58 protein-coding genes and 1 riboswitch (1 of these 59 only partly in view) are annotated in these 55,071 nt (G+C 60.2%); of the genes, 37 read left to right on the forward strand and 21 right to left on the reverse strand.

What is annotated here, in order from left to right; all coding sequences use genetic code 11:
• The first annotated feature begins 83 nt into the window (after window positions 1-83).
• From mreD to tldD, 6 genes are all read left to right on the forward strand, one after another.
• Window positions 84-572, forward strand: coding sequence for a rod shape-determining protein MreD (gene mreD, locus BFP92_RS15910; protein WP_017138250.1), 489 nt, complete (start codon window positions 84-86; stop codon window positions 570-572).
• Between the two features lie 51 nt (window positions 573-623).
• Window positions 624-1,220, forward strand: coding sequence for a Maf family protein (locus tag BFP92_RS15915; protein WP_065930269.1), 597 nt, complete (start codon window positions 624-626; stop codon window positions 1,218-1,220).
• A gap of 71 nt (window positions 1,221-1,291) precedes the next feature.
• The gene (rng, locus tag BFP92_RS15920) at window positions 1,292-2,749 is read left to right on the forward strand and encodes a ribonuclease G (protein WP_010213134.1); all 1,458 of its coding nucleotides are present in this window, start codon (window positions 1,292-1,294) and stop codon (window positions 2,747-2,749) included.
• Window positions 2,750-2,825: 76 nt separating this feature from the next.
• Window positions 2,826-6,641: a YhdP family protein gene (locus BFP92_RS15925; protein WP_065930270.1), complete on the forward strand. Its 3,816-nt coding sequence runs from the start codon at window positions 2,826-2,828 to the stop codon at window positions 6,639-6,641.
• A gap of 48 nt (window positions 6,642-6,689) precedes the next feature.
• On the forward strand, window positions 6,690-7,538 hold the full coding sequence (locus BFP92_RS15930) for a carbon-nitrogen hydrolase family protein (RefSeq protein WP_065930271.1): 849 nt from the start codon (window positions 6,690-6,692) through the stop codon (window positions 7,536-7,538).
• A 16-nt stretch (window positions 7,539-7,554) separates the two neighbouring features.
• The gene (tldD, locus tag BFP92_RS15935) at window positions 7,555-8,997 is read left to right on the forward strand and encodes a metalloprotease TldD (protein WP_012722229.1); all 1,443 of its coding nucleotides are present in this window, start codon (window positions 7,555-7,557) and stop codon (window positions 8,995-8,997) included.
• A 45-nt stretch (window positions 8,998-9,042) separates the two neighbouring features.
• On the opposite strand, the gene yjgA is transcribed toward tldD, so the two are convergent.
• A complete protein-coding gene (yjgA, locus tag BFP92_RS15940) occupies window positions 9,043-9,564 on the reverse strand; it encodes a ribosome biogenesis factor YjgA (protein WP_017138246.1) in 522 nt (173 codons plus the stop codon).
• Between the two features lie 108 nt (window positions 9,565-9,672).
• On the opposite strand from yjgA, the gene pmbA reads away from it, so the two are divergent.
• The 6 genes from pmbA to BFP92_RS15970 all read left to right on the forward strand — a co-directional run bounded on the left by pmbA (window position 9,673) and on the right by BFP92_RS15970 (window position 14,912).
• On the forward strand, window positions 9,673-11,019 hold the full coding sequence (gene pmbA / locus BFP92_RS15945) for a metalloprotease PmbA (protein ID WP_065930272.1): 1,347 nt from the start codon (window positions 9,673-9,675) through the stop codon (window positions 11,017-11,019).
• Window positions 11,020-11,152: 133 nt separating this feature from the next.
• Window positions 11,153-11,548, forward strand: coding sequence for a FagA protein (locus tag BFP92_RS15950; protein ID WP_065930273.1), 396 nt, complete (start codon window positions 11,153-11,155; stop codon window positions 11,546-11,548).
• Complete coding sequence (locus BFP92_RS15955) at window positions 11,541-12,917, forward strand: class II fumarate hydratase (protein WP_065930274.1); 1,377 nt, start codon at window positions 11,541-11,543, stop codon at window positions 12,915-12,917. Before BFP92_RS15950 ends, BFP92_RS15955 begins: the two co-directional genes overlap by 8 nt.
• Before the next feature lie 27 nt (window positions 12,918-12,944).
• On the forward strand, window positions 12,945-13,373 hold the full coding sequence (locus tag BFP92_RS15960) for a hypothetical protein (protein ID WP_065930275.1): 429 nt from the start codon (window positions 12,945-12,947) through the stop codon (window positions 13,371-13,373).
• A 1-nt stretch (window position 13,374) separates the two neighbouring features.
• Complete coding sequence (locus tag BFP92_RS15965; protein ID WP_065930276.1) at window positions 13,375-13,986, forward strand: superoxide dismutase; 612 nt, start codon at window positions 13,375-13,377, stop codon at window positions 13,984-13,986.
• 32 nt (window positions 13,987-14,018) lie between these two features.
• Window positions 14,019-14,912: a ZIP family metal transporter gene (locus tag BFP92_RS15970; RefSeq protein WP_065930277.1), complete on the forward strand. Its 894-nt coding sequence runs from the start codon at window positions 14,019-14,021 to the stop codon at window positions 14,910-14,912.
• A gap of 37 nt (window positions 14,913-14,949) precedes the next feature.
• Here BFP92_RS15970 and BFP92_RS15975 read toward each other — a convergent pair whose 3' ends face one another.
• The 10 genes from BFP92_RS15975 to BFP92_RS16020 form a co-directional block, all read right to left on the reverse strand.
• Window positions 14,950-15,222: an HPr family phosphocarrier protein gene (locus tag BFP92_RS15975; protein WP_065930278.1), complete on the reverse strand. Its 273-nt coding sequence runs from the start codon at window positions 15,220-15,222 to the stop codon at window positions 14,950-14,952.
• Window positions 15,223-15,238: 16 nt separating this feature from the next.
• Window positions 15,239-16,096 (reverse strand): RNase adapter RapZ, encoded by an 858-nt coding sequence (gene rapZ, locus BFP92_RS15980; RefSeq protein WP_065930279.1) that lies wholly within the window; start codon window positions 16,094-16,096, stop codon window positions 15,239-15,241.
• Between the two features lie 2 nt (window positions 16,097-16,098).
• Window positions 16,099-16,563: a PTS IIA-like nitrogen regulatory protein PtsN gene (ptsN, locus tag BFP92_RS15985; RefSeq protein ID WP_065930280.1), complete on the reverse strand. Its 465-nt coding sequence runs from the start codon at window positions 16,561-16,563 to the stop codon at window positions 16,099-16,101.
• A 9-nt stretch (window positions 16,564-16,572) separates the two neighbouring features.
• Window positions 16,573-16,878, reverse strand: coding sequence for a ribosome hibernation-promoting factor, HPF/YfiA family (raiA, locus tag BFP92_RS15990; RefSeq protein WP_003171804.1), 306 nt, complete (start codon window positions 16,876-16,878; stop codon window positions 16,573-16,575).
• A gap of 75 nt (window positions 16,879-16,953) precedes the next feature.
• A complete protein-coding gene (locus tag BFP92_RS15995) occupies window positions 16,954-18,447 on the reverse strand; it encodes an RNA polymerase factor sigma-54 (RefSeq protein WP_065930281.1) in 1,494 nt (497 codons plus the stop codon).
• A gap of 184 nt (window positions 18,448-18,631) precedes the next feature.
• The gene (gene lptB / locus BFP92_RS16000; protein ID WP_016974288.1) at window positions 18,632-19,357 is read right to left on the reverse strand and encodes an LPS export ABC transporter ATP-binding protein; all 726 of its coding nucleotides are present in this window, start codon (window positions 19,355-19,357) and stop codon (window positions 18,632-18,634) included.
• On the reverse strand, window positions 19,357-19,929 hold the full coding sequence (gene lptA, locus BFP92_RS16005) for a lipopolysaccharide transport periplasmic protein LptA (RefSeq protein WP_065930282.1): 573 nt from the start codon (window positions 19,927-19,929) through the stop codon (window positions 19,357-19,359). Before lptA ends, lptB begins: the two co-directional genes overlap by 1 nt.
• Entirely contained in the window at window positions 19,916-20,488 is a 573-nt protein-coding gene (gene lptC, locus BFP92_RS16010; RefSeq protein ID WP_065930283.1) for an LPS export ABC transporter periplasmic protein LptC, read from the reverse strand. Before lptC ends, lptA begins: the two co-directional genes overlap by 14 nt.
• An 8-nt stretch (window positions 20,489-20,496) precedes the next feature.
• On the reverse strand, window positions 20,497-21,021 hold the full coding sequence (locus BFP92_RS16015; protein ID WP_065930284.1) for a KdsC family phosphatase: 525 nt from the start codon (window positions 21,019-21,021) through the stop codon (window positions 20,497-20,499).
• Window positions 21,022-21,996, reverse strand: coding sequence for a KpsF/GutQ family sugar-phosphate isomerase (locus tag BFP92_RS16020; protein ID WP_065930285.1), 975 nt, complete (start codon window positions 21,994-21,996; stop codon window positions 21,022-21,024).
• Between the two features lie 287 nt (window positions 21,997-22,283).
• Here BFP92_RS16020 and BFP92_RS16025 point away from each other — a divergent pair, with 287 nt between their 5' ends.
• The 10 genes from BFP92_RS16025 (at window position 22,284) to hisC (ending at window position 30,243) form a co-directional block, all read left to right on the forward strand.
• On the forward strand, window positions 22,284-23,093 hold the full coding sequence (locus tag BFP92_RS16025; RefSeq protein WP_005784851.1) for an ATP-binding cassette domain-containing protein: 810 nt from the start codon (window positions 22,284-22,286) through the stop codon (window positions 23,091-23,093).
• Window positions 23,093-23,890 (forward strand): lipid asymmetry maintenance ABC transporter permease subunit MlaE, encoded by a 798-nt coding sequence (mlaE, locus tag BFP92_RS16030; protein WP_056859019.1) that lies wholly within the window; start codon window positions 23,093-23,095, stop codon window positions 23,888-23,890. The genes BFP92_RS16025 and mlaE overlap by 1 nt, the downstream gene beginning before the upstream one ends.
• Complete coding sequence (gene mlaD, locus BFP92_RS16035; protein ID WP_005784855.1) at window positions 23,890-24,357, forward strand: outer membrane lipid asymmetry maintenance protein MlaD; 468 nt, start codon at window positions 23,890-23,892, stop codon at window positions 24,355-24,357. The genes mlaE and mlaD overlap by 1 nt, the downstream gene beginning before the upstream one ends.
• An 11-nt stretch (window positions 24,358-24,368) precedes the next feature.
• On the forward strand, window positions 24,369-25,016 hold the full coding sequence (locus BFP92_RS16040) for an MlaC/ttg2D family ABC transporter substrate-binding protein (RefSeq protein ID WP_056859018.1): 648 nt from the start codon (window positions 24,369-24,371) through the stop codon (window positions 25,014-25,016).
• Window positions 25,013-25,318 carry an STAS domain-containing protein gene (locus BFP92_RS16045; protein ID WP_065930286.1) on the forward strand — a complete coding sequence of 102 codons (306 nt, stop codon included), beginning with the start codon at window positions 25,013-25,015 and terminating at the stop codon, window positions 25,316-25,318. Before BFP92_RS16040 ends, BFP92_RS16045 begins: the two co-directional genes overlap by 4 nt.
• Window positions 25,319-25,432: 114 nt before the next feature.
• Window positions 25,433-25,672, forward strand: coding sequence for a BolA family protein (locus BFP92_RS16050; RefSeq protein ID WP_065930287.1), 240 nt, complete (start codon window positions 25,433-25,435; stop codon window positions 25,670-25,672).
• Between the two features lie 23 nt (window positions 25,673-25,695).
• Window positions 25,696-26,961, forward strand: a complete 1,266-nt coding sequence (gene murA, locus BFP92_RS16055; RefSeq protein ID WP_065930288.1) for a UDP-N-acetylglucosamine 1-carboxyvinyltransferase — start codon at window positions 25,696-25,698, stop codon at window positions 26,959-26,961.
• Window positions 26,962-27,104: 143 nt separating this feature from the next.
• Window positions 27,105-27,740: an ATP phosphoribosyltransferase gene (gene hisG / locus BFP92_RS16060; protein WP_003188599.1), complete on the forward strand. Its 636-nt coding sequence runs from the start codon at window positions 27,105-27,107 to the stop codon at window positions 27,738-27,740.
• A 127-nt stretch (window positions 27,741-27,867) separates the two neighbouring features.
• On the forward strand, window positions 27,868-29,187 hold the full coding sequence (hisD, locus tag BFP92_RS16065) for a histidinol dehydrogenase (RefSeq protein WP_056859015.1): 1,320 nt from the start codon (window positions 27,868-27,870) through the stop codon (window positions 29,185-29,187).
• A 3-nt stretch (window positions 29,188-29,190) separates the two neighbouring features.
• Window positions 29,191-30,243, forward strand: coding sequence for a histidinol-phosphate transaminase (gene hisC / locus BFP92_RS16070; RefSeq protein ID WP_065930289.1), 1,053 nt, complete (start codon window positions 29,191-29,193; stop codon window positions 30,241-30,243).
• A gap of 69 nt (window positions 30,244-30,312) precedes the next feature.
• Here the strand turns inward: hisC and BFP92_RS16075 are convergent, their stop codons facing one another.
• On the reverse strand, window positions 30,313-31,587 hold the full coding sequence (locus BFP92_RS16075; RefSeq protein WP_017138224.1) for a uracil-xanthine permease family protein: 1,275 nt from the start codon (window positions 31,585-31,587) through the stop codon (window positions 30,313-30,315).
• Window positions 31,588-31,589: 2 nt separating this feature from the next.
• Complete coding sequence (gene upp / locus BFP92_RS16080) at window positions 31,590-32,228, reverse strand: uracil phosphoribosyltransferase (protein ID WP_017138223.1); 639 nt, start codon at window positions 32,226-32,228, stop codon at window positions 31,590-31,592.
• A 164-nt stretch (window positions 32,229-32,392) separates the two neighbouring features.
• Here upp and BFP92_RS16085 point away from each other — a divergent pair, with 164 nt between their 5' ends.
• The 4 genes from BFP92_RS16085 (at window position 32,393) to BFP92_RS16100 (ending at window position 34,420) form a co-directional block, all read left to right on the forward strand.
• Window positions 32,393-32,950, forward strand: a complete 558-nt coding sequence (locus BFP92_RS16085) for a hypoxanthine-guanine phosphoribosyltransferase (protein ID WP_003216150.1) — start codon at window positions 32,393-32,395, stop codon at window positions 32,948-32,950.
• Between the two features lie 3 nt (window positions 32,951-32,953).
• Complete coding sequence (locus BFP92_RS16090) at window positions 32,954-33,421, forward strand: WbuC family cupin fold metalloprotein (protein WP_065930290.1); 468 nt, start codon at window positions 32,954-32,956, stop codon at window positions 33,419-33,421.
• Window positions 33,422-33,457: 36 nt separating this feature from the next.
• Window positions 33,458-33,946 carry a hypothetical protein gene (locus tag BFP92_RS16095; protein WP_065930291.1) on the forward strand — a complete coding sequence of 163 codons (489 nt, stop codon included), beginning with the start codon at window positions 33,458-33,460 and terminating at the stop codon, window positions 33,944-33,946.
• A 186-nt stretch (window positions 33,947-34,132) separates the two neighbouring features.
• A complete protein-coding gene (locus tag BFP92_RS16100) occupies window positions 34,133-34,420 on the forward strand; it encodes a PA4642 family protein (protein WP_065930292.1) in 288 nt (95 codons plus the stop codon).
• 92 nt (window positions 34,421-34,512) lie between these two features.
• On the opposite strand, the gene mqo is transcribed toward BFP92_RS16100, so the two are convergent.
• Window positions 34,513-36,021, reverse strand: a complete 1,509-nt coding sequence (gene mqo / locus BFP92_RS16105; RefSeq protein WP_065930293.1) for a malate dehydrogenase (quinone) — start codon at window positions 36,019-36,021, stop codon at window positions 34,513-34,515.
• Window positions 36,022-36,742: 721 nt separating this feature from the next.
• Window positions 36,743-36,976, reverse strand: coding sequence for a hypothetical protein (locus tag BFP92_RS30480; protein ID WP_081321407.1), 234 nt, complete (start codon window positions 36,974-36,976; stop codon window positions 36,743-36,745).
• A gap of 182 nt (window positions 36,977-37,158) precedes the next feature.
• On the opposite strand from BFP92_RS30480, the gene BFP92_RS16115 reads away from it, so the two are divergent.
• Window positions 37,159-37,743 (forward strand): YajG family lipoprotein, encoded by a 585-nt coding sequence (locus BFP92_RS16115; RefSeq protein WP_017138217.1) that lies wholly within the window; start codon window positions 37,159-37,161, stop codon window positions 37,741-37,743.
• Window positions 37,744-37,814: 71 nt separating this feature from the next.
• Here BFP92_RS16115 and BFP92_RS16120 read toward each other — a convergent pair whose 3' ends face one another.
• On the reverse strand, window positions 37,815-38,024 hold the full coding sequence (locus tag BFP92_RS16120; RefSeq protein ID WP_056859008.1) for a hypothetical protein: 210 nt from the start codon (window positions 38,022-38,024) through the stop codon (window positions 37,815-37,817).
• Between the two features lie 183 nt (window positions 38,025-38,207).
• Here BFP92_RS16120 and BFP92_RS16125 point away from each other — a divergent pair, with 183 nt between their 5' ends.
• Entirely contained in the window at window positions 38,208-38,465 is a 258-nt protein-coding gene (locus BFP92_RS16125) for a hypothetical protein (RefSeq protein ID WP_065930295.1), read from the forward strand.
• Between the two features lie 124 nt (window positions 38,466-38,589).
• Here BFP92_RS16125 and BFP92_RS16130 read toward each other — a convergent pair whose 3' ends face one another.
• On the reverse strand, window positions 38,590-39,753 hold the full coding sequence (locus BFP92_RS16130) for a 1-acyl-sn-glycerol-3-phosphate acyltransferase (protein WP_170875845.1): 1,164 nt from the start codon (window positions 39,751-39,753) through the stop codon (window positions 38,590-38,592).
• Window positions 39,754-39,884: 131 nt separating this feature from the next.
• Here BFP92_RS16130 and BFP92_RS16135 point away from each other — a divergent pair, with 131 nt between their 5' ends.
• Genes BFP92_RS16135 through BFP92_RS16145 form a run of 3 tightly spaced genes read left to right on the forward strand, consistent with a single transcriptional unit; the run spans window position 39,885 to window position 40,998 of the window.
• Complete coding sequence (locus tag BFP92_RS16135; RefSeq protein WP_065930297.1) at window positions 39,885-40,067, forward strand: CPXCG motif-containing cysteine-rich protein; 183 nt, start codon at window positions 39,885-39,887, stop codon at window positions 40,065-40,067.
• Between the two features lie 12 nt (window positions 40,068-40,079).
• Window positions 40,080-40,340 carry a putative signal transducing protein gene (locus tag BFP92_RS16140; protein ID WP_065930298.1) on the forward strand — a complete coding sequence of 87 codons (261 nt, stop codon included), beginning with the start codon at window positions 40,080-40,082 and terminating at the stop codon, window positions 40,338-40,340.
• A gap of 37 nt (window positions 40,341-40,377) precedes the next feature.
• A complete protein-coding gene (locus BFP92_RS16145; RefSeq protein ID WP_065930299.1) occupies window positions 40,378-40,998 on the forward strand; it encodes an SOS response-associated peptidase in 621 nt (206 codons plus the stop codon).
• 117 nt (window positions 40,999-41,115) lie between these two features.
• On the opposite strand, the gene BFP92_RS16150 is transcribed toward BFP92_RS16145, so the two are convergent.
• On the reverse strand, window positions 41,116-43,254 hold the full coding sequence (locus BFP92_RS16150; protein WP_065930300.1) for a methyl-accepting chemotaxis protein: 2,139 nt from the start codon (window positions 43,252-43,254) through the stop codon (window positions 41,116-41,118).
• A gap of 227 nt (window positions 43,255-43,481) precedes the next feature.
• On the opposite strand from BFP92_RS16150, the gene BFP92_RS16155 reads away from it, so the two are divergent.
• Entirely contained in the window at window positions 43,482-44,300 is an 819-nt protein-coding gene (locus BFP92_RS16155; RefSeq protein ID WP_065930301.1) for a M48 family metallopeptidase, read from the forward strand.
• A gap of 134 nt (window positions 44,301-44,434) precedes the next feature.
• Here BFP92_RS16155 and BFP92_RS16160 read toward each other — a convergent pair whose 3' ends face one another.
• The 3 genes from BFP92_RS16160 to BFP92_RS16170 form a co-directional block, all read right to left on the reverse strand.
• Window positions 44,435-45,019, reverse strand: coding sequence for a TMEM165/GDT1 family protein (locus tag BFP92_RS16160; protein ID WP_016974259.1), 585 nt, complete (start codon window positions 45,017-45,019; stop codon window positions 44,435-44,437).
• Window positions 45,020-45,108: 89 nt separating this feature from the next.
• Window positions 45,109-45,228, reverse strand: a riboswitch (yybP-ykoY riboswitch).
• 51 nt (window positions 45,229-45,279) lie between these two features.
• Complete coding sequence (locus BFP92_RS16165) at window positions 45,280-46,278, reverse strand: class I SAM-dependent methyltransferase (protein WP_065930302.1); 999 nt, start codon at window positions 46,276-46,278, stop codon at window positions 45,280-45,282.
• 30 nt (window positions 46,279-46,308) lie between these two features.
• Complete coding sequence (locus BFP92_RS16170; protein ID WP_065930303.1) at window positions 46,309-47,271, reverse strand: 2-hydroxyacid dehydrogenase; 963 nt, start codon at window positions 47,269-47,271, stop codon at window positions 46,309-46,311.
• Window positions 47,272-47,358: 87 nt separating this feature from the next.
• Here BFP92_RS16170 and BFP92_RS16175 point away from each other — a divergent pair, with 87 nt between their 5' ends.
• From BFP92_RS16175 to BFP92_RS16195, 5 genes are all read left to right on the forward strand, one after another.
• Window positions 47,359-47,991, forward strand: coding sequence for a LysE family translocator (locus BFP92_RS16175; RefSeq protein ID WP_065930304.1), 633 nt, complete (start codon window positions 47,359-47,361; stop codon window positions 47,989-47,991).
• 263 nt (window positions 47,992-48,254) lie between these two features.
• Window positions 48,255-49,937: a fatty acid--CoA ligase gene (locus tag BFP92_RS16180; RefSeq protein ID WP_065930305.1), complete on the forward strand. Its 1,683-nt coding sequence runs from the start codon at window positions 48,255-48,257 to the stop codon at window positions 49,935-49,937.
• 333 nt (window positions 49,938-50,270) lie between these two features.
• Window positions 50,271-52,130, forward strand: a complete 1,860-nt coding sequence (locus tag BFP92_RS16185) for a DUF1302 domain-containing protein (protein ID WP_065930306.1) — start codon at window positions 50,271-50,273, stop codon at window positions 52,128-52,130.
• A gap of 43 nt (window positions 52,131-52,173) precedes the next feature.
• Entirely contained in the window at window positions 52,174-53,538 is a 1,365-nt protein-coding gene (locus tag BFP92_RS16190; protein WP_058419333.1) for a DUF1329 domain-containing protein, read from the forward strand.
• Window positions 53,539-53,725: 187 nt separating this feature from the next.
• Window positions 53,726-55,071, forward strand: partial view of a winged helix-turn-helix domain-containing protein gene (locus BFP92_RS16195; protein ID WP_065930307.1) — the 5' end (the start) only. The gene runs 1,384 nt beyond the window's last position; the window shows 1,346 of its 2,730 coding nt (coding positions 1-1,346); the start codon lies at window positions 53,726-53,728; its stop codon lies off the right edge, out of view.

The raw sequence follows: 55,071 nt of genomic DNA on the forward strand, positions 1-55,071 counted from the left end.
CCGCCTGCGACAACGCCTGCCGCCACGCCTGCCGCTCGGCCAGCGGCCGCAGCCCCGGCAACCACGCGGCAGAGGGAGGAATAATGGCCGGTACTCATTCGCGTAATGGCTGGATCGTCTGGCTGACTTTCGCCATCGGTTTGCTGCTCAGCGTTTCGCCGCTGCCGCAATTCATGGAGATCCTGCGACCGCTCTGGCTGGCGTTGCTGCTGGCCTTCTGGTCGCTGACGCTGCCGCACAAAGTCGGGATGGTTACGGCAATGTGCCTGGGCTTGGCGGAAGACGTGCTCTATGGCACCTTGCTGGGTCAGAATGCATTGATCCTCACGCTGATTACCTTCCTGGTGCTGTCGTTGCAGCAGCGTTTGCGCATGTTCCCGATGTGGCAACAGTGCCTGGTGATCCTGGTGATCTTCGGCCTCGCGCAGTTGGTGCAACTGTGGCTCAGCGCCTTGACCGGCAACCGCCAACCGACCTTGGCGCTGGTGTTGCCGGCGTTGGTCAGTGCGCTGTTGTGGCCTTGGGTCAGTTTCGGCCTGCGTGGGTTACGTCGTCGCTATAAAATCAATTGAATGGATTGCGAGGCTCTGCCTGGTTATCGAACCCTACAGGGAGAGTCTGCAATGAATTCGCTTTACCTGGCCTCGGGCTCCCCGAGGCGGCGTGAACTGTTGACCCAGATCGGTGTGCCTTTCACCGTGGTCAGCGCCGCCATTGATGAAACCCCTCTTACCCATGAACCCGCCGTTGCCTACGTCGAGCGCCTTGCGCGCGGCAAGGCCACGGCGGGTTTTGCCGCGCTTGCACACACCTCGGGCGTCTGTGTGCTGGGCGCCGATACGGCGGTGATCGTGGATGGCCAGATCCTTGGCAAGCCCGTGGACCAGGCCGATGCCTTGGCGATGCTGTTGGCGCTTTCCGGTCGTGAACATGAAGTGCTCACCGCCATTGCCCTCACCGACGGCCAGCGCTGCGAAACCCGTTGTGTAAGCAGTCGTGTAGGTTTTCGCACTATTTCTGTCGAGGAAGCTACAACCTACTGGCACAGTGGCGAACCTGCGGACAAGGCGGGCGGCTATGCTATCCAAGGGCTGGGTTCGGTGTTTGTCGCCGGGCTCAATGGCAGCTATTCCGCTGTGGTCGGCCTGCCGGTGTGCGAAACCGCGCAACTGCTCGACCAATTCGGCATACCCTGTTGGCAAAACCTTACCGCGCGCTGAACGCCTTTATTTGCGCGCCAAGCCTTAAGCGATCGGTCACTATTGTGAAAACGCCTGAACGAGACCCAGCCATGAGTGAAGAGATTCTGATCAATATCACGCCGATGGAATCGCGCGTGGCGGTGGTAGAAAACGGTGTTCTGCAAGAAGTGCACGTCGAGCGCACCCAGAAGCGCGGGATCGTCGGCAATATCTATAAAGGCAAAGTGGTGCGCGTATTGCCGGGCATGCAGGCGGCTTTCGTCGACATCGGCCTGGACCGTGCTGCGTTTATCCACGCCTCGGAAATCTCCCTGCGTGAAGGCCCAGCAGTGGAAAGCATCAGCGCCCTGGTGCACGAAGGGCAGAGCCTGGTGGTGCAGGTCACCAAGGACCCCATCGGCTCCAAAGGCGCGCGGCTCACTACGCAACTGTCGATTCCTTCGCGCTATCTGGTGTACATGCCGCGTACCGCGCATGTGGGTATTTCCCTCAAGATCGAAGACGAAGCCGAGCGTGAGCGCCTGAAAAAGGTGGTCAGCGACTGCGTAGCGGCCGAAGGCATCAAGGAAGCCGGCGGGTTTATCCTGCGTACCGCAGCTGAAGGCGCCGGCGCCGACGAAATCCTCATGGACATCCGCTACCTGCGCAGGCTGTGGGACCAGATCGGCGCACAGATCAAAACCATTGGTGCGCCGAGCGTCATCTATGAAGACCTAGGTCTGGCGTTGCGTACCTTGCGTGATCTGGTCAGCCCCAAGATCGAGAAAATTCGCATCGACTCGCGGGAAACCTTCCAGCGCACCACGCAATTTGTCGCCGAGCTGATGCCGGAAATTGCCGACCGCCTGGAGCATTACCCTGGCGAGCGACCGATCTTCGACCTGTATGGTGTCGAAGATGAAATCCAGAAAGCCCTGGAGCGCAAAGTGCCGCTCAAGTCCGGCGGCTATTTGGTGGTGGACCCGGCGGAGGCCATGACCACCATCGACGTCAATACTGGCGCGTTCGTGGGCCATCGCAACCTCGAAGAAACCATCTTCAAGACCAACCTCGAAGCGGCCACTGCGATTGCCCGTCAGCTGCGCCTGCGCAACCTGGGCGGCATCATCATCATCGACTTCATCGACATGGAAGACGAAGAGCACCAGCGCCAAGTGCTGCGCACCCTGGAGAAGCAACTGGAGCGCGACCACGCCAAGACCAATATCATCGGCATCACCGAGCTTGGCCTGGTGCAGATGACCCGCAAGCGCACCCGCGAAAGCCTTGAGCAAGTGCTCTGCGAGCCGTGCAGCAGTTGCCAGGGACGCGGCAAACTGAAGACCCCGGAAACGGTTTGCTACGAGATTTTCCGCGAAATCTTACGGGAGGCACGTGCCTACCAGGCCGAAGGCTATAGAGTGCTTGCCAACCAGAAAGTGGTCGACCGATTGCTGGATGAAGAGTCCGGTAACGTCGCTGAGCTGGAGGGTTTTATCGGGCGCACTATTCGTTTCCAGGTCGAAACCATGTATTCCCAGGAACAATACGACGTGGTGCTGCTCTGATCCCCAATCGCTTTCTTTATTCGAGACCGGCAGGCATTGATCTGCCGTCCGCTAACTGCCTTGAGGGTCGCCTGACATGGAGCGTCTGACACGCTTTTTTGCCGCCTTGACCCGTTGGGGCCTGGGCCTGTGCGCCTTGCTGCTGGTATTGGCGGCGGTGTACGTGAGCCTGGGTCGTGAGTTGGTCCCACTGGTGGCGGAGTACCGCGCCGAAGTTGAAGCCAAGGCACAGGCTGCGGTGCAAATGCCCCTGCACATCGGCAGCCTCGAAGGGCGCTGGAGTGGTTTCGCGCCGATATTGATGGCCCACGACGTGATGGTCGGCGAAGGCAACAGCGCCTTGCGCCTGGATCAGGTTGAAGTGGTGCCGGATATCTGGGCCAGTCTGATGGCCCGCGAAGTGCGTATCGCCCACCTCGAAGTCAGCGGCCTGCAGTTGAGTGTCAAGGAAGACCAGGACGGCCACTGGGCGCTGCAAGGTTTGCCGGTACAGGACGACCAGCCGCTGGACCCGCAGCAGTTGCTCACGCGCATGCAGATGGTCAAGCGCGTGTCGTTGCTCGACAGCCAGGTGACATTGCAGCCGTTCGACCAGGCGCCATTGACCCTGACCTATGTGGGCCTGAGCCTGCATACCGGCAACACCCGCCAACGCCTGGATGCGCGCCTCACCCTGCCGGACGGCCAGCCTCTGGCCCTGAGCCTGCGCAGCCGTATTCGCGCCAGCGCATGGAAAGAGGGTGAAGTCGAAGCCTACCTGAGCCTGCCCCAAAGTGACTGGGCCAAATGGATTCCCGCCAGGCTGACCCAGCAATGGAAGCTCGCCCAGTTCAAAGCCGGTGGCGAGTTCTGGCTCAATTGGGCCAAGGGCACCGTGCAAAGTGCCGTGGTGCGCCTCAACTCAGCGCAAGTAAAGGGCAGTTACGCCGACCGCAAGCCTGTGCATATCGAAAACCTCGCCCTGACCGCCTACCTGCAACGCAGTGACAGTGGCCTAAAGGTGTTGTTCGATTCGCTGGCGATGAACATCGGCGACACCCGTTGGGAGTCACACCTGCAACTGCAACAAAGCGTGGCAACCGACAAAGACCTGGAAACCTGGAAGCTTCAGGCTGATCGTCTTGACCTCACCCCGATTACCCCGCTGTTGAATGCCCTGGCGCCATTGCCGGAAGGTTTTGCCAAAACCATCGAGCACCTGAAGGCCACGGGCGTGTTGCGCAATCTGTTGGTGGATTTCCGCCCGCAGGACACCACCGATAAAAAAGTCAGCTTCGCCGCCAACCTTGAGCGCATCGGTTTTGACGCGTACTTCGGTGCGCCGGCCGCACGGAACGTATCCGGGAGCATCAGTGGCGATTTGGGCCAGGGTGAGTTGCGTATGGACAGCAAGGATTTTTCCCTGCACCTGTACCCGATCTTCGCCAAGCCCTGGCAGTACATCCAGGCCAACGCACGCCTGACATGGAAGCTGGATAAGGAAGGCTTCACCCTGATAGCCCCGTACATCAAGGTGCTGGGCGAAGAGGGCAAAGTGGCTGCCGACTTCTTGATTCGCCTGCATTTTGACCATGCCCAGGAAGATTACATGGACCTGCGGGTCGGTATGGTCGATGGCGATGGCCGTTTCACGCCCAAGTATTTGCCGGCCGTGTTGAGCCCGTCCCTGGATGAATGGCTGCGCACCGCAATTCTCAAAGGTGCGGTGGACCAAGGGTTCTTCCAGTACCAGGGCTCGCTCAACCATGACGCGCTGCCCGCTGCGCGCAACATCAGCTTGTTCTTCAAGGTGCATGACGCCGAACTGGCCTTCCAGCCGGGTTGGCCGCATGTGAGCAAGGTCAATGGCGAAGTGTTCGTCGAGGAGAGCGGCGTGCGCATCCTGGCCAGCAAGGGCCAGTTGCTCGACACCAAGGTCAAGGACGTCTACGTCAATATTCCCCACGCACCGGCCGGTAAAGACAGCCACTTGCTGATCACCGGCGGGTTTTCGGGCTGCCTGGGTGATGGTCTGAAGATCCTGCAGGATGCGCCGATAGGTACAGGGTCAACCTTTGCCGGCTGGAAGGGCGACGGGGACCTGCAAGGCAACCTGGACCTGGACATTCCGCTGGTCAAAGGCACCGAGCCCAGGATCGTGGTGGACTTCAAGACCGACAAAGCCCGTTTGCAATTGGCGGAGCCGACCTTGGACCTGACACAGCTCAAGGGCGACTTCCGCTTCGACAGCAGCAAGGGCTTGAGTGGCCAGAACATCTCGGCCCAGGCATTCGATCGGCCGATCACCGCGCAAATTGCTGCCGATGGCAAGTCGGGCAACATCAGTACCCGCGTCACCGCCAAAGGCCAGGTCACGGTCAAACGCCTGACCGATTGGTTGAAAATCAGCCAACCGTTGCCGGTGTCCGGTGATATTCCGTACCAGCTGCAGCTCACGCTCGACGGCGCCGACAGCCAACTGATGGTCAGCTCCACTATGAAAGGTGTGGCGGTAGACCTGCCGGCGCCCTTCGGCATGCCCGCCAACCAAGGCCGTGACAGTGTGTTTCGCATGACCTTGCAGGGTGCCGAGCGGCGTTACTGGTTCGATTATGGCGAGCTGGCGAGCTTCACCTTTGCCTCGCCGCCGGACAAATTCAATGACGGGCGCGGGGAGTTGTTCCTTGGCGCCGGCAATGCCGTATTGCCCGCAGCCAAAGGTTTGCGTATTCGCGGTGTGCTGTCGGAACTGGACATCGACCCGTGGAAACAACTGGCCAACCGTTACGCCGGTAACGACCCGGGCGGCAGCGCCAAGCAATTGCTCAGTGGTGCCGACTTCAAAGTGAGCAAACTGACCGGTTTTGGCACCCAGCTGGATCAGGCCAATCTTCAGCTCGACCGCAAGCCCGCCGCCTGGGGCTTGCAGCTCGACAGCCAGCAGGCCAAGGGCACGGTCAACCTGCCGGACGCCAAGGGCGCGCCGATTGCGATCAACCTGCAATACGTAAAACTGCCGGCTGTGGACCCGACCGTGCAGGCCGACGAAAACGCACCGGACCCGTTGGCGGATATCGACCCCAAGGACATCCCTGCGCTGGATATCGCGATCAACCAGCTATTCCAGGGCCCCGATCTGGTGGGCGCCTGGTCGCTGAAGATCCGCCCGACTGCCAAAGGCCTGGCCTTCAACAACCTCAACCTCGACCTCAAGGGCATGCAGCTTAACGGTGCCGGCGGTTGGGAAGGCGCGCCGGGGGCCAGCAGCAGTTGGTACAAGGGCCGCCTGGACGGCAAGAACATTGCCGATGTGCTCAAGGGCTGGGGCTTTGCGCCGACCGTGACCAGCGAAGACTTCCACCTGGATGTGGATGGCCGTTGGCCGGGTTCGCCGGCGTGGGTGGGCCCCAAGCGTTTCTCCGGTAGCCTGGATGCGGCATTTCGTAAAGGCCAGTTTGTCGAAGTTGAAGGTGGCGCCCAGGCCCTGCGTGTGTTTGGTTTGCTCAACTTCAACTCCATCGGTCGCCGGTTGCGCCTGGACTTCTCGGACCTGCTTGGCAAGGGCTTGAGTTATGACCGGGTCAAAGGCTTGCTGGCCGCCAGTGATGGGGTGTTCGTCACCCGTGAACCCATCACCATGACCGGCCCTTCCACCAACCTGGAACTCAATGGCACCCTGGACCTGGTGGCTGACCGCGTCGACGCCAAACTGCTGGTCACGTTGCCGGTGACCAACAACCTGCCGATTGCTGCGCTGATTGTCGGCGCGCCCGCCATTGGCGGCGCGTTGTTCCTGATCGACAAGCTGATCGGTGACCGTGTTTCGCGCTTCGCCAGCGTGCAATACAAGGTGCAGGGCCCGTGGAAGGATCCAAAAATCACCTTCGACAAGCCATTTGAAAAGCCAAACTGAGAGCCTGTGGAGTAGCATGGCCGCATGCCTATTACGGAGTGTCGGCCCATGTCCTTTGCGGTAATTCAAATGGTCAGCCAGAGCGATGTGCTGGCCAACCTGGCCCAGGCCCGGCGCTTGCTGGCGCAAGCGGCAGCGGGCGGGGCCAAGCTTGCGGTACTGCCGGAAAACTTCGCCGCCATGGGCCGCCGCGACGTGGCCGATATTGGTCGCGCCGAAGCCTTGGGCGAAGGCCCGATCCTGCCATGGTTGAAACAGACCGCCCGCGACCTCACCTTATGGATAGTGGCCGGCACTTTGCCGTTGCCGCCCCAGGACCAACCGCACGCCAAGTCAAACGCTTGCTCGCTATTGATCGATGATCAGGGCGAAATCGTCGCCCGTTACGACAAATTGCACCTGTTTGATGTCGACGTTGCAGATGCCAGGGGCCGTTATCGTGAATCCGACGACTATGCTTTCGGCAGCAATGTGGTGGTGGCGGACACACCGGTGGGGCGTTTGGGCCTGACGGTGTGCTACGACCTGCGGTTCCCCGAGCTTTACAGCGAACTGCGTGCAGCGGGGGCGGAGTTGATTACCGCGCCTTCGGCCTTTACGGCGGTGACCGGCGCTGCACATTGGGATGTACTGATTCGGGCACGAGCCATCGAAACCCAGTGCTATTTACTGGCCGCCGCTCAAGGCGGTGTGCACCCGGGGCCACGGGAAACCTTTGGCCACGCAGCCATTGTCGACCCTTGGGGGCGTGTGCTGGCACAACAGGATCAAGGCGAAGCGGTGTTGTTGGCCGAACGTGATAGCAGTGAACAGGCGTCGATAAGGACGCGCATGCCGGTGGTCAATCATCGGCGCTTTTTCTCGCAGGGCGCGCAGCGGCCTGCTTCAGAACGATGAATTTAAGGCCAAACCTATGAGCGAGTTGTTGTCCTCAGTCAGTGAACACCTCCTGGCACCCGGTGGCGTGACCATCGAAAGTTTGCAAACCGTGCTCGGTGATCTGGCCGGGCCAGGCATCGACGCGGCCGACCTGTATTTCCAGGGCCAGATTTCCGAGTCGTGGGCCCTTGAAGACGGCATCGTCAAGGAAGGCAGTTTCAATCTTGATCAAGGCGTAGGCGTGCGCGCGCAATCCGGTGAAAAGACCGGTTTTGCCTACAGCAACGCCATCACCCTTGAAGCCCTGGGCCTGGCGGCGCGTGCGGCGCGCTCGATTTCCCGCGCTGGTCAGAATGGCACCGTGCAGGCCTTCAGCACTCAGGACGTGGCCCAGCTGTACGCACCGGATAACCCGCTGGAAGTGATCAGCCGCGCGGAAAAGGTTGAATTGCTCAAGCGTATCGACGCCGCCACCCGCGCCCTCGACCCGCGTATTCAGCAGGTGACCGTGAGCATGGCCGGGGTGTGGGAGCGCATTCTGGTGGCGTCCACGGACGGCGGGCTGGCGGCAGACGTGCGGCCGCTGGTGCGTTTTAACGTGAGTGTCATTGTCGAGCAGAATGGTCGCCGCGAGCGCGGTGGCCATGGCGGTGGCGGGCGTACCGACTACCGTTATTTCCTCACTGACGACCGCGCCATGGGGTATGCCCGTGAAGCGCTGCGTCAGGCGCTGGTCAACCTGGAAGCCATTCCGGCGCCGGCCGGTACTTTGCCGGTGGTGTTGGGCTCGGGCTGGTCCGGCGTGCTGCTGCACGAAGCCGTTGGCCATGGCCTGGAAGGTGACTTCAACCGCAAAGGCAGTTCGGCCTACAGCGGGCGCATGGGTGAAATGGTTGCGTCCAAGCTCTGCACCATCGTCGATGACGGCACCCTGGCCGGCCGGCGTGGCTCGCTGAGTGTCGACGACGAAGGCACGCCGACCGAATGCACCACGCTGATTGAAAACGGCGTGCTCAAGGGCTACATGCAAGACAAGCTCAACGCCCGCCTGATGGGTGTGGCACGCACTGGCAACGGCCGTCGCGAGTCGTATGCGCACCTGCCGATGCCGCGCATGACCAACACCTACATGCTCGGTGGCGAAAGCGACCCCGCAGAAATCATCGCCTCGGTAAAACGCGGGATCTACTGCGCCAACCTCGGCGGCGGCCAGGTGGATATCACCAGCGGCAAGTTCGTGTTCTCCACCAGCGAAGCGTACCTGATCGAAGACGGCAAGATTACCGCGCCGGTCAAAGGGGCGACGTTGATTGGCAATGGGCCGGAAGCGATGAGCAAGGTGTCGATGGTCGGTAACGACCTGTCGCTGGACAGCGGTGTGGGCACGTGCGGTAAGGATGGGCAGTCGGTGCCGGTCGGCGTCGGTCAGCCAACCTTGAAAATCGATGCGATCACCGTGGGTGGCACGGGGTCGTAATGGCCCAAGCTTCGGGTGGCGAAGAACGCCACCCGGGGAAGAGGATCAACGCAGGCCGCGTTGAGTCTCGTCCAGCTCACGGATGTACTTGAAGATTTTACGGCTGGTGGCCGGCGCCTTGTTATGCGCCTGCTCGTGCTGGGCCTGACGGATCAGGGAGCGCAGTTGCTGGCGGTCCGCGTCCGGGTAGTCCAGCACGAATTTCTCCAGCACCGCGTCATCGCCCGAAATCAGGCGGTCACGCCAGCGCTCCAGGTTATGGAAGCGTTCGTTGTATTGGCGAGTGGAGGCATCGGTTTGATCAAGCAACGCCAGAATCGCGTCAGTGTCCTGATCGCGCATCAGCTTGCCGATAAACATGATGTGCCGCTTACGCGCGATATTCGCGGTGTGCTTGGGAGCATCCGCAAGCGCCCGGCGCATTTCGTCGGTCAATGGCAATTTGGCAATCAAGTCTTTCTTGAGCGTTGTAAGACGCTCGCCGAGGTCAACCAGCGCATGCAGCTCGCGTTTGACCTGGGTTTTGCTTTTCTCCCCATCGAGGGAGTCGTCGTAAGAATCAACCATGGTGGCAGTCCGCAAAGAAACGCCGCCATGATAACCAGTCGGGGGCCGCTTGTCCGGCCCGGTCGCTCGATGGCCTTAACCGAAAGCAGAATTTGAGTGGAGAAAACCATGAGTGCAGCCCAAAGCGTCGGTCCGCAAGCGTTACCGGCACTGCAGGAACAAGTCGAGCAGATCCTTGCCGAGGCCAAGCGCCAGGGGGCCAGTGCCTGTGAAGTAGCCGTTTCGCTGGAGCAGGGGCTGTCGACGTCGGTGCGCCAGCGTGAAGTGGAAACCGTCGAGTTCAATCGCGACCAGGGTTTTGGTATCACGTTGTATGCCGGGCAGCGCAAAGGCTCGGCCAGTACCTCCGCCAGTGGGCCGGAAGCGATTCGTGAAACCGTCGCGGCCGCGCTGGCGATTGCCAAGCACACTTCCGAAGATGAAAGCTCGGGCCTGGCCGACAAAGCACTGATGGCCAAGGACTTGAAGGACTTCGATCTGTTTCACGCCTGGGACATCACGCCCGAGCAAGCGATCGAAAAGGCGCTGATCTGCGAAGCCGCCGCGTTTGATGCCGATGCCCGCATCAAGAACGCCGATGGCACCACGTTGAGCACACATCAAGGCTGCCGTGTGTACGGTAACAGCCATGGTTTTATCGGCGGTTATGCCTCCACTCGGCATAGCTTGAGCTGCGTGATGATCGCCGAAGCCAATGGCCAGATGCAGCGCGATTACTGGTACGACGTGAGCCGTCAGGGCGAATTGCTGGCCGATCCGGTCAGCATCGGCCAGCGCGCGGCGCAACGTGCAGCCAGCCGCCTGGGCGCGCGCCCGGTACCAACCTGTGAAGTGCCGGTGCTGTTTTCGGCTGAGCTGGCCGGTGGGTTGTTCGGCAGTTTCCTGGGCGCGATTTCCGGCGGCAATCTGTACCGAAAATCCTCGTTCCTTGAGGGTGCGATTGGCCAGAAGCTGTTTCCTGAATGGCTGACCCTCGATGAGCGCCCGCATTTGATGCGTGCCATGGGCAGTTCGGCATTCGACGGTGATGGCCTGGCCACCTATGCCAAACCGTTCGTCGAGAACGGCGAGTTGGTGTCCTACGTACTGGGCACTTACGCCGGTCGCAAGCTGGGCCTGCCAAGCACGGCGAATGCCGGGGGCGTGCACAACCTGTTCGTCACCCATGGCGACGAAGACCAGGCAGCGTTGTTGCGTCGTATGGGGCGCGGTCTGCTGGTCACCGAGCTGATGGGCAGTGGCCTGAACATGGTGACCGGTGATTACTCGCGCGGCGCGGCGGGTTTCTGGGTAGAAAATGGCGAGATTCAGTTCGCTGTCCAGGAAGTGACGATTGCCGGCAACATGCGCGATATGTTCAAGCAGATCGTCGCAGTGGGGAATGACCTTGAGCTGCGCAGCAACATTCGCACCGGTTCGGTGCTGATTGAGCGAATGACCGTCGCCGGCAGTTAACGGCGCGACGCTTCATGAAAAGGCACGCCATCCTCGAGATGGCGTGCCTTTTTTAATGGCTGCGATTTGCCATGCTTGTTTTGATTCTCAATATCATTTAATAATAAATATCATTACCGAATGAGCGTGGATCATGAGTTCTGTCCTGCATGAGGATCCGTACCTGGAAAGTTGGCGTTGGATGAGTCGTCAGATTCGCTGCGGTCTCGATCCCAATGAGCCGCGCCTGATCGAACATTACCTCAACGAGGGGCGATACCTGGCGTGCTGCACCGCGACCCATCCGTGGACGATCGCCGAAACGTCATTCCGTCTTTTGATCGACACCGCCGGCGACATCGCCTTGCCCTGGCACTGGCGATCCATGTGCCTGGACCAGGCCTGGCGCCCACTGCGCGACCTGGAAAAACTTTCCCACTGTGCCTGCCGCCTCAAGCGCTGGCAGACCTTTGCCTGGCAATTGGCGACCTGCCAATTGCTGCCGTCTATTTCTCACTCCGACCTGGTGCAAGGATCAAACGATGAGTAACACTCGTATCGAACGCGACAGCATGGGCGAGCTGCAAGTACCCGCCGAGGCCCTGTATGGCGCGCAAACCCAGCGCGCGGTGAACAATTTTCCGATCAGTCATCAACGCATGCCGGCGCAATTCATTCGCGCCCTGATCCTGGCCAAGGCCGCCGCCGCCAAGGTCAATGTCGACCTCAAGCAAATCAGCGAAGGGCAGGGCAAGGCCATCGTTGACGCGGCCCAGGGCCTGCTCGAAGGCAACTTCATGCCGCACTTCCCGGTGGATATCTTCCAGACCGGCTCCGGCACCAGTTCCAACATGAACGCCAACGAGGTGATTGCGACCCTGGCCAGCCGCTTGCTGGGCGAGCCGGTCAATCCCAATGATCACGTGAACTGTGGCCAAAGCAGCAACGACATTATCCCGACCACTATCCACGTCAGCGCAGCCTTGGTGCTGCATGAGCAAACGCTGCCGGCCTTGCTGCATTTGGTACAGGTCATCGAGCAAAAGGCCGAAGAAGTCCACCCGTTCATCAAGACCGGTCGTACGCACCTGATGGACGCCATGCCGGTGCGCATGAGCCAGGTGCTTAATGGTTGGGCGCAACAGCTCAAGGCCAATATCGGCCACCTGCAGGATTTGCTGCCGAGCTTGCAGGCCTTGGCACAGGGTGGCACAGCGGTTGGCACCGGGATCAATGCACACCCCGAATTTGCTGCGCGTTTCAGTCAGCAACTGAGCAGCCTGACCGGGGTGAAATTCACACCGGGCAAAAACCTGTTTGCGCTGATCGGCTCCCAGGACACTGCCGTCGCCGTTTCCGGCCAGCTGAAGGCCACCGCGGTGTCGCTGATGAAAATCGCCAACGACCTGCGCTGGATGAACTCCGGCCCGCTCGCAGGCTTGGGTGAGATCGAACTGGAAGGCTTGCAGCCGGGCTCCTCGATCATGCCGGGCAAGGTCAACCCGGTGATTCCGGAGGCCACCGCCATGGTTGCCGCCCAGGTCATCGGCAATGACACGGTAATCACTGTGGCGGGGCAGTCCGGCAACTTCGAATTGAACGTGATGCTGCCGATCATCGCCCAGAACCTGCTCAGCAGCCTCGAACTGCTGGCCAATTCCAGCCGCCTGCTGGCCGACAAGGCCATTGCCAGCTTCAAGGTCAACGAAGCCAAGCTTAAGGAAGCGCTGTCGCGCAACCCGATCCTGGTCACCGCACTAAACCCGATCATTGGTTACCAAAAGGCCGCTGAAATCGCCAAGAAGGCCTATCAGCAAGGCCGCCCGGTGATCGATGTCGCCCTCGAGCACACCGACTTGCCACGTAGCCAACTGGAGATCCTGCTGGACCCGGAAAAGCTCACGGCCGGCGGCGTGTAATCACCGACCCTGCTTTGGAGGCTCACCATGGAGCACTGGAAACGCACGATCGAACGGGCCAATCGCTGTTTTATGGCGGGCGAGCTGGTCGACGCTCGCGAAGCCTATTTGCAAGCCCTGGCCCTGGCTCAAGTGTTGTTCGAGCGTTGGGCGGATGCCGACGAAGCAGTGGCGGCTTGCGTCATTTCCCATCACAACCTGGCGGACCTGCACCTGCGCCTCAACCAGCCGGAGGAAAGTGCGGAATACCTCTGCGCCATTCACCAGCGGCTGCTGCAGACCATGCAGGACCCGCGTCTGAGCCCGCAATTGCGCGAGGCGGCGTTGCGCCAGAGCAGCAAGACCTATGTTGAACTGTTGAATTTCATCAGCGATCACGGCGAATACCCGCGTACCCATCGCCTGCTGGGTGGTGCTGCGGCGCAACCGATCACTCCACACTACGGAGCACATTGATATGACCTACACCTTGCCTGCCCTGCCTTACGCCTACGATGCCCTGGAACCGCATATCGATGCGCAAACCATGGAGATCCACTACACCAAGCATCACCAGACCTACATCAACAACCTGAATGCTGCGGTCGAAGGCACGGAGTTTGCGGGTTGGCCGGTAGAGAAGTTGGTGTCCAGCGTGGAGCAACTGCCGGAAAAACTGCGTGCTGCCGTGATCAACCAGGGCGGTGGTCATGCGAACCACTCGTTGTTCTGGGCGGTGATGTCGCCAAAAGGCGGCGGCAAACCCGAAGGTGCACTGGGCAAAGCCATCGACGAGCAATTGGGCGGCTTCGACAGTTTCAAAGAGGCCTTCACCAAGGCCGCCTTGACCCGCTTCGGCAGCGGCTGGGCCTGGCTGAGCGTCACCCCGCAGAAGACGCTGGTGGTGCAAAGCAGTGGTAACCAGGACAGCCCGTTGATGAGCGGCAACACGCCGATCCTCGGCCTGGACGTGTGGGAGCACGCTTATTATCTGCTGTATCAGAACCGTCGCCCGGAATACATCAACGCCTTCTACAGCGTGATCAACTGGCCGGAAGTCGCCGCACGCTACCAGGCCGCCCTGGCCTGATATTTAACCTATAACAAGATCTAAGGCCGACTATGGGCACTGAAACACTGGCGATCAGCAGCGGGCGAATGTTTCGTTATGCGTTTGGCTCGCTGTTGCTGTTGGCAGGGACTGCATTGCTGGTGGCCCATGGGCTGGCCTGGCTGAACCTTGAACCGCGTATCCTGCGCGCTTTGCAGGGTGGGGCGATCTGCGCGCTCGGCACTGCGCTGGGCGCGGTGCCCGTGCTGGTCATACGCCGCATGCCGGTCGCGCTGAGCGATACCTTGCTGGGCTTTGGTGCCGGGGTAATGTTGGCGGCGACGGCATTTTCGCTGATCGTGCCCGGTATTGCAGCCGCTGAAGGCCTCGGGCTCTCACCTTGGGGTGCCAGTGGCTTGATCAGCTTCGGCATCATGCTCGGCGCGTTCGGGTTGTATCTGGTTGACCGCAAGGTTTCCGGCGCGAGCCCGGAAATGCTGGTGGGCACGCCGGATAAACCGGTTATTCCGCCGCGTATCTGGCTGTTTGTGTTCGCCATCATTGCCCATAACATTCCGGAAGGCATGGCGGTGGGCGTTTCAGCCGGTGGCGGCATGCCGGACGCCGACAGCCTGGCCATGGGCATTGCCTTGCAGGATGTGCCGGAAGGTTTGGTGATTGCACTGGTGCTGGCTGGGGCGGGCATGTCGCGGGTCAAGGCGTTCTTGATCGGCGCCGCGTCAGGCCTGGTCGAGCCGGTGTTTGCCGTGCTGTGTGCGTGGCTGGTGAGCCTGGCTGAGGTTCTGTTGCCGCTGGGGCTCGCGCTGGCGGCGGGGGCGATGTTGTTGGTGGTGACTCACGAAGTGATCCCGGAATCGCGCCGCAACGGTCACGAAAAGCTTGCCAGCCTGGGTTTGTGCATCGGGTTTTGCTTGATGATGGTGATGGATACTGCATTAGGGTGAGGCCATTGCAGCCTCACACCTGTCTCAAAGGGTGGGTTTACTCACCCTCGTCAAAGTAGTTATTGATCAACTTGACCAGGGCGTCCATCGCTTCCTGCTCTTGTTCGCCTTCCGTGCTCAAGTGAATCTTGGTGCCCTTGCCCGCAGCCAGCATCATCATGGCCATGATGCTTTTGCCGTCGACCATCGACTCTGGTGTGCGCCCGGCGCGGATCTGGCAGGGGAACTGCCCGGCAACACCGACGAATTTAGCCGAGGCGCGGGCGTGCAGGCCCAGCTTGTTGATGATTTCAATTTCCAGAGCGGGCATCGCGGGGGTGTTCCTTTCAGCTAAGGTCGCGGTGGCGAACCTGGACGTTCTTGAGGGTTTGTTGCAGCACCTGGCCCAGGCGTTCGGTCAGGTAGACGGAGCGATGGTGGCCGCCGGTGCAGCCGATGGCAATGGTGACATAAGCCCGATTACTTGCGGCAAAGCGCGGTAACCATTTGAGCAGGTAGCTGGAGATATCCTGGAACATTTCCTCGACATCCGGTTGCGCAGCCAGGTACTCGACCACCGGCTGATCCAAGCCAGACTGATCACGCAGTTCAGGTTTCCAGTAAGGGTTGGGCAGGCAGCGCACGTCGAACACCAGGTCGGCATCCACCGGCATCCCACGCTTGAACCCAAACGACTCAACCAGAAAGGCCGTGCCGGGCTCCGGCTGGTTCAGCAGGCGCAGCTTGATCGCATCGCGCAATTGATACAGGTTCAAGCCGGTGGTGTTGATCTTGAGGTCAGCGAGGTCAATGATCGGCCCCAGCAGCGTGGTCTCGTCCTCGATGGCTTCGGCCAGAGAGCGATGCGGGCTGCTGAGGGGGTGACGTCGACGGGTTTCGGAGAAGCGCTTGAGTAGCGTCTCCTCGTCGGCATCCAGGTACAGCACATCGCAATGAATATGCTTGGCGCGAACTTCCTCAAGCAACTGCGGGAAGCGCTCAAGGTGGCTGGGCAGGTTGCGGGCGTCTATCGAGACGGCCACCAGTGGCTGCGCCAGTTCAGTGTGGATCAGGGCGCGTTCGGCCAATTCCGGCAGCAGGCCCGCCGGCAGGTTGTCGATGCAATAGAAGCCGTTGTCCTCAAGGACGTTGAGGGCGGTGCTTTTACCCGAGCCGGAACGGCCGCTGACGATGATCAAACGCATGATTACTGCCTGTTTTGCTCATCGAGTACAACCTTGTAAAGCGCCTCGTTGCTGCTGGCGCTGCGCAGTTTGTCGCGTACGTCCTTGCGGTCGAGCATGCTGGCGATCTGCCGAAGCAGTTCCAGGTGCGCATCGGTGGCGGCTTGCGGGACCAGCAGAACGAACAGAAGGTCAACCGGGGCGCCGTCGATGGCGTCGAAATCGATTTTCTCCTGCAGGTGCAATAACGCACTGACGGGAGAGGTGCAGCCTTCAAGGCGGCAGTGAGGAATGGCGATGCCGTTGCCAAAACCGGTGGAGCCCAGTTTTTCACGGTCGATCAGGGCCTTGAACACGACTTGCTCATCCAGCTCAGGCACTTCACGGCTGATCAGGTTGGCGATGTGTTCGAGGGCTTTTTTCTTACTGCCGCCCGGCGCGTTCACGAGGGAACGGCCGGGGGTCAGGATGGTTTCAAGTTGGATCATGGGGGAGAGTTAACGACCTGTACCTTGCATCAGGTGCAGATTCTTTTCCTTATGCTTTATGAGTTGGCGGTCCAGCTTGTCGTAGAGCGAGTCAATCGCCGCATACATATCTTCATGCTCGGCATTGGCGACGAGCTTCGCATTCGGTACATGCAGGGTGGCCTCGATTTTCTGCTTGAGCTTATCGACCTCCATGATGACCTGCACGTTGGTGATCTTGTCAAAATGCCCCGCAAGCTTGTTCAGCTTACTCTCGGTGTACTCACGCAGGGGCTTGGTGACTTCCAGCTGGTGTCCACTGATGTTGACTTGCATACAGCTTCTCCTTCGTTGCCAGTGCATAAAGCGACAGGCAAAAGCGCCTGCCACTGGAACGCTGTGGCCCGCCCGTCACATCAAACGCTTACGCTCGCTGGAAGGCGCGATCCCGAGGGACTCGCGGTACTTGGCGACGGTTCGACGGGCGACCTGAATGCCTTGTGCCTCCAGTAAACCAGCGATCTTACTGTCACTCAATGGCTTTTTCTGATTTTCCGCCGCAACCAGTTTTTTGATGATCGCGCGGATCGCCGTGGACGAGCATTCACCGCCTTCGGAGGTGCTGACGTGGCTGGAGAAAAAGTATTTCAGCTCATAAATACCCCGTGGGGTATGCATGAATTTCTGTGTGGTCACGCGGGAAATCGTCGATTCATGCATGCCCACAGCCTCGGCAATGTCATGCAGGACCAGCGGCTTCATCGCCTCGTCGCCATATTCCAGGAAGCCGCGCTGGTGCTCGACGATCTGGGTGGCCACTTTCATCAGGGTTTCGTTGCGGCTTTGCAGGCTCTTGATGAACCAGCGCGCTTCCTGCAATTGGTTGCGCATGAAGGTGTTGTCGGCGCTGGTATCGGCGCGGCGTACAAAGCCGGCGTACTGCGGGTTGACCCGCAGGCGTGGCACCGATTCCTGGTTCAGCTCCACCAGCCAGCGTTCGTTGTCTTTGCGCACGATCACGTCAGGCACGACATATTCGGCTTCGCTGGACTCGATCTGCGAGCCGGGGCGCGGGTTGAGGCTCTGCACCAGTTCGATGACCTGGCGCAGGTCATCTTCCTTGAGCTTCATGCGGCGCATCAACTGGCTGTAGTCGCGGCTGCCCAGCAGGTCGATGTAGTCGGTGACCAGGCGCTGGGCCTCGACGAGCCACGGGGTCTTGGCCGGCAGTTGGCGCAGTTGCAGCAACAGGCATTCGCTCAAAGTGCGAGCGCCAATGCCGGAAGGCTCGAACTGTTGGATGCGATGCAGGACGGCTTCGATTTCGTCCAGCTCGATGTCCAATTCCGGGTCGAAGGCTTCCAGAATCTCGTCGAGCGTCTCGTCCAGGTAGCCCTGATTGTTGATGCAGTCGATCAGGGTTACGGCGATCAGGCGATCGGTGTCGGACATCGGCGCCAGGTTCAGTTGCCACAGCAAATGGCTCTGCAGGCTTTCACCGGCGGACGTGCGGGTAGTGAAGTCCCACTCGTCGTCGTCATTGCTGGGCAGGCTGCTGGCGCTGGTCTGGTAGACGTCTTCCCAGGCGGTGTCGACGGGAAGCTCGTTGGGAATGCGTTCGTTCCATTCGCCTTCCTCAAGGTTATCCACCGTAGGGGCGGTTTCCTGATAGGACGGTTCCTGCACGTCGGGGTTGGGTTTTTGCTCGATGTTGTCGGCCAGCGGGTCTGCATTATCGAAGTCGTCGCCTTCTTCCTGGCGTTCGAGCATCGGATTGGACTCCAGGGCCTCCTGGATTTCCTGTTGCAGGTCCAGGGTCGACAATTGGAGCAGGCGGATGGCCTGTTGCAGCTGCGGTGTCATCGTCAGCTGCTGGCCCATTCTCAGGACTAGCGATGGTTTCATGGCAGGGGCTTAACACCTTATTCGCCGGCGCAATGCGCCATCCACGACAGGGCGCGTGAGCGCCAAACATAAGCAAATTATATGCCTGATATCAGGGGCTTTGCCTAGAGCGCGGTAACAATAAAAAAACCGAGGTTTTTATTGACTTGCACGCGCCCCTGGCAACTGCCTGATATCACCGTGTTTACAGGCGGAACTCGTGACCCAGGTACACTTCCTTCACCAGTTCATTGGCCAGGATAGTGGCGGAATCACCTTCTGCAATCAGTTGCCCATCGTTGACGATATAGGCGGTTTCGCAAATATCGAGCGTCTCACGCACGTTGTGGTCGGTGATCAGTACACCGATGCCCTTGGCCTTGAGGTGATGGATGATCTGCTTGATATCGCCAACCGAGATCGGGTCAACACCGGCAAAAGGTTCGTCCAGCAGGATGAACTTCGGCGCGGTAGCCAGTGCGCGGGCGATTTCCACACGGCGACGCTCACCACCGGACAGGCTCATGCCGAGGTTGTCGCGGATGTGGTTGATGTGGAACTCCTGCAACAGGCTTTCCAGTTCTTTGCGACGGCCGTCACGGTCGAGCTCCTTGCGGGTCTCGAGGATCGCCATGATGTTGTCGGACACCGACAGTTTGCGGAAGATCGACGCCTCCTGGGGAAGATAGCCGATACCCGCGCGTGCACGACCGTGCATCGGCTGGTGGCTTACGTCCAGATCGTCAATCAATACACGGCCCTGATCCGCCTGGACCAGGCCAACAATCATATAGAAGCAGGTGGTCTTGCCGGCGCCGTTAGGGCCGAGCAAGCCGACGATCTGGCCGCTGTCGATCGACAGGCTGACGTCGCGTACGACCTGACGGCTTTTATAAGCTTTGGCCAGATGCTGGGCTTTCAGGGTTGCCATTAGTTCGTCTTCTTCGCAGCGGGTTTAGGCGCAGGGGCGGCAGCGTCTTTCTGTTTCGGCTGGATCACCATGTCGATGCGAGGACGGGGTTGCGTGACCTTGCTGCCATTGGCGCGACCGGCGGTGGCGATCTGCTTGACGGTGTCGTAGGTGATTTTTTCACCTTCGGTGGTGTTGCCGTCAGTGCTGACAACCCGTGCCTGGTCGATCAGGACAATGCGGTTCTGCTGAGCGTGATACTGGATGGTCTTACCGTAGCCCTGCATCGGCTTCTTGTCGGTAACCGACTGCATCTGTTCGAAGTAAGCCAGGTTGCCTACCGAAGTCACCACGTCGATGTCACCCGCCGGGGTGCGAGTCAGCGTTACCGTGTTGCCGGTAATCTTCATCGAGCCCTGGATAATGACCACGCCGCCGGAATAGGTCGCGACACCTTGCTTGTCATCCAGCTGCGCATCGTCAGCCTGAATGCGGATCGGTTGCTGGCTATCGTTCGGCAGAGCCCAGGCGCTCACGCTTCCCAGTGCTGCGCCCAGACCGAGCAAAATAGGGAGGGTTTTAACGAGCCTCATACTGTCCTCTTACGTTCGATAGCAGGTGTATCCTGCTTTCTTTCAAATACGCTTTCATTCCCTTGCCAGTCGATACACCGCCAGCGCCGTCAATTCTAACGTCTTGCTCGGTCTGCGCATATTGCTGTTGTGGGAAAACGGTCATGCGACTGCTGGTGATGATGGTGTCACGCTTCTGTTCATCGGTGCGCGCAACGCGTACCGAGTCGATCAACTCAACCTGGGTGCCGTCCGCATTGACCTCGCCACGTTTGCTGGTGACGTGCCACGGAAAGTCGGTGCCGCGGAACAGGTTCAGGTCCGGGTTGGTCAGCAGGCTGACTTCGGATGCCTTGACGTGCTCGACTTTTTCCGCGGTCATCTCGTATTGGACCTTGCCTTCAAGCGTGAACTGCACCGTATAGGCATTGGTGGCGAAATTGTCGATCAGCCCCTCGTCAACCTGGGCAACAGGCTTGTCGAGAAAGCGCTCCGGGCTGATATTCCAGTAGCCCACCGCCAGGAACAGCGCGGCAATGACTCCGAATAACAGGAAGTTGCGAATCTTTTTGCTCAGCATAAAACGCTCTATAAGTAGGCGGCGTGGGCCGCTTCAAGACTGCCCTGGGCACGCAGGATCAATTCGCAGAACTCGCGGGCAGCACCTTCGCCGCCACGCGCGGTAGTGATGCCGTGGGCGTGTTCACGAACAAATGCCGCAGCGTTTGCGACGGCCATACCCAGGCCCACTCGGCGAATGACCGGCAAGTCAGGTAGATCGTCACCCAGGTACGCAACCTGCTCATAGCTTAGGTTGAGTTGGCCAAGAAGCTCGTCCAGAACCACCAGTTTATCCTCACGGCCTTGATACAGGTGAGGAATCCCCAGGTTTTGTGCGCGGCGTTCCACAACCGGTGTCTTTCGACCACTGATAATCGCCGTTTGCACACCGGCGGCCATCAACATTTTGATGCCCTGGCCGTCGAGGGTGTTAAAGGTCTTGAATTCGCTGCCATCTTCGAGGAAATACAGGCGGCCATCAGTCAGCACGCCGTCCACGTCGAAAATCGCCAGTTTGATGTTTTTGCCGCGTTGCAGCAGGTTGCTGGTCATTTACATCACTCCCGCACGCAGCAAGTCGTGCATGTTCAGGGCGCCGATCGGGCGGTCGTCACTATTGACCACCACCAGCGCGCCAATCTTATGGTCTTCCATGATCTTCAGCGCTTCGGCTGCAAGCATCTCGGGGCGGGCGGTCTTGCCGTGGGGCGTCATCACCGCATCGATAGTCGCGGTGTGGATATCGATGGTGCGGTCCAGGGTGCGGCGCAGGTCGCCGTCGGTGAAGACTCCGGCCAGGCGCCCGTCGGCTTCCAGGATCACGGTCATGCCCAGGCCCTTGCGGGTCATTTCCATCAGTGCGTCTTTGAGCAGGGTGCCGCGTTGTACGTGGGGCAGCTCATCCCCCGAATGCATGACGTTTTCCACTTTGAGCAGCAGGCGACGACCCAGCGCGCCGCCCGGGTGCGAAAACGCGAAGTCTTCAGCGGTAAAACCACGGGCTTCCAGCAACGCCACGGCCAGGGCGTCGCCCATCACCAGGGCGGCGGTGGTGGAGGAGGTCGGTGCCAGGTTAAGCGGACAGGCTTCGTGGGCCACATGCACGTTCAAATTGACTTCGGCAGCCTTGGCCAGCGTGGATTCCGGGTTGCCGGTGAGGCTGATCATCTTGATGCCCAGGCGCTTGATCAAGGGCAGCAAGGTCACGATTTCGTTGGTGGTGCCGGAGTTCGACAGCGCCAGGATGATGTCATCCTTGGTGATCATGCCCATGTCACCGTGGCTGGCTTCGGCCGGGTGCACGAAAAACGCCGTGGTCCCGGTGCTGGCCAGGGTGGCGGCGATCTTGTTGCCGACGTGGCCGGATTTGCCCATGCCGACCACCACCACGCGGCCCTTGCTGGCCAGAATCATCTCGCAGGCACGTACGAAATCTGCGTCGATATGGGCCAGTAAACCTTCTACGGCTTCAAGCTCGAGGCGGATGGTGCGTTGTGCGGATTGAATAAGGTCGCTGGATTGGCTCATGTCTGAAGTCGTATAGCCTGACGAAAAGTCGGCGATTATAGCGGTAATGATCAAATCCCTCACGCTAGTTATTCTGTAAGTGCCTGGGATTTATGCTCAGTCAGGTGTTTTCCCTGTCCCGAATCTGAACAAGGGCTGTTCCGGCCTTGGGGGCTCTGTACCAGCAGTGATATAGTTCGCCGCCAGTTCGGTCGGCCCAAGCCACGCCGCTAACTTTTGTGCATCTGTTGCAAACGAAAGTCGCACGCATGGTGTCTGAGTGAAAGGCTGCATCCCAAGGAGATTAGATGAGTGCCGATAACGCCTACGCGGTCGAGCTGAAGGGCCTTACCTTCAAGCGCGGTTCGCGCAGCATCTTCAATAACGTCGATATTCGCATTCCCCGCGGTAAAGTCACGGGCATCATGGGGCCTTCCGGTTGCGGCAAGACCACTTTGTTGCGCCTGATGGGCATGCAATTGCGGCCCAGCGCCGGCGAAGTGTGGGTCAACGGCCAGAACCTGCCGACCCTGTCGCGCAGCGATCTGTTCGATGCGCGCAAGCATATGGGCGTGCTGTTCCAGAGCGGTGCCCTGTTTACCGACCTCGACGTTTTCGAAAACGTAGCGTTTCCGCTGCGGGTGCATACCCAACTGTCCGATGAAATGATTCGTGACATTGTGCTGCTCAAATTGCAGGCCGTGGGCCTGCGCGGTGCTATCGACCTGATGCCCGACGAGTTGTCCGGTGGCATGAAGCGCCGAGTTGCGCTGGCGCGAGCGATTGCCCTCGATCCGCAGATTCTCATGTATGACGAGCCGTTCGTGGGCCAGGACCCGATCGCCATGGGCGTTCTGGTGCGCCTGATCCGCCTGCTCAACGATGCGTTGGGGATCACCAGCATCGTGGTTTCCCACGACCTGGCCGAAACCGCGAGCATTGCTGACTACCTTTATGTCGTCGGCGATGGCCAGGTGCTGGGGCAGGGCACGCCCGAAGAGCTCATGAACGCTGACAACCCGCGCATTCGCCAATTCATGACCGGCGATCCCGATGGCCCGGTGCCTTTTCATTTTCCGGCAGCGGACTACCGCTCAGATCTTCTGGGGAAGCGCTGATGCGCAAGACATCTTTAATCGAGAAGGTTCGCCTTTTCGGCCGCTCCGGCATCGACTTGATCGAGGTTCTGGGGCGTTCGACGATTTTCCTGTTTCACGCGCTGCTCGGGCGTGGCGGCATTGGCGGCGGTTTCGGCCTGCTGATCAAGCAGCTGCATTCGGTGGGTGTGATGTCCCTGGTCATCATCGTGGTGTCCGGGATATTCATCGGCATGGTGCTGGCGTTGCAGGGGTTCAATATCCTCTCCAGCTACGGTTCGGAGCAGGCAGTCGGGCAGATGGTTGCCCTGACGCTGCTGCGTGAGCTGGGGCCGGTGGTCACCGCCTTGCTGTTCGCCGGGCGTGCGGGTTCTGCATTGACCGCCGAAATCGGCAACATGAAGTCCACCGAACAGTTGTCCAGCCTGGAAATGATCGGCGTGGACCCGCTCAAATATATTGTTGCCCCGCGCCTGTGGGCCGGCTTCATATCCCTGCCGCTGCTGGCGATGATTTTCAGCGTGGTGGGCATCTGGGGTGGTTCGTGGGTGGCGGTTGACTGGTTGGGCGTTTATGACGGCTCGTACTGGGGCAACATGCAAAACAGCGTGACCTTCAGCGGCGACGTGCTCAATGGCATCATCAAAAGCATCGTTTTCGCCTTTGTAGTGACCTGGATCGCCGTATTCCAAGGCTATGACTGTGAGCCCACTTCAGAAGGGATCAGTCGCGCCACCACCAAGACCGTTGTGTACGCCTCGCTGGCGGTACTGGGCCTTGACTTCATTTTGACCGCCTTGATGTTTGGAGATTTCTGATGCAAAACCGCACTGTGGAAATCGGTGTCGGCCTTTTCTTGCTGGCTGGCATCCTGGCTTTACTGTTGCTCGCCCTGCGAGTCAGCGGCCTTTCGGCCAGCCCCACCGCCGATACTTATAAACTTTACGCGTACTTCGACAATATCGCCGGTTTGACGGTCAGAGCTAAAGTGACCATGGCTGGTGTAACCATCGGCAAGGTCACGGCAATCGATCTGGATCGCGACAGCTTCACTGGCCGGGTGACCATGCAAGTCGACAAGAAGGTAGATAATCTGCCGACTGACTCCACTGCATCTATTCTCACTGCTGGGCTGCTGGGCGAGAAGTACATCGGCGTCAGCGTGGGTGGGGAAACAGCCCTGCTCAAGGATGGTTCGACAATCCACGACACACAGTCGTCGTTGGTGCTTGAAGACTTGATCGGTAAATTCCTGCTCAATACGGTCAATAAAGACGCCAAATGAGGAACCTGTTCATGATCTCTACCTTGCGACGTGGCCTGCTGGTGCTGCTGGCAGCGCTGCCGTTGATGGCCAACGCGGCGGGTTCTGCGCACGATCTGGTGCAGGACACGACCAACAAGATGCTGGCTGACCTGACTGCCAACAAAGAGCAGTACAAGCAAGACCCCACCAGGTTCTACGAAGCGCTCAACACCATTGTGGGTCCTGTGGTCGATGCCGAGGGCATTTCCCGCAGCATCATGACGGTCAAGTATTCGCGCAAGGCCACGCCTGCGCAGATGCAGACCTTCCAGGAAAACTTCAAGAAGGGCCTGTTCCAGTTCTATGGCAATGCCCTGCTTGAGTACAACAACCAAGGCATTACCGTCGCTCCAGCCGGGGATGAGTCGGGTGACCGCACCAGCGTCAACATGACCGTCAAGGGCAACAACGGCGCGGTTTACCCGGTTCAGTACACGCTGGAGAAGGTCAACGGCGAGTGGAAACTGCGCAACGTGATCATCAACGGCATCAACATCGGCAAGCTGTTCCGCGATCAGTTCGCTGATGCGATGCAGCGTAATGGCAATAACCTGGACAAAACCATCAATGGTTGGGCCGGTGAAGTCGCCAAAGCCAAGGAAGAAACCGACAAACAAGCCGGGAAGCCTGCGCAATGACCGAGTCGGCTGTTCGTCTTGGTGACGCCGGCGAGTTGTTCCTCAGCGGCGTGCTGGATTACCGCACCGGGCCTGAGCTGCGCAAGCAGGGCCAGGCGCTGATCAACAGCAGCAACGCGCCTGCGCTGGTGCTTGATTGCTCGGCGGTGACCAAGTCCAGCAGTGTCGGCTTGTCGTTGTTGCTGTGCTTCATGCGTGATGCGCAAGCGGCCAGGAAACCGGTCAGCATCCGCTCAATGCCCGAAGACATGCGCGAAATCGCGCAGGTTTCCGGTATTACCGAGCTGTTGGCGCATCCTTAATACACATTATTAGAGAAGCCCCCCGTCAGAGTCCTGCTATGCGGGGTTCGCAGGCGCGGGGCTTTTTTGTATGATGTGCGACCCGTGCGCACTGGGCGCCGATAGAGGTTGAGCATGCAGGCCCTAGAAGTTAAAAGCTTCCTTGAAGGAAAGCTGCCCGAAACGAACGTCGAAGTTGAAGGCGAAGGCTGCAATTTCCAGCTGAACGTGATTAGCGATGAACTGGCGGCATTGAGCCCGGTCAAGCGTCAACAGCAGATCTATGCCCATTTGAACCCGTGGATCACCAATGGCAGCATCCATGCGGTCACTATGAAATTTTTCAGCCGCGCGGCCTGGGCCGAGCGCACCTGAGCCCCCAAGGCGTCGAGATTCTTATGGATAAATTGATTATTACCGGTGGTGCCCGCCTTGATGGCGAGATCCGCATTTCCGGTGCAAAAAACTCCGCCTTGCCGATCCTGGCAGCGACCCTGCTGTGCGATGGCCCGGTAACCGTGGCCAACCTGCCGCACCTGCACGACATCACCACCATGATCGAGCTGTTCGGTCGCATGGGTATTGAGCCGGTGATCGACGAGAAGCTGTCTGTCGAAATCGACGCGCGCACCATCAAGACCCTGATCGCTCCGTACGAACTGGTGAAAACCATGCGTGCCTCGATCCTGGTGCTGGGCCCGATGGTTGCCCGTTTCGGCGAAGCTGAAGTCGCACTGCCTGGCGGTTGCGCGATTGGCTCGCGCCCTGTCGACCTGCACATCCGTGGCCTTGAAGCCATGGGCGCGGTCATCGACGTAGAAGGTGGCTATATCAAGGCCAAGGCGCCGGAAGGCGGTTTGCGCGGTGCCAACTTCTTCTTCGATACCGTCAGCGTCACCGGTACCGAGAACATCATGATGGCCGCCGCCCTGGCGAACGGTCGCAGCGTGCTGCAAAACGCTGCGCGCGAGCCGGAAGTGGTCGACCTGGCCAACTTCCTGATCGCCATGGGTGCCAACATCACCGGCGCCGGCACTGACACCATCACTATCGACGGTGTGAAGCGTCTGCACTCGGCCACCTACAAAGTGATGCCGGACCGTATCGAGACCGGCACCTACCTGGTTGCCGCCGCCGTTACCGGTGGCCGCGTCAAGGTCAAGGACACCGATCCGACCATCCTGGAAGCCGTGCTGGAAAAACTCAAGGAAGCCGGTGCTGAAATCACTACCGGTGAGGACTGGATCGAGCTGAACATGCACGGCAAGCGGCCAAAAGCCGTGAACGTGCGTACGGCTCCGTACCCGGCGTTTCCGACCGACATGCAGGCGCAGTTCATTTCCTTGAACGCGATTGCCGAAGGCACAGGCGCTGTGATCGAGACCATCTTCGAAAACCGCTTCATGCACGTGTATGAACTGCACCGCATGGGCGCCAAGATCCAGGTCGAAGGCAACACCGCCATCGTTACCGGTATCGACAAGCTCAAGGGCGCGCCAGTCATGGCAACCGACCTGCGTGCCTCGGCCAGCCTGGTGATTTCGGCGCTGTGCGCCGACGGCGACACCCTGATCGACCGCATTTACCACATCGACCGTGGTTACGAGTGCATCGAAGAAAAACTGCAGATGCTCGGCGCTAAAATCCGCCGCGTACCGGGCTAGTTCCTGAAGCAGCAAACACCGTCACTGGGCTGTGTTTGCTGTTAGCTGAATTTGTTTCAAATCGAGGCTGTAATGGCCTCGATCTGTGTCTGGCGCCGTTTGCGACCGGACAGCAATAGCCTGATGAAGGACTGACGTTTCCCATGTTGACCATCGCACTGTCCAAGGGCCGCATCCTTGACGACACTTTGCCGCTTCTGGCTGAAGCGGGCATCGTGCCGACCGAGAATCCGGACAAGAGCCGCAAGCTGATCATCCCCACGACCCAGGACGATGTGCGCCTGTTGATCGTGCGGGCTACCGACGTGCCGACCTACGTTGAACATGGTGCCGCCGACCTCGGCGTTGCCGGTAAAGACGTGCTGATGGAATACGGTGGCCAGGGCCTGTACGAACCGTTGGACCTGCGTATTGCGCTGTGCAAGCTGATGACCGCCGGCCGTGTCGGTGATGTTGAGCCCAAAGGCCGCCTGCGCGTGGCCACCAAGTTCGTCAACGTCGCCAAACGCTACTACGCCGAGCAAGGCCGTCAGGTCGACATCATCAAGCTCTACGGCTCGATGGAGCTGGCGCCGCTGATCGGCCTGGCCGACAAGATCATCGACGTGGTCGACACCGGCAACACCCTGCGTGCCAACGGCCTCGAACCCCAGGATTTCATTGCTGACATCAGCTCCCGCCTGATCGTCAACAAAGCCTCCATGAAAATGCAGCACGCCCGTATCCAGGCGTTGATCGACACCCTGCGCAAGGCAGTGGAGTCTCGACACCGCGGTTGACTCACCCGCGCGGCCTTAGGCCGCGCCCGTCTATCCGCCTCATAGCCAGAATTCTCAGGTGCCCAAGCGGAAATGACTGCTAGTTTAGGGCGCCTGAGTTTTTGCCAATTCTATTGAGGCCCTCGCTATGACCACGTCCACTGCAATTGCCCGACTCAACGCTGCCGACCCGGATTTCGCCCATCATCTGGATCATCTGCTGAGCTGGGAAAGCGTGTCTGACGACTCGGTCAACCAGCGAGTGCTCGACATTATCAAGGCCGTGCGTGAGCGCGGTGATGCGGCGCTGGTGGATTTCACCCGTCAGTTCGACGGCCTGGACGTGAAGTCCATGGCTGACCTGATCCTGCCCCGTGAACGCCTGGAGCTGGCGCTGACACGCATCACAGCACCCCAGCGCCAAGCCCTGGAAGTGGCGGCGGCGCGGGTGCGCAGCTACCACGAAAAACAGAAACAGGATTCCTGGAGCTACACCGAAGCCGACGGCACCGTGCTGGGCCAAAAAGTCACGCCGCTGGACCGCGCCGGTCTGTACGTGCCCGGCGGCAAGGCCTCGTACCCGTCATCGGTGCTGATGAACGCGATCCCGGCCAAAGTGGCGGGCGTAACCGAAGTGGTCATGGTGGTGCCGACCCCGCGTGGTGAAATCAACGAGCTGGTGCTGGCCGCTGCCTGCATCGCCGGCGTCGACCGTGTGTTCACCATTGGGGGGGCGCAAGCCGTTGCAGCCCTGGCCTACGGTACCGAAAGCGTGCCGAAGGTCGACAAGGTGGTTGGCCCAGGCAACATCTATGTCGCCACCGCCAAGCGCCACGTGTTTGGCCAGGTCGGTATCGACATGATCGCCGGCCCTTCGGAAATCCTCGTGGTGTGCGACGGCCAGACCGACCCGGACTGGATCGCCATGGACCTGTTTTCCCAGGCCGAGCACGACGAAGACGCCCAGGCGATTCTGGTCAGTCCGGACGCCGAGTTCCTCGACAAGGTCGCCGCCAGCATCAACACGCTGCTGCCGACCATGGACCGCGCCGAGATCATCGAGAAGTCGATCAATGGCCGTGGTGCGCTGATTCTGGTGCGTGACATGGAACAGGCCATCGAAGTGGCCAACCGCATTGCGCCGGAGCACTTGGAATTATCTGTAGCCGACCCGCAGGCCTGGCTGCCGTCGATCCGCCACGCGGGTGCGATCTTCATGGGCCGCCACACCAGCGAAGCCCTGGGCGACTACTGCGCCGGCCCCAACCACGTGCTGCCGACGTCCGGCACCGCGCGGTTCTCATCGCCGCTGGGGGTGTATGACTTCCAGAAGCGTTCGTCGATTATCTTCTGCTCGCCACAAGGCGCCTCCGAACTGGGCAAGACTGCCTCGGTGCTGGCCCGTGGTGAATCGCTGAGCGCCCACGCGCGTAGCGCCGAATATCGCATCCTTGAAGAGGGGAAATGAGGCATGAGCAAATTCTGGAGCCCCTTCGTCAAGGACCTCGTGCCTTACGTACCCGGCGAACAACCGAAGCTGACCAAACTGGTCAAGCTCAACACCAATGAAAACCCCTATGGCCCATCGCCCAAGGCGCTGGCGGCGATGCAGGCCGAGTTGAACGACAACCTGCGTTTGTACCCCGACCCCAACAGCGACCTGCTCAAGCAGGCCGTGGCCAGGTACTACGGCGTTGACGCCGGCAAAGTGTTCCTCGGCAACGGCTCCGACGAAGTGCTGGCGCACATCTTCCACGGCCTGTTCCAGCACGACTTGCCGCTGCTGTTCCCGGACATCAGCTACAGCTTTTACCCGGTGTACTGCGGCCTTTACGGCATCAAGTCCGCCCCGGTGCCGCTGGATGAGCAATTCCAGATCCGCGTGGCCGACTACGCCAAGCCCAACGGCGGGATCATCTTCCCCAACCCGAACGCGCCGACTGGCTGCGTACTGGCGCTGGACGCGGTGGAGCAGATCCTCAAGGCCAGCCCGGATTCGGTGGTGGTGGTGGATGAAGCCTATATCGACTTCGGCGGCGAAACCGCCATCAGCCTGGTGGATCGCTACCCGAACCTGCTGGTGACCCAGACCCTGTCCAAATCGCGCTCACTGGCCGGTTTGCGTGTAGGCCTGGCCGTGGGCCACCCGGACCTGATCGAAGCGCTGGAGCGGGTCAAGAACAGCTTCAACTCCTACCCGCTGGATCGCCTGGCGATTGTCGGGGCGGCGGCGGCGTTTGAGGACCGTGAATATTTCGAGAAGACCTGCAAGCAGGTGATCGACAGCCGCAACACGGTGGTCGCGCAATTGGAGGGCAAGGGTTTTGAAGTGTTGCCTTCAGCGGCCAACTTCATCTTTGCTCGTCACCCACGGCACGACGCCGCGGGTTTGGCCGCAAAGCTGCGTGAGCAAGGGGTGATTGTGCGGCACTTCAAGCAGGAGCGGATTGCCCAGTTCCTGCGGATCAGCATCGGTACGCCGGAGCAGAACCAGGCGCTGATCGATGGCCTCGGTGAGCTCTAAGCCACACTGAAGATAAAAAAATGTGGGAGCTGGCAAGCCAGCTCCCACACTTGTTTTGCGTTGAGCCAGTTAGATCAACGGCTCATCCGGCTTCTTGTTCTTCCAGCCATCATTGCCCGGCAGCAGCAGGTTCAAACCAATCGCTACCACGGCACACAGGGCGATGCCCTTGAGGCCGAAGTCATCCGGGCCAGTGCCGGTGCCGACCAGCACACCGCCAATCCCGAACACCAGGGTCACCGACACAATCACCAGATTGCGCGCCTCGCCCAGGTCGATCTTGTGGCGAATCAGCGTGTTCATGCCCACCGCCGCAATCGAGCCGAACAGCAGGCACAGAATCCCGCCCATCACCGGTACCGGGATGCTTTGCAGCAACGCGCCGAACTTGCCGATAAACGCCAGGCTGATAGCAAACACTGCCGCCCAGGTCATGATTTTCGGGTTGTAGTTCTTGGTCAGCATCACTGCGCCAGTCACTTCGGCGTAAGTGGTGTTTGGCGGGCCGCCGAACAGGCCGGCAGCGGTGGTGGCAATCCCGTCCCCCAGCAAGGTGCGGTGCAGGCCGGGCTTTTTCAGGTAATCGCGACCGGTCACACTGCCCACCGCAATCACACCGCCGATATGTTCGATCGCCGGGGCCAGGGCCACCGGGACGATAAACAGAATCGCCTGCCAGTTGAACTCCGGCGCGGTGAAGTGGGGCAGGGCGAACCACGGCGCGGCGGCGATCTTCGCCGTGTCGACCACACCAAAGTAGAACGACATGGCAAAGCCGACCAGCACGCCGGAGATAATCGGCACCAGGCGGAAAATGCCTTTGCCGAATACCGCGACGATCAGGGTGGTCAGCAGTGCCGGCATCGAAATCAGCATCGCCGTCTGGTAATGGATCAGCTCGCTGCCATCACCGGCTTTGCCCATCGCCATGTTGGCGGCAATCGGCGCCATGGCCAGGCCGATCGAGATGATCACCGGGCCTATCACCACCGGCGGCAGCAGGCGGTCGATGAACCCGGTGCCTTTGACCTTAACAGCCAGGCCCAGGAAGGTATAAACGAAACCGGCCGCCATCACGCCGCCCATGGTCGCCGCCAGGCCGAACTGGCCCTTGGCGAGAATGATCGGGGTGATAAACGCAAAGCTCGATGCCAGGAATACCGGCACCTGCCGCCCTGTCACCACCTGGAACAGCAACGTGCCCAGGCCTGCGGTGAACAGTGCGACGTTTGGATCAAGACCTGTGATCAGTGGCATCAACACCAGCGCGCCAAATGCTACAAACAGCATTTGTGCGCCAGACAGGATCTGGCGCCAAAGCGGGTCGTTGAATTCATCCTGCATGCTCACGCGTCCTTCTGCTTGGTGCCGAAGATCTTGTCACCGGCATCGCCCAGGCCTGGGATGATGTAGCCGTGTTCGTTCAAGCGTTCGTCGATGGAGGCGGTGTAGATCTGCACGTCCGGGTGAGCCTTTTCGACGGCGGCGATGCCTTCGGGCGCAGCCACCAGCACCATGGCGCGGATGTCCTTGCAACCGGCCTTTTTCAGCAGGTCGATGGTGGCAACCATGGAACTGCCGGTGGCGAGCATCGGGTCGATGATCATTGCCAGGCGTTCGTTGATTTCCGGGACGAGTTTTTCCAGGTAGGTGTGCGCCTGCAAGGTTTCTTCATTGCGGGCCACGCCCACGGCGCTGACTTTGGCGCCCGGGATCAGGCTGAGCACGCCTTCGAGCATGCCGATACCGGCGCGCAGGATAGGCACTACGGTGATTTTCTTACCGGCGATTTTCTCCACTTGTACGGGACCGGCCCAACCGGGGATCTCGTAGGTTTCAAGCGGCAAATCCTTGGTCGCTTCATAAGTCAGCAGCGCTCCGACTTCCTGAGCAAGCTCACGGAAATTCTTCGTGCTAATGTCGGCACGGCGCATAAGGCCGAGTTTGTGTCGGATCAGCGGGTGGCGGATCTCGCGAGTGGGCATGGGAAAGGCTCCGGCGGCGGGCAAAAAAACCGGCCTAGATTAATCTATCCGAGGGTGTTGTCCTATAGACATCTAGTACGTTAGTCCATTAAGGCTTGATCGTTGCGCCTCACATGCGTACCTTTGCCCGCTTTTCTTGCCACAGCACCCCCTTGGAGAGCGCCATGTCCGCTGATCTCGAGCATATCCGTCAAATCATGCGCGAGGCTGACTGCCTGTACACCGAAGCGCAAGTCGAAGAAGCGATCGCCAAGGTCGGCGCACACATCAGCCGCGAAATGGCCGACACCAACCCGGTGGTCTTCTGCGTGATGAACGGCGGCCTGATTTTCGCCGGCAAATTGCTGACTCATCTGCAATTCCCGCTGGAAGCCTCGTACCTGCATGCCACCCGTTATCGCAACGAGACCAGCGGCGGCGACCTGTTCTGGAAAGCCAAACCGGAAGTATCGTTCATCGACCGCGATGTGCTGATCATTGACGACATCCTCGATGAAGGTCACACCCTGGGCGCGATCATCGACTTCTGCAAACACGCCGGTGCGCGCAAAGTGCACACCGCCGTATTGATCGACAAAGACCACGACCGCAAGGCCCGCCCGGACCTCAAAGCCGATTACGTCGGTCTGCCGTGCATCGACCGTTACATTTTCGGCTACGGTATGGACTACAAAGGCTACTGGCGCAACGCCAATGGCATCTACGCGGTTAAAGGGATGTAAACCATGGCGCGCTTTCTTGATCAGACGTTGTTCGCGCAATTGGCCGAGAAAGCGGCTGCCAGCCCTCGCGGCCGGCACCATCACAACTTGCATCAGATGGAAGAACCCTGCCATCGCCTGGCCGTCGGCCTGCAGCCCGACACCTATGTGCCGCCGCATCGGCACCTGAGTGCCGACAAGGCGGAAACCTTGCTGGTGCTCAAGGGCAGCCTCGGCATACTGGTTTTCAGCGACACCGGCCAGGTGATTGCCAAGCGCATTTTGCAGGCGGGCGGCGAGTGCGCAGGCGTCGATTTGCCGCCAGGCGTGTTTCATGGCCTGGTGGTGCTGGAACCCGACAGCGTGATGTTTGAATGCAAGGCCGGGCCGTATCGACCGATAGGCGAGGGCGAGTCACCCGACTGGGCGCCCCGCGAAGGCGAAGCCGGTGTGGCCGAGTACCAACGCTGGATGCTCGCCCAGTTCGATTGAGCTACAGTGCTCGGCTATCTTTCTACGGAGCGGCCCATGAGCCTGTTGACACGCACCTGCGCCGCCCTGGCGTTGACTCTCAGTTTGCCACTGGCTGCCGCGCCCGCGCCGATGCACAGCCAGTTCCTGCCGCCGGATGACCTCACCCTGCGCGCGCAAACGCCCGACCAGCAGCAACTGCTGCAAGTTACCGATTATGCGGTGGTGGTGGGTAACCAGCGGCAATCAACGCAACAGCCGATTCCGGTGACCTCGCCGTTGATGATCCGCCTCAAGGGCAAATCCTTGAACAAAGGCGCGACCATCGCCCAGGTGGTGCTCAATTTCGACGCCGAAAGCAAAAGCCTGAAAAAGCCGCTGTTTGATGACGCCAGCAAGACCCTGACCCTTTCTTACCCGATGGCGCAATATCGAGTGATTGTCGACCTGCTGCGCAATGACACGGTGTATGTACAGTTTCTCAGTTATGCCAACGGGCATATCTGGGCGGACCTGCACACAGGCGCCGTTCGCGCTAAATCGTGAGGCCGCAGGTAATCCAATGTGGGAGCGGGCTTGCTCGCGAATGCGGTGGGTCAATCAACTCAACTTAAACTGACACACCGCTTTCGCGAGCAAGCCCGCTCCCACAGTGGTTTTCGTCGCTTCCGAAGCGTGTGTGCCGCAGGTAAACTGCTAATCCCGTGTAATGTCTGCAGGCTGGAGTCGGTAATGCGTAAAGATAAGAAACAGGTGATTGGTGACGAGATCGGCGACGACCAGATCAAGTTGTTCCTGGATTTTGAGCCAGTTGACGCGACTTCACCGTCCCTGCACAAGCTGATCAAGGCCTACCGTGGCCTGCGTATCGATGACTTCGAGCGCTTCCTGGGCTTTTTCAAAGAGGCTGGCCTGGACCTGGACGGCAAGGATGAGCATGGCCAGACCTTCGTCGAGCTGATCAAGGACCAGCGCAACGCACCCGAGTACATCGAGCTGATCGAAAACGCTCGCGGCTGATTATTCGGGCCACAAAAAAACGCCCCGAAGGGCGTTTGATCGTTCCCACGCTCCGCGTGGGAATGCCTCCAGTGACGCTCCGCGTCACGACCTCAAGCGTAACTCTCAGCCTCGTTGCTTTGCTCAACCAGCTCCAGGCTGATGTTGTTCTGCGCATTGATCTTGCGATACAGCTCAGCATCCGTCTCCAGCACTTTTTCCCGCGCCGGGAAGATCTCGTGCAGCTTGGCCGCCCACTCTCCGGCAGCCTTGGCCGGGAAGCAGCGCTCGATCAGTTCCAGCATGATCGAAACCGTCACCGAAGCACCTGGGGACGCGCCCAGCAGGGCGGCCAGCGAGCCGTCTTTGGCCGCGACCAGCTCGGTGCCGAATTGCAGCACGCCGCCTTTTTTCGGGTCTTTCTTGATGATCTGCACCCGTTGGCCGGCCACTTCCAGGCGCCAGTCTTCGGCTTTGGCTTCAGGGTAGAAGCGGCGCAGGGATTCCAGACGCTGCTCCATGGACTGCATCACTTCGCTGACCAGGTACTTGGTCAGGTCCATGTTGTCGCGAGCGACCGCCAGCATCGGGCCGATGTTGCCGGCGCGAACCGACAGCGGCAGGTCGAGGAACGAGCCGTGCTTGAGGAACTTGGTGGTAAAGCCGGCGTATGGCCCGAACAGCAGGGATTTCTGGCCGTCGACCACGCGGGTGTCCAGGTGCGGCACCGACATCGGCGGCGAGCCCACGGCGGCCTGGCTGTAAACCTTGGCCTGGTGGTGCTTGACCACTTCCGGGTTGTCGCAACGCAGCCACTGGCCACTGACCGGGAAGCCGCCGAAGCCTTTGCTCTCTTCGATGCCCGAAGCTTGCAGCAGCGGCAGGGCCGCGCCACCGGCGCCGAGGAAGACGAACTTGGCGTCGACTTCGCGGCTGTTGCCGCTGTTGACGTCCTTGATGCTCACGGTCCAGCCCGCGCCATTGCGCTTGAGGCCGGTGACGCGCTTGCTGTACTTGACCTGGGCATCGGGTGCGCTGGTCAGGTGCGACAGCAGTTGGTTGGTCAGGGCGCCGAAATTGACGTCGGTGCCGTTCATCACGCGGGTGGCAGCGATTTTTTCATCGAGCGGGCGGCCCGGCATCATCAGCGGCATCCACTCGGCCATCTCATTGCGGTCTTCGGTGTAATGCATGTCCGAGAACGCATGGTGCTGGCTGAGGGTTTCAAAGCGCTTCTTGAGGAAGGACACGCCTTTGTCGCCTTGCACGAAGCTCAGGTGCGGCACCGGGCTGATAAAGGACTTGGACGAGCCAAAGGTGCCCTTTTTGGTCAGGTACGCCCAGAACTGCTTCGATACCTCGAACTGGGTGTTGATGTGCACGGCTTTCTTGATGTCGATGGAACCATCGGCGGCCTGCGGCGTGTAGTTCAGCTCACACAGCCCGGCGTGGCCGGTGCCGGCGTTGTTCCACGGGTTGGAACTCTCCGCGGCACCCGAATCCATCAGCTCAACGACTTCCAGCTTGAGGCCGGGGTCGAGCTCTTTGAGCAATACGGCCAGGGTGGCACTCATGATGCCGGCCCCTACCAGTACTACGTCGACTGCTTCGTTATGCGCCATTTAACGCGTCTCCAAAATCTGCAGCACCAAATTGACGGCATGGCTGCCAGGAGTGACGGGGCGGTTCACGTGTTGCCCCAGGTTACCCATGGCCAGGATCGCCATGTCCGTTTCGCAATTCTTTGCAACTTCAGCACACGCTTCCTGCCGGCTAATCTGCCTATGAACGCATTCATGGGCGCCTGTGGCAATTCGACTTATGGTCAAAGCGTGCGATTCGTGCAACCAATCCGTAGCGGACAGGCTCAAGCTCCGGTGTTTGAGGAGTACTCGGTCCTGTGTGGTTGGGCTGTTCCAGACGCTGATGGTGCTTGTACAAACGCCAAACTATTCATTTGCTCGCCACACTCTTGTGAAGTTGTGAAAACCCGTTTTTTCACGCTCTTTTGAAGACGTGAACCTCAAAAAAGGGCTGCCCCAGCCTGGCACCTGGCCCGTAAACCCTGCCGACACGCAGCAAGACGGGCAAACAACTCAAGTGGCCGAGCGCAATGGCAGCTCTGGCAGATTCGGCAAAGAGGGGTGGTTTGCAAAGAAATCAGCAAGCGCGCCAGCTTCACTCGATCTGTGTGGGCGGCTCTCTGTGGGCGATTGGGGGGTTAATACCGAGGCATTAACGGTGCTGCGGGGCCCGATCAGGAGACGTCCTTATAATCGGGGGGAGATTGTAGCGAAGAACGTCGGGGAAATGGGCGTGTTTTGTGACTTTTATTAGGGCTGTTCAGGAAGCCAGTGCGTGCCGCGAATGCCTGTGAGCAACCTGCGGGCTGATTCGGGCACTCATCGGCAATGGACGGTGCATCCAGCCCAAGTGAGTCTCCGAGACTTCCACCCAGCCATCGCCCACAGGTGGCAGGCTGCACTGCTTGAACGCCACGCAATGGCCGTTGGCATCGAGCCGTGCGTAATGGCGATGGCGGGGGTGTGACATGAACAATGATTTAAGAAGGCGCATGGCTTTGTACCTGTTACGTTACATGCTTGAAGGTTGCCAGTGTGCCATGACAGTGGAGTGACGAAATTATGCGAAATTGTAATTTCAGCCCGCCTTCAGCTGACGTTCAGGATGGCTGGTGGGTGGCCCACATGCGCCGTTATACTGGCGGCCTGTTTGCACCCAGTCCTGGAGAAATGAGTATGTTGCAACGCCTGTTGTTCGGTTTGATCACTGTGACCAGTTTGACCCTGGTTGGCTGCGCCAACAGCCCGCAACAACTCAGCCCGCAACCTAAAGTCACGGCGCAACTGGCGCCTGTCGGCCATGGCCAGCCGGTGTCGGTGCGCGTGGTAGATGGTCGTCCTTCGCCCACCCTGGGTTCCCGTGGTGGCCTGTACCCTGAGACTGCGCTGATTTCGGTCCAGGGTCAGGACGTGCTGCCCAAGCTGCAAGCCCAGGCTGAAGCCGCCGTGCGCCTGCTGGGCTTTACCCCGGCCAACTCGCCGGGCGCGCCGCAGTTGACCATCACCCTGGCTGAGCTCAAGTACCAGTCGCCCAAAGAAGGCCTGTATGTGACGGAAGCCTCCATCGGCGCGACCTTCAAGTCCGACGTCAGCGCCGGTACACGCCGCTACAGTGGCCGCTACGGCGCGTCCCTGAACCAGCGCTTCGGTATGTCGCCGAACCAGGAAACCAACACCAAGCTGGTCAGCGACGTGTTGAGCGACGCCCTGACGCGCTTGTTCAAAGACCCGAGCATCGGTTCGCTTCTCAACGCGCAGTAAGCGTCAGGCGGGCGCGCAACGCCCCGATCACCGGGCTCAGCAATGAGCCCGGTTTTTTATGCCTGTAGCCTTCATGCAGCCGTTTCGACATAAAAGTCCAGCACACTCACGCCTGTGAGCAGGTCCAGCTCCGGCAGGTCGGCATGCTGGTGCCCGCCGAGGGCGCAATACACCAGCCAGTGGCGGTCCTGGACGTTGAATGCGAGGCCGCCGACCAGCGCTTCCTGCTCATCGTTCTGGGCCATCAGGTACAGCCGATCCTGGTTTTGTGCGTGCAGCATGACAAGCTCCCAAGCGTTCGAAGGGCAACAGAGTGGCTTGTTAAGGTGACGTTCAGGTGACGCTGTAAATTACTGGATACATTAGCCGTACATGGGGGACGGAACGTTTCAGCGGCAGGAGGCCAATATCATTCAGGTTTGTATCTGAATTGGTACCAGGACACTCGTCTACCGAGGTTTGCGATGGCGCTGCCCGCACTGTTGATCAATGCTGTGGCTTTATTGGTGGCCTGCTCGGGTGCAGCGCTGCTGTTCATTACCCGCCTGCGCGAGCAGCGAGCGCTGGCCGACCTGACCGCCCAAAGCGAAGACCGCGCGATCGACCAACCGATGTTGTTTCTGGATGTGCGTACCGAACGGTCGCATCGCCTGGCTTACCGCGTCGGGTTTGGCTGCCTCGCCCTGGCGCTGGCCGTGTCCTGGCTCAGCACCCACCTCTAAAACCACTGCAAAACCAAAATGTGGGAGCGGGCTTGCTCGCGAATGCAGGGTGTCAGTCGATACATCTTTGACTGAACCACCGCTTTGGCGAGCAAGCCCGCTCCCACATTTTTTGCTTCGGTGATTAGAGAGCAATCCCGGCCTTGACCCGGTATTGATTCCTTACCGGGGTCGCATACTGCGTCACCAAGTACGGCCGGTGTTCCGCCGGGCACTCATTCAAACGCCGCTCCCACTCCGCCTTGGCCTTGGCCAACTCATCGGCCGGGAACACGTCGGCTGCCGCCGGCACCTGCAATTGCGGGTCGGCGTCGCTCCACTGCGCGTACGCCAGGTAATGCACCGGGAACAGGCGATAACCGCCGAGAATTTGCCGGTCCATTTCCACGGCCAGCAGCTTGGTGTCTTCAAAACGCTCGGTAATCGGCGGGGCAAAGTTCACGTGCACGCGGCCCTTGTAGCCGGTAATACCCAGCGCAATGCTCACATCGTCTTCGCCTGGCGCCTTGCTGTAGGTGCCGGTGGTGGCGCGGATGTACAGCTCGCGGGCCTTGGCGCTGTCGCACGGGTCGTATTCATAGCTGATCGACACCGGCGTCAGGTTCAGCGACTGGATCACCTCGGCAAACGGCTCGTCCTTGCGGCTGACATGGAACATCTTGAGGATTGCCGACTCGGTGCGATCATCGCCATCCTTGGCGCGGCCTTCGGCCTGGGCGATCCAGATCGACTGGCAATCGTTGCGGATCGAATGGTTGATATAGGCCGACAGCAGGTTATACGCCGCCATCTTCTCCTTTCGCCCAGTGATCGAGCGGTGCACGATGAAGCTCTTGTTCAGGCGCATCAGGTCGCTGACAAACGGCTTTTGCAGCAGGTTGTCGCCGATGGCGATACGTGGCGTCGGCAGGCCGGCGTGGTATACGGCATAGTTGACGAAGGCCGGGTCCATCACGATATCGCGATGGTTGGCCAGAAACAGATAGGCGGTGCCGGCCTTGAGCTGCTCGACGCCAGTGTAGGTCACGCCGTCCGTCGCGCGATCAATGGTGTGATCGACGTAATACTCGACTTTGTCCTGCAGCGTGGCCACGGTGGTGACGCCGGCAAATTCACGGCGCAGCTTGCGGGCGATCATCGGCTTGAGCAGCCAGCCCAGGGCGCCGGCAAAGCGCGGGAAGCGAAAGTGAGTCAGGATGTCCAGAAAGGCCTTGTCACTGAACAGACGCGCCAGCACGGCCGGGACTTCGCTGTCGTTGTAAGGTCGGATGGTATCGAATTCGCCCATCATGCTCTCTTGTTAGAAACGGCTAGGGTAAGTAAAGGAAATATCAGGGTGCGGCCGCAATATTGGCTCTGCCGTGAATAGCCCTGTAAATAGACCGGCGATTATACGCACAAGTCACCTGGGAGACCGCGATGCTGGAAACCGAGTCGTACGATTGTCCTTATTGTGGTGAACCGGCTGAAGCGGTTCTGGACCTTTCCGGCGGTGATCAAGAATATATAGAGGACTGTCCGGTCTGTTGCCGGCCGATTATTTTCGACCTGCAAGTGCACGGCGATGAATGGATGCTGAACGTGCGCAGCGAAAACGAGTAACAGGTACACCCCATGCAGCGGATCTATGAACCGGAAAACCTGATGGAAGGCGAGCTGCTGCAACAGATGCTTGCCAGCGAAGGCATCGAGGCGCACCTGGTGGGGCGCCATTTGCTCGGTGGTACCGGCGAATTGCCGATCTTCGGCCTGTTGGGCCTGGAAGTGCACAACGACCAGGCTGCCTACGCCCGTGAATTGATTACGGCCTACAACGGCGCCCAACCCATGCCCGGCGATGAACCCGACAGCTTCCCCGACGTGTTGGTCTGTTAGGCTGTCGGTCGGTTTACCCCAAGAGTCGTGTTGCCCCATGTGTGGACGTTATGCCCTGTTTCGCTGGAACCCTTCCTTTGCTGCCTTGCCGGGCTTCCCGGCCGACCAGCAGGCCCAGTGGAACATCTCCCCGAATGATTCGGTGCTGATCCAGCGCCTGAGCGAAGGCCAGCGCGCCCTGGCCCGTGCGCGTTGGGGCCTCACGCCACCGTGGCTCACCGACCTGTCGCGCACGCCAGCCCACGCGCGCGCCGAAACCCTGGCCGAACAACCGATGTTTCGCGAAGCCTTGCGCCAGCGCCGCTGCCTGTTGCCGGCCAACGGTTTCTACGAATGGCGCGGCACCCAGCGTAAACGCCCGTATTGGCTGACGCCGGGCGAAGGCTCGACGCTGTTTTTTGCGGCGATCTGGGAGGCTTATCCGGTGCAGGAGCAGGTGTGGCTGAGTACAGCGGTGGTGACCCAGGCCGCGCAGAGCCAGCGGCGGCCGTTGATTCTGGATGCGGCGGGGCAAGAGGCGTGGCTCAATCCTGAGACGCCGCTGCACGTGTTGCAGGGGTTGTTGGCCAGCGAGCCTGCCGCGTTGCGCGAGCGGGTGTTGGCCAATATGGTCAATGATCCGAAGTTGAATGGGCCGGAGTGCCTGACGCCAGGTTGAGGTTGAATGTGCTGGCCTCTTCGCGAGCAAGCCCGCTCCCACATTTGACGGTGTTCACAAATCAAAATGTGGGAGCGGGCTTGCTCGCGAAGGCGGGCTCAAAACCACCGCAGATCACTAAACCTTGAACTGATTGATCAACCGCCGCTGCTGCTCCGCCAGCTTGGTCAGATCCGCACTCGCTGCACTGGACTCATCCGCACCACCCGCCACCTCATTGGCCACCTGGCCAATATTGATCACATTGCGATTGATGTCCTCGGCCACCGCACTCTGCTCTTCGGCCGCACTGGCGATCTGCGTGTTCATGTCGTTGATCACCGACACCGCCTGGGTAATGGTCTCCAGCGCTTGGGCCGCCTTCGCCGCGTGCTGCACGCTTTCGTCGGTACGGTTCTGGCTGTCTTCCATCACCCGCACCACATCCCGCGTGCCTTGTTGCAGCTGCTGGATCATGGTCTGGATTTCTTCGGTGGCCTTCTGGGTTTTCTGTGCCAGGTTGCGCACCTCATCGGCCACCACCGCAAAACCACGGCCTTGTTCGCCGGCACGGGCCGCCTCAATGGCGGCGTTGAGCGCCAGCAGGTTGGTCTGCTCGGCAATTCCGCGAATCGCCGTGAGGATCGCGTTGATGTTTTCGCTGTCCTTGGCCAGGGTTTGCACCACGCCCACGGCTTTGCCGATTTCTTCAGCCAGCGCGCCGATGGACGTGGACGTCTCGCGCACAATGCGCATGCCCTGGCTCGCGGCCTGGTCGGCGTGGCTGGCAGCTTGCGCGGCCTGGGTGGCGTTGCGTGCCACGTCTTGCGCAGTGGCGGTCATTTCGTGCACAGCGGTGGCCACCTGGTCGATCTCGACCATCTGTTTATGCACGCCCTGGTTGGTGCGAATCGCGATGTCGGCGGTGTGTTCCGATGAGTCGCTGACCTTCTGCACCGAACTCACTACCTGAGTGATCATGCCCTGCAACTTGATCAGGAAGGTATTGAAGCCGTTGGCAATCGCGCCCAGCTCATCGGCGCGATCACTGGTGAGGCGGCGGGTGAGGTCGCCTTCGCCTTGGGCGATATCGTTAAGCATCGCCACCATCTGCTTGAGCGGGCGGGCGATGCCATGGCCCACCAGCCAGATCACCAGCAAACCGATACCGGCGATCAACAGGCCAACCATAGCCATGCCGAAGGTGTCGGTCTTGCGTTGGGCTTGCAGGTCGCTTTGCAGCTTCTGCGAGTCGGCCATCACAGCGCTCAGCGGCAGTTGCAGCATCAACGTCCAGCGCGCTTCGGTCTGGCCGATGTTGAAGGGCAGGAACAGTTCGATATGCCCGTGTTCCTTGTCGATGTCGTAGCGCACTTCGCCGACTTTCAACTGGGCCAGGTTGGCCAGCTCGTTGCTGTCGAGCAGGTCGCTGGCTTTTTCGCCAAGCTTGCCGGCGTCCTTGGTGTAGGCCACCAGGCGACCGTTGCTGGAAATCAGCGCGAGTTCGCCGGCGCCGTTATAGAGGTTCTGGTCGGCGCGGGTGAGCATGTCCTGGATAAAGTTCACCGACAGGTCGGCGCCGACGATGCCCTGGAACGTGCCGTCGACCATGATCGGTTCGATAAACGAGGCGAGCATCACCATCGCATTCCCGACCTTGTAAGGCGCCGGGTCGATGGCGCAGGGTTTCTTGCTCTCTTTGGAGCACAGGTAGTACTCACTGGCGCGCACGCCGGTGGACAGGATTTTCTGGTCGTTGACGTCGGCGAGCTTATCCAGGCCCAGGCTGCCATCGGCGTTGCGGTACCACCACGGCAGGAAACGGCCGTCGGCGGCCATGCCGACAATTGGGGTGTTTACATAGGCGGCGTCGTTATGGTCGATGGCATTGGGTTCCCAGCCGATGTAGGCGCCGAGGATTTTCGGGTTGCGCGCCACGGTTTCATGCAGCAGGTTGATCAATTGCTCACGGCCGACCTGCAGCGCGGGTTCGCCCTTGGCGTCTTTCATCGCGAGCAGGGCGTTGGCGGTGGCCAGGCCTTTGGCGGTCACCAGCGGCGCTTCCAGTTCGCGCTGGACCAGCGTGGCCTGGGTTTGCACAAGGGCGGTGAGGCGCTGCTCGATGATCTGCTCGAACTGTGCCTGGGTGCGCTCCTGCACCAACTCCTGGGTGCGGGCACCGGCAAACACTGCATAGAGCACCAGCACCGCGACCACGCTCAGCACGATGGCACCGGTCAGTGCGGCGACAGAAAACTGAATCGACTTGAATTTCATGGAGGCTCCAGGCGCAGGGGCAGGTGGGCTGCCTTTTATGTATCGGCCATGGGCTCTGGAGGCTTAAGGCTTGGCCGGCAAAATAGTGCGAGATGTCGCAAACGAGCTGTTCGCCGCCGCTGTGGGGGTGTGGGATGTATCTGAAAGTTAGTGGTTAAACGTCGCGTGTATCTGGCGTTGATACAAATGACCGCCTAGGATACGCACCAGGTTTCAGGGAGAGCGTCATGAAAAAGTCATTGGCAGTAAGCGTACTCAGCGCAGCGATGCTGCTGGCAGGTTGCCAGTCGGTTAACACCACCAGCGGCGGTGCCGTTGGCGTGGAGCGCAAGCAGTACATGTTCAGCATGCTGTCGAGCCAGGAAGTCGACCAGATGTATGCCCAGTCCTACCAGCAGACGCTGGGCGAGGCGAGCGGCAAGGGCATGCTCGACAAGACCAGTGCCAACGCCAAGCGCGTGCAGGCCATCGCCAACCGTCTGATCGCCCAGGCGCCGACTTTCCGCCCGGATGCGGCGCAGTGGAAGTGGGAAGTGAACCTGATCAAAAGCGATGAGATGAACGCCAACTGCGGGCCTGGCGGCAAGATCTTTGTGTACAGCGGGTTGATCGACAAGCTCAAGCTCACCGACGACGAGCTGGCCGCCGTGATGGGTCATGAAATCGCCCACGCCTTGCGTGAACACGGGCGTGAGGCCATGTCCAAGGCGTATGGCATCGAGATGGCCAAGCAGGGCGCCGGTGCGTTGTTCGGCCTGGGCCAGGACAGCCTGGCGTTGGCCGATACCGTGGCCAACTACGGTATGACCTTGCCTAACAGTCGCGCCAATGAAAACGAAGCCGACCTGATCGGCCTCGAGCTATCGGCCCGCGCCGGCTACAACCCGAATGCCGCGATCACCTTGTGGAACAAGATGGCCAAGGCGTCGGAAGGCGCGCCGCCGGAGTTCATGAGCACTCACCCGGCTTCCGACAGCCGAATCGCCTCGTTGCAGGCGGCGATTCCGAAGGTGATGCCGCTTTACCAGCAGGCCAAAAAATCCTGATATTCCAGGACTTGTGAAGATCCACATGTGGGAGCGGGCTTGCTCGCGAAGGCGTCAGTTCAGTCAAATATTTACCGACTGACACACCGCTTTCGCGAGCAAGCCCCCTCCCACATTGGTTGGGGTTTACAGCTTTAGATCCAGCCGCTGCTTTGCATGGCCTTGTACACCGCCACCACCGCCAGGACGAAAAACGCCGTAGCCGCCAGTCGACGAATCAAGGTCAGCGGCAGTTTTTCCGCCGCAAAATTACCCGCCAATACCACCGGCACGTTGGCAATCAGCATGCCCAGCGTGGTGCCGATAATCACCAGCCACAACTCCGGGTACTGCGCCGCCAGCATCACCGTGGCGATCTGGGTCTTGTCACCGATTTCGGCGAGGAAGAACGCAATCAGCGTGGTCAGGAACGGCCCGAATTTGCGCGTGGTACTGGCTTCGTCATCGTCGAGTTTGTCCGGCACCAAAGTCCACAGCGCGGTGGCACAGAAGCTCGCTGCGAGGATCCAGTGCAACACCGCATCCGAGAAGAAACTGCCGAACCAGGCCCCTACGGCACCGGCGGCCGCATGGTTGGCCAGAGTCGCGGCGACAATGCCGGCGATGATCGGCCAGGGTTTGCGAAAGCGTGCGGCAAGGATGAGCGCGAGCAGTTGCGTCTTGTCGCCGATTTCGGCCAAGGCAACGATTGCGGTAGGAACGAGTAATGAATCCAGCATCAGGTAGGTTTCCAGGGGCGGGTCGACACGGCTATGACACGTACAGCCTTCCCGCCCCGGGTAAGGTGTGCGTGTCATAGGTCTTGTCAAACCCCGGTCCGTCTGTGCGGACTCCTGGGTCGCATACGCCATGGTCTGCTGACCAAGTATGTTGACGTATGCCGGACGAGCGTGAGGCTCGTGGGAGACTACTCCCCTAGGACGGAGCGGATTCTGCCAAGGCAAAACCCATTCGGCAAGCGTTCTTTTTCAAATCGCCATCAGCCGCGTTTGGCACGATAAATGCGAAAACCATTGCCTTCGGCCTTCACCGCACACACGCCCAGATGCTCTTCGATCAGCGGTTGGTACTTGAGGAAGCTGTTGGCGACTAAGCGAAGTTCGCCACCTTTTGCCAGGTGTTTCGCCGCTTTTCGCAGCAAGTTCTCCGTGGCGAAATAATCCGTGTGCACACCGACATGGAACGGCGGGTTGCTCAAAATCGCGTTCAAACCCATCGGCGCGGCGTCGATGCCATCACCGGTCAACACCTCGGCTTCCAGACCATTGGCTGCCAGGGTCAGGCGACTGCTGGCGGCGGCGAAGGCGTCCACGTCGAGCATCGTCACGCTGTTATGCGGGTAGCGGCGTTTGACCGCCGCCCCAAGCACGCCGGCGCCGCAACCAAAGTCGAGCAGATGCCCGCTCGGCAGCTTATCCAGATGCGCCAGCAGCAGCTCGGTGCCGCGATCCAGGCGGCCATGGCTGAACACGCCGGGCAGGCTCACCACCTTCAGCGGCCCTTCGGCCAGCGGCACCTCGAAGACTTGCGCCAGGCTTTCCAACGCGACCGCCTGCGGAGCGTTGGCCACGGTGACTTGCCACAGTTGGCAGTGCCGCGCGTTGTCGAGCTTGCGCGGCTTGCCGAACGGGATCATCTGCTTGGCGGCGCTTTCGATGCCGCCCTTTTTTTCCCCGACCAGAAACAGCTCGGCGCCGGGCAAGCGTGCGGCCACGGCGTTGAGCAGGTAGTCGGTGAGGTCTTTGGATTTTGGAAGGAAAATCACCGCCGCATCAAACCCGCGTTCGGGCACGTTCACGCCGAACTGGCTGCGCTCGGGAAAGCGCGCATCCAGTGCGGCCTGGTCGCCGGCATGCCAGCTCCAGCCGTGGGCATTGGGCAGGGGGCCGAGCAAGTCGTCGGCAGGCAAACCTACCAGCAGCAGGTTGCCTTGAAAAAGTTCGGCCTGACGAAGCAGTACTTCACTGCGCGGATCCATAGTCTGCTCCTTGAAAAGGGGCGCAGTTTATCAACTGACGACGCGCAGCGGGGCACCGCTGAAAAAGCCTCGGGCGTTTTCAGCCAGTTGGCCGACGATACGCTGGCGCGCTTCGCGACTGCCCCAGGCATTGTGGGGGGTAACGATCAAGCGAGGAATGTCGCCGGCCAGCAGCGGGTTGCCATTCACGGGCGGTTCGACGCTCAGTACGTCGGTGGCCGCGCCGCCCAAATGGCCGCTGCGCAAGGCATCTGCCAGCGCCTGTTCGTTGATCAAACCACCGCGCGCGGTGTTGACGATAAACGCGCCCGGTTTGAGCAGCGCCAGTTCGCGGGCGCCGATGAAGTCGCGCGTGTGTTCATTGAGCGGGCAGTGCAAGGTCAGTGCGTCGACCTGTGCGAGCAGTTCATCCAGCGGCACGCGGTCGGCGCGGGCAGGGCGCCCGGGAATGGCGCCGAGCACCACGCGCATGCCGAAGGCTTCGGCCAGGCGTGCCACCGCGCCGCCCAGTTCACCATGGCCGAGCAGGCCGAGGGTTTTGCCTTCCAGCTCGACAATCGGGTAGTCCAGCAGGCAGAACTGCCTGGCCTGTTGCCATTTGCCTGCCGCCACATCCAGTTGATAGTCCTTCAAGCGCGTCGCCAGGTTGAGCAGCAGCATGATCGTGTGCTGCGCCACCGACGGCGTACCGTAGCCGTGGCAATTGCTCACGGTAATGCCGTGGGCGCGGGCGGCGTCGAGGTCGACATTGTTGGTGCCGGTGGCCGACACCAGGATCAGCTTGAGCTCAGGGCAGGCCGCCAGGGTTTGCGCGTTGAGGAGGATCTTGTTACTGATCACCACCTGGGCGCCTTGCACGCGTTCAAGCACATTCTGCGGCGTGGTGTCGGTGAACAACTGCAAGTCACTGAAGCGGTTGCGCAGTTCGCTGAGGTCGAGGTCGCCCAGGTCCAGGGACGGGTGATCAAGGAAGACGGCGCGGCGATTGTTCATTCTCAACTGTACCTTTTGCGACGAGGTTCGAAGGCGTAATCTGCCGAGCCTATCAGATGAAATAATCAGTTACTTAATGGAGTGAGCATGTACGTCGCCGAGTTTTTGACCGTAGCCTTGATTCACTTGTTGGCGGTGGCCAGCCCCGGCCCGGATTTCGCCGTGGTGGTGCGTGAAAGTGTGACCCATGGCCGTCGCGCCGGCACCTGGACCGCGCTGGGCGTGGGCTCGGCGATTTTCCTGCACGTGGGGTACTCGCTGCTGGGCATCGGCTTGATCGTGTCGCAGTCCATTGTGCTGTTCAACGCGCTGAAGTGGGCCGCCGCTGCGTACCTGCTGTACATCGGTTTCAAGGCCCTGCGCGCGCAGCCGGCCAAGCCGCCCGCGGAGGGCGAGTTGCACCCTGAAGTCGGCGAGCGCACCCCACGCGGGGCGTTTACCGCAGGGTTTGTGACCAATGGCTTGAACCCCAAGGCCACACTGTTTTTCCTGTCGTTGTTCACGGTGGTGATCAACCCGCACACGCCGCTGGCGATCCAGGCCGGTTACGGTGTGTACCTGGCGGTGGCGACGGCGTTGTGGTTTTGTCTGGTGGCCATGTTGTTCAGCCAGCAGCGCGTACGTGCCGGCTTTGCGCGGATGGGGCATTGGTTTGATCGGACCATGGGCGCGGTGCTGATTGCCATTGGCGTGAAGTTGGCGTTTACCAGCATGAAATAACGCTGTACCTGAGTGGGCACGGACAAAATGTGGGAGCGGGCTTGCTCGCGAAGGCGGTGTATCAGTGGCTGAAAAGTTGGCTGACCCAGCGCTTTCGCGAGCAAGCCCGCTCCCACATTTCGATCTATGTAAATCCTGGATGCTGGCGCAAAGCTAGCATTCATTGGCCGCTGCAAATCATTCCTTTGGCTGATTTGGCTGAAACATTAGCGCTCTACAGTGCAGGTCTTAGCCAAGACCGTGCAGTCAGATAAGGGATTCGTATGTTGCAGACCCGTGTTATCCCGCCCGCCGAAGGCGCTTACCAATACCCGCTGTTGATCAAACGCCTGCTGATGTCCGGGGCGCGTTACGAGAAAACCCGGGAAATCATCTATCGCGACAAGCTGCGCTATACCTACCCAACCCTGATCGAGCGGGTCGCACGGCTGGCCAATGTGCTGACTGAAGCCGGGGTCAAGGCCGGTGACACGGTTGCCGTGATGGACTGGGACAGCCACCGTTACCTGGAGTGCATGTTCGCCATCCCGATGATCGGCGCGGTGATCCACACCATCAACGTGCGTCTGTCGCCGGAACAGATTCTCTACACCATGAACCACGCCGAAGACCGCTTTGTGCTGGTCAACAGCGAGTTCGTGGGGCTCTACCAGGCGATTGCCGGGCAACTGACCACGGTCGACAAAACCCTGCTGCTCACCGACGGTGAGGCCAGGACCGCCGAGCTGCCGAACCTGGTTGGTGAGTACGAAACCCTGCTGGCGGCCGCCGGCCCCAAGTACGACTTCCAGGACTTCGACGAAAATTCCGTCGCCACCACCTTCTACACCACCGGCACCACCGGCAACCCCAAAGGCGTGTATTTCACCCACCGCCAGTTGGTGCTGCACACCATCGGTGTGGCGACCATCATGGGCAGCGTCGACAGCGTGCGCCTGCTGGGCACCAACGACGTGTACATGCCGATCACGCCGATGTTCCACGTGCACGCCTGGGGCCTGCCGTATGTGGCAACCATGCTTGGCTTGAAACAGGTCTACCCCGGCCGCTACGACCCGGAATACCTGGTGGAGCTGTGGCGCAAGGAGAAGGTCACCTTCTCCCACTGCGTGCCGACCATCCTGCAAATGGTGCTCAATGCCAAGGCCGCCCAGAATGTGGATTTTGGCGGCTGGAAAATCGTCATCGGCGGCAGCGCGCTCAACCGCACGTTGTATGAAGCGTCCAAGGCGCGGGGCATTCAACTGACGGCCGCGTATGGCATGTCCGAGACCGGGCCGCTGGTGTCCTGCGCTCACCTCAACGAAGAGTTGATGGCGGGCACCGAGGACGAGCGCACCACCTACCGCATCAAGGCCGGCGTGCCCGGGCCGTTGGTGGAAGCGGCAATTATCGACGGCAACGGCAACTTCTTGCCCGCCGACGGCGAGTCCCAGGGCGAGCTGGTGCTGCGTGCACCGTGGCTCAGCGAAGGGTATTTCAACGAGCCGCAAAAGGGCGCCGAGCTGTGGGAAGGCGGCTGGATGCACACCGGCGACGTGGCCACGCTGGACGCGTTTGGGGTGATCGATATTCGCGATCGCATCAAGGACGTGATCAAGACCGGCGGCGAGTGGATCTCGTCATTGGCCCTCGAAGATTTGGTCAGCCGTCACCCGGCGGTACGCGAAGTAGCGGTGGTGGGCATCGCCGACCCACAGTGGGGCGAGCGCCCGTTTGCGTTGCTGGTGGTGCGTGATGGCCATGTGATAGGTGCCCGCGAGCTCAAAGAGCATCTCAAGCCGTTTGTCGAACTGGGTCACTTGAGCAAGTGGGCGATTCCAAGCCAGATCGCCGTTGTTACCGAAATTCCCAAGACCAGTGTCGGCAAACTCGACAAAAAACGTATCCGCGTTGACATCATCGAATGGCAGGCCAACAACAGCACGTTCCTGTCCACGCTCTGACCCCCTTCGCCGCGCCCGTTCGGGCGCGGCAATGCTCTAACTCGTGGCTTCACTTGTGATTTTGGGATTTTCAGCCATCCTTGCCTCGCCGGCCTTCGTCGGCGTGGCGAAAGGACTGTGGCAGACGGGTTGGTGATGCAAATCACACTTTAGAGGGATCAAGCGGTACCCCCTGCTGGCTATAGTCCCACTCAGAGTTTTTCACGGATGTTGCGCTGCGGGCCATGGGGGCCCGGTTGCCGTTCGGCATTGGAGTCGTTGTATTCCGGCCGTTACATGCATCCAGACGAAAGAACTCACTGCCATAACAATAATGCACATGGAGTAGCGTCGATGACCTCAGTAAACCAGTTCTGGCGCCGGGCAAGACTGCCCCTGGCCGTCAGTCTCGCTTCTACGCTCGCCGGGCCTGCATTCGGCGTCAGTTTCAACATCGGTGAAATCGAAGGCAGCTTCGACTCATCCCTGTCGGTGGGGGCGAGCTGGTCGACTGCCGGTCGCAATAAAGACCTGATCGGTGCCAACAACGGTGGCAGGGGGTTATCGCAGACCTCCGATGACGGCCACTTGAACTTTGACAAGGGTGATTCCTTCTCGAAGATCTTCAAGGGTATCCATGACCTCGAGTTGAAATACGGCGACACCGGCATCTTTGTGCGTGGCAAGTACTGGTATGACTTCGCGCTGCAAAACGAAGACCTGGACTTCAAGAACGTCAGCAACAACAACCGCAAAGAGGGCGCCAAGTCTTCCGGCGGGCAGATCCTCGATGCCTTCATCTACCACAACTACACCATCGCCGATCAGCCGGGTAACGTGCGGTTTGGTAAACAGGTGGTGAGCTGGGGTGAAAGCACCTTCATTGGTGGCGGTATCAACTCCATCAACCCGATCGACGTGTCTGCGTTCCGTCGTCCGGGCGCCGAAATCAAGGAAGGCTTGATTCCGGTCAACATGTTCTACGTGTCGCAAACCCTGACCGATAACCTCTCGGCCGAAGCGTTCTACCAGCTCGAATGGGACCAGACCGTCACCGATAACTGCGGCACATTCTTCTCCCAGCCGGACGTCATCTCGGATGGTTGCAGCAATAACCTGCGGGTGCTGAACAAGCGCTCCACCATCCCTGGCGCGGCCTTGCCGACCCTTAACGCCCTGGGCGTGGATGTGAACAACGAAGGGGTGCTGGTACGTCGCGGCGGTGACCGTGATGCACGCGACAGCGGCCAGTTCGGCGTGGCCATGCACTACAACTTCGAGCCGCTGGACACGGAGTTCGGTGCGTACTTCATGAACTACCACAGCCGTGCGCCGATCTTCAGCGCCACCGGTGCGCCAAACTCGGCCTTCACCCGTCCGCTGGGGCCGCTGGCGGCCTTGCGGCCATTGATCGTGGCAGGCAGCTCCCAGTACTTCGTCGAGTACCCGGAAGATATCCGCCTCTACGGTTTGAGCTTCTCCACCACGTTGCCTACCGGCACCGCCTGGAGTGGTGAACTGAGCTACCGGCCAAACGCGCCGGTACAACTGAGCACCACCGATATCCTGTACGCGGGCGTCACGCCGATTCCGGGCTTTGGCAATGCGTCGGTGCTCAAGGGCACACCGGGCCAGGACCTGCACGGCTACAACCGCAAGGAAGTGACCCAGTTCCAGACCACCTTCACGCACTTCTTCGACCAGGTCATGGGCGCCACCCGCCTGACCACCGTGGGTGAAATCGGTGTGACCCACGTCGGCGGCCTGGAGAGCAAAAACCAGGCACGTTACGGCCGTGATCCGGTCTTTGGCCCTGGCACGCTGCCCGGCGGCTTCTGCAATGCGCTTAACAATTCGACAGCCAACGGCGCAGGCCTGCCAAATGCGTCCGGCCTGAACACCAACTGCAACAATGATGGCTACACCACCGCCACGTCCTGGGGTTATCGCGCCCGGGCCATCTGGGAATACCCGGATGTGTTTGCCGGCGTGAACCTCAAGCCCAACGTAGCCTGGTCCCATGACGTCAAAGGTTACTCGCCTGGCCCTGGCGGCAACTTTGAAGAAGGTCGCAAGGCCGTCAGCCTGGGTGTGGATGCCGAGTACCAGAACACCTACACCGTCGGCCTCAACTACACCAACTTCTTTGGTGGCAAGTTCACCACCGTGGATGACCGTGACTTCATCGCGCTGAGCGCCGGCGTGAACTTCTAGGCACAACCTCTTTAAGCAGTCTGTTTTCAGGAAGAACCAGAACATGAAAATAACTAGAAGTCTGTTGCACGTGGGTGTGCTTGGGCTGTCGATCCTGGCGAGCAACGTCATGGCGGCAGTCTCGGCGGATGAAGCCGCCAAGTTGGGCACGACCCTGACGCCGATGGGCGCCGAAATGGCTGGTAACGCAGCCGGCACCATCCCTAAATGGTCGCCGCTGCCGACCAATGCCGGCGCCGTGGATGCCCGTGGCTTCCTGGCCAACCCGTATGCCAGCGAACAGCCGCAGTTCACCATCACCGCGCAGAACGTCGAGCAGTACAAGGACAAGCTGGCGCCGGGGCAGTACGCGATGTTCAAGCGCTACCCGGACACCTTCAAGATGCCCGTGTACCCGACCCATCGTGGCGCTACCGTGCCGGCCGATGTGTTTGCCTCGATCAAGAAGAACGCCACCAACACCAACCTGGTGTCCGGCGGTAACGGCCTGGAAAACTTCGAAACCGCGGTTCCGTTCCCGATTCCGAAAAGCGGCGTGGAAGTCATCTGGAACCACATCACCCGCTATCGCGGCGGCAGCGTGACCCGCCTGGTGACCCAGGCCACGCCGCAAACCAACGGCTCGTTCAGCCTGGTGTACTTCCGCGATCAGTTCGTGTTCCGCGACAAGATGAAGGACTACGACCCGAAAAACCCGGGCAACGTGCTGTTCTACTTCAAGCAGCAAGTCACCGCACCGGCGCGTCTGGCCGGTGGTGTACTGCTGGTGCATGAAACCCTGGACCAGGTTAAGGAGCCGCGTTCGGCATGGGTCTACAACGCCGGCCAGCGCCGTGTGCGCCGGGCGCCGCAAGTGTCCTATGACGGGCCGGGTACTGCTGCCGATGGCCTGCGTACCTCCGACAACCTCGACATGTACAACGGCGCACCGGACCGCTACGACTGGAAGCTTGAAGGCAAGAAAGAAATCTACATCGCCTCCAACAGCTACAAGATCGACGATCCGAAGCTCAAGTACGCCGACATCATCAAGGCCGGCCACATCAACCAGGACCTGGCGCGCTATGAGCTGCGCCGCGTCTGGCACGTGGTCGCGACCCTGAAGGAAGGCCAGCGCCACATCTATGCCAAGCGTGACTTCTTCATCGACGAAGACACCTGGCAAGCAGCGGTCATCGACCACTACGACGGTCGCGGCCAACTGTGGCGCGTCGCCGAAGCTCATGCCGAGAACTACTACGACAAGCAAGTGCCGTGGTACGCCATCGAAACCCTCTACGACCTGCAGTCCGGCCGCTACCTGGCCCTGGGCATGAAGAACGAAGAGAAGCAGGCCTATGACTTCGGTTTCACCGCCTCCACCGCAGACTTCTCCCCGGCGGCCTTGCGCCAGGATGGGGTTCGCTAAGCTGTTTTAACTGAGGCCGCATCCTCAGCGTGAAGCCCCGACCGGTTCGGGGCTTTTTTATGTGGGGATATTTTTTGTCGCAGTTCTTTTTCAGGCAAATGTCGCAAAAATCTACAAACCCGCCGCTTTTACCGCTAGTCTGCGGACATCTGCAGTGCCGACAACAGCCTTCTACAAGAGCCCGGCGATGACTGATCTGTCCCGAATCCAAGGGCCTGCGAGCGCGGTGATTCCGACCCTGGAATCGCGTTTCTACAGGCCGCCTTTGCCTGACGGCTATGTGCTGCGCCCGCGCCTGTGCGAACGCCTGAGTGCCGGCCTTGCAGGGCGACTGTTGCTGGTGAGCGCCCCGGCCGGGTTCGGCAAGAGTTCGCTGGCGGTGGAGTTTTGCCAGAGTCTGCCGACGCATTGGCAAAGCCTGTGGCTGGGCCTGAGCCCGCGGGATAACGACCCCGGCCGCTTCCTTGAGCGCTTGCTCGACGGCTTGCAGCAATACTTCCCGCAACTGGGTGGCCAATCCCTGGGCCTGCTGAAAATGCGTCAGCGTCACCAACCCTTTGCCTTTGAAGAATGGCTCGACGGCTTGCTCGACGAGCTGACGCTGCACCTGTCCACCCAAGCGCCATTGCTGCTGGTGCTGGATGACTACCATCTGGCCCAGGGCCCGGTGCTGGATCGCTGCCTGCAATTTTTCCTCAATCATCTACCCGATGGGCTGCTGGTCATGGTCACCAGCCGCCAGCGCCCGGACTGGCACCTGGCGCGGCTGCGGCTCTCGCGCCACCTGCTGGAACTGCATGAACAAGACCTGCGCCTGACCCACGACGAATCGCTGGCGGTACTCGACAGGCACAGCAGCTCGTTGCGCGGCGAAGCCCTGGACAACCTGATTCGTCGCAGCGAGGGCTGGGTGGCGGGCTTGCGCTTCTGGCTGCTGGCCCTTTCCGAAGCCGGCAATGAGGCTGCGTTGCCACAACATTTGCACGGTGGCGAAGGGCTGATCCGCGACTATCTGCTGGAAGAAGTCATCGATTGCCTGCCGGCAGACGTTCAAGCCTTTCTGTATGACACCGCCCCACAGGATCGTTTTTGCAGCGAGCTGTGCGACGCCGTGCGCGAAGCCCACGACAGCGCGCATATCCTCGGTTATTTGCAGGCCCACCAAGTGTTTCTGGTGCCGCTGGATGAGCAGGGCCACTGGTATCGCTACCACCATCTGTTTTCCGACCTGTTGCGTACCCGCCGTGCGAGCAGTGCCACCGTGCCGATTGCCAGCCTGCACCTGCGTGCCTGTCGCTGGTTCAACACCCAGGGCTTGATCGATGAAGCGGTGGAACAGGCGTTGCGCGCCGGCCACCTGGATGTGGCGGCGAACCTGGTGCAGAACCTGTCGGAGGAGCAACTGCTGGCCGAGCAGAATGTCGGCATGCTGCTGCGCTGGAAGATGGACTTGCCCGACAGCCTGCTGATCAGCACGCCGCGTTTGATCGTGCTCTACAGCTGGGCGTTGGGGCTGGCCTGCCAGCTGGATGC

It is taken from the genome of Pseudomonas sp. 58 R 3, assembly GCF_900006605.1.
Taxonomy (GTDB): Bacteria; Pseudomonadota; Gammaproteobacteria; order Pseudomonadales; family Pseudomonadaceae; genus Aquipseudomonas; species Aquipseudomonas salomonii.

Excerpts from the sequence above, each read along its gene's own strand:
- upp (WP_017138223.1), bottom strand. The coding sequence starts at position 32,228 with ATGCCCACTCGCGAGATCCGCCACCCGCTGATCCGACACAAACTCGGC.
- hisC (WP_065930289.1), top strand. The coding sequence starts at position 29,191 with ATGAGCAAATTCTGGAGCCCCTTCGTCAAGGACCTCGTGCCTTACGTA.
- BFP92_RS16125 (WP_065930295.1), top strand. The coding sequence starts at position 38,208 with ATGGCGCTGCCCGCACTGTTGATCAATGCTGTGGCTTTATTGGTGGCC.
- mlaD (WP_005784855.1), top strand. The coding sequence starts at position 23,890 with ATGCAAAACCGCACTGTGGAAATCGGTGTCGGCCTTTTCTTGCTGGCT.
- ptsN (WP_065930280.1), bottom strand. The coding sequence starts at position 16,563 with ATGATCCAACTTGAAACCATCCTGACCCCCGGCCGTTCCCTCGTGAAC.
- BFP92_RS15950 (WP_065930273.1), top strand. The coding sequence starts at position 11,153 with ATGAGTTCTGTCCTGCATGAGGATCCGTACCTGGAAAGTTGGCGTTGG.
- raiA (WP_003171804.1), bottom strand. The coding sequence starts at position 16,878 with ATGCAAGTCAACATCAGTGGACACCAGCTGGAAGTCACCAAGCCCCTG.
- BFP92_RS16100 (WP_065930292.1), top strand. The coding sequence starts at position 34,133 with ATGCGTAAAGATAAGAAACAGGTGATTGGTGACGAGATCGGCGACGAC.
- lptC (WP_065930283.1), bottom strand. The coding sequence starts at position 20,488 with ATGCTGAGCAAAAAGATTCGCAACTTCCTGTTATTCGGAGTCATTGCC.
- BFP92_RS16145 (WP_065930299.1), top strand. The coding sequence starts at position 40,378 with ATGTGTGGACGTTATGCCCTGTTTCGCTGGAACCCTTCCTTTGCTGCC.
- rng (WP_010213134.1), top strand. The coding sequence starts at position 1,292 with ATGAGTGAAGAGATTCTGATCAATATCACGCCGATGGAATCGCGCGTG.
- BFP92_RS16135 (WP_065930297.1), top strand. The coding sequence starts at position 39,885 with ATGCTGGAAACCGAGTCGTACGATTGTCCTTATTGTGGTGAACCGGCT.
- BFP92_RS30480 (WP_081321407.1), bottom strand. The coding sequence starts at position 36,976 with ATGCGCCTTCTTAAATCATTGTTCATGTCACACCCCCGCCATCGCCAT.
- BFP92_RS16085 (WP_003216150.1), top strand. The coding sequence starts at position 32,393 with ATGTCCGCTGATCTCGAGCATATCCGTCAAATCATGCGCGAGGCTGAC.
- hisD (WP_056859015.1), top strand. The coding sequence starts at position 27,868 with ATGACCACGTCCACTGCAATTGCCCGACTCAACGCTGCCGACCCGGAT.
- tldD (WP_012722229.1), top strand. The coding sequence starts at position 7,555 with ATGAGCGAGTTGTTGTCCTCAGTCAGTGAACACCTCCTGGCACCCGGT.
- BFP92_RS16120 (WP_056859008.1), bottom strand. The coding sequence starts at position 38,024 with ATGCTGCACGCACAAAACCAGGATCGGCTGTACCTGATGGCCCAGAAC.
- lptA (WP_065930282.1), bottom strand. The coding sequence starts at position 19,929 with ATGAGGCTCGTTAAAACCCTCCCTATTTTGCTCGGTCTGGGCGCAGCA.
- BFP92_RS15970 (WP_065930277.1), top strand. The coding sequence starts at position 14,019 with ATGGGCACTGAAACACTGGCGATCAGCAGCGGGCGAATGTTTCGTTAT.
- BFP92_RS15965 (WP_065930276.1), top strand. The coding sequence starts at position 13,375 with ATGACCTACACCTTGCCTGCCCTGCCTTACGCCTACGATGCCCTGGAA.
- rapZ (WP_065930279.1), bottom strand. The coding sequence starts at position 16,096 with ATGCGTTTGATCATCGTCAGCGGCCGTTCCGGCTCGGGTAAAAGCACC.
- BFP92_RS15930 (WP_065930271.1), top strand. The coding sequence starts at position 6,690 with ATGTCCTTTGCGGTAATTCAAATGGTCAGCCAGAGCGATGTGCTGGCC.
- BFP92_RS16185 (WP_065930306.1), top strand. The coding sequence starts at position 50,271 with ATGACCTCAGTAAACCAGTTCTGGCGCCGGGCAAGACTGCCCCTGGCC.
- BFP92_RS15925 (WP_065930270.1), top strand. The coding sequence starts at position 2,826 with ATGGAGCGTCTGACACGCTTTTTTGCCGCCTTGACCCGTTGGGGCCTG.
- murA (WP_065930288.1), top strand. The coding sequence starts at position 25,696 with ATGGATAAATTGATTATTACCGGTGGTGCCCGCCTTGATGGCGAGATC.
- BFP92_RS16150 (WP_065930300.1), bottom strand. The coding sequence starts at position 43,254 with ATGAAATTCAAGTCGATTCAGTTTTCTGTCGCCGCACTGACCGGTGCC.
- BFP92_RS16170 (WP_065930303.1), bottom strand. The coding sequence starts at position 47,271 with ATGAACAATCGCCGCGCCGTCTTCCTTGATCACCCGTCCCTGGACCTG.
- BFP92_RS15995 (WP_065930281.1), bottom strand. The coding sequence starts at position 18,447 with ATGAAACCATCGCTAGTCCTGAGAATGGGCCAGCAGCTGACGATGACA.
- BFP92_RS16050 (WP_065930287.1), top strand. The coding sequence starts at position 25,433 with ATGCAGGCCCTAGAAGTTAAAAGCTTCCTTGAAGGAAAGCTGCCCGAA.
- BFP92_RS16025 (WP_005784851.1), top strand. The coding sequence starts at position 22,284 with ATGAGTGCCGATAACGCCTACGCGGTCGAGCTGAAGGGCCTTACCTTC.
- BFP92_RS16045 (WP_065930286.1), top strand. The coding sequence starts at position 25,013 with ATGACCGAGTCGGCTGTTCGTCTTGGTGACGCCGGCGAGTTGTTCCTC.
- mlaE (WP_056859019.1), top strand. The coding sequence starts at position 23,093 with ATGCGCAAGACATCTTTAATCGAGAAGGTTCGCCTTTTCGGCCGCTCC.
- BFP92_RS16015 (WP_065930284.1), bottom strand. The coding sequence starts at position 21,021 with ATGACCAGCAACCTGCTGCAACGCGGCAAAAACATCAAACTGGCGATT.
- BFP92_RS16020 (WP_065930285.1), bottom strand. The coding sequence starts at position 21,996 with ATGAGCCAATCCAGCGACCTTATTCAATCCGCACAACGCACCATCCGC.
- mqo (WP_065930293.1), bottom strand. The coding sequence starts at position 36,021 with ATGGCGCATAACGAAGCAGTCGACGTAGTACTGGTAGGGGCCGGCATC.
- BFP92_RS16130 (WP_170875845.1), bottom strand. The coding sequence starts at position 39,753 with ATGGGCGAATTCGATACCATCCGACCTTACAACGACAGCGAAGTCCCG.
- BFP92_RS16140 (WP_065930298.1), top strand. The coding sequence starts at position 40,080 with ATGCAGCGGATCTATGAACCGGAAAACCTGATGGAAGGCGAGCTGCTG.
- BFP92_RS15960 (WP_065930275.1), top strand. The coding sequence starts at position 12,945 with ATGGAGCACTGGAAACGCACGATCGAACGGGCCAATCGCTGTTTTATG.
- BFP92_RS16095 (WP_065930291.1), top strand. The coding sequence starts at position 33,458 with ATGAGCCTGTTGACACGCACCTGCGCCGCCCTGGCGTTGACTCTCAGT.
- mreD (WP_017138250.1), top strand. The coding sequence starts at position 84 with ATGGCCGGTACTCATTCGCGTAATGGCTGGATCGTCTGGCTGACTTTC.
- yjgA (WP_017138246.1), bottom strand. The coding sequence starts at position 9,564 with ATGGTTGATTCTTACGACGACTCCCTCGATGGGGAGAAAAGCAAAACC.
- BFP92_RS16165 (WP_065930302.1), bottom strand. The coding sequence starts at position 46,278 with ATGGATCCGCGCAGTGAAGTACTGCTTCGTCAGGCCGAACTTTTTCAA.
- BFP92_RS16175 (WP_065930304.1), top strand. The coding sequence starts at position 47,359 with ATGTACGTCGCCGAGTTTTTGACCGTAGCCTTGATTCACTTGTTGGCG.
- BFP92_RS15915 (WP_065930269.1), top strand. The coding sequence starts at position 624 with ATGAATTCGCTTTACCTGGCCTCGGGCTCCCCGAGGCGGCGTGAACTG.
- BFP92_RS16040 (WP_056859018.1), top strand. The coding sequence starts at position 24,369 with ATGATCTCTACCTTGCGACGTGGCCTGCTGGTGCTGCTGGCAGCGCTG.
- lptB (WP_016974288.1), bottom strand. The coding sequence starts at position 19,357 with ATGGCAACCCTGAAAGCCCAGCATCTGGCCAAAGCTTATAAAAGCCGT.
- BFP92_RS16160 (WP_016974259.1), bottom strand. The coding sequence starts at position 45,019 with ATGCTGGATTCATTACTCGTTCCTACCGCAATCGTTGCCTTGGCCGAA.
- BFP92_RS16155 (WP_065930301.1), top strand. The coding sequence starts at position 43,482 with ATGAAAAAGTCATTGGCAGTAAGCGTACTCAGCGCAGCGATGCTGCTG.
- BFP92_RS15955 (WP_065930274.1), top strand. The coding sequence starts at position 11,541 with ATGAGTAACACTCGTATCGAACGCGACAGCATGGGCGAGCTGCAAGTA.
- BFP92_RS16190 (WP_058419333.1), top strand. The coding sequence starts at position 52,174 with ATGAAAATAACTAGAAGTCTGTTGCACGTGGGTGTGCTTGGGCTGTCG.
- BFP92_RS16115 (WP_017138217.1), top strand. The coding sequence starts at position 37,159 with ATGTTGCAACGCCTGTTGTTCGGTTTGATCACTGTGACCAGTTTGACC.
- BFP92_RS15975 (WP_065930278.1), bottom strand. The coding sequence starts at position 15,222 with ATGCCCGCTCTGGAAATTGAAATCATCAACAAGCTGGGCCTGCACGCC.
- hisG (WP_003188599.1), top strand. The coding sequence starts at position 27,105 with ATGTTGACCATCGCACTGTCCAAGGGCCGCATCCTTGACGACACTTTG.
- pmbA (WP_065930272.1), top strand. The coding sequence starts at position 9,673 with ATGAGTGCAGCCCAAAGCGTCGGTCCGCAAGCGTTACCGGCACTGCAG.
- BFP92_RS16090 (WP_065930290.1), top strand. The coding sequence starts at position 32,954 with ATGGCGCGCTTTCTTGATCAGACGTTGTTCGCGCAATTGGCCGAGAAA.
- BFP92_RS16075 (WP_017138224.1), bottom strand. The coding sequence starts at position 31,587 with ATGCAGGATGAATTCAACGACCCGCTTTGGCGCCAGATCCTGTCTGGC.
- BFP92_RS16180 (WP_065930305.1), top strand. The coding sequence starts at position 48,255 with ATGTTGCAGACCCGTGTTATCCCGCCCGCCGAAGGCGCTTACCAATAC.